Below are 57,511 nucleotides of genomic sequence, written 5' to 3' on the forward strand. Positions count from 1 at the left end.
CGGTCCCGCAGGGCTGACGGTGCACGGCAACCGTCCGGTCTCCGTACGGGAGGGCTGGGACGTCAACCCGTCATGCCGGATCCTGGCCGTGCGGGTCGGCGAGCGCTCGCTGGAGCTGGCGATCCCCGAGGCGGATCTCGCCGCGCTCGGCGACGTGCTGCCGACGACCTGACCCTCGTGCTCAGTCCTGTTCGACGACGGCGCTGGTGCCGGAGCCGGGCCGCGACTCCCACTCCCACGTCTCGGCCAGCCGGAGCCTGCCGTCGGCGAGCTGCGTCAGCACGGACACACAATGCCCGGTCGAGGTCTGCCCGTCCGTGTTGAGCTGCGTGTACCGGAAGTCCAGCCGGTCGCCGTCGCGGGTGCCGACGAGGAAGCCGCGCCGGATCGCACCGCCGGAGTACTCGGCCCAGACCATGCCGTCCTGCTCGTGGTAGCCGAACACCGTCTCGGTGCCGACCTCGCCACCCGCGACATCGGTCTCGGCGACGAAGCGCCGCCCGTCCAGTGATGTGATCATGAGTTCCCATGGTGGCACCCCCTACCGACACCGCAACCGCCGCCCCTGCCCTCGCTGCGAACGAGCGCCACGAGTGGACTTGGATGATTTGTTGTCGTTCCAGCGACAACAAATCATCTCGATCCGGAGCGCGGCGCGGTGAGAGCCAACGCGTCGATCCCATCCGGACCGAACGCCGCGCCGACGTCGACGGCTTCACCGGGCGCGCCGACCATCATGCGGTGACCGCGGCGCGCGTGCCCGACCACGCCATGGGGCCACCGATGCTGAGCCGCGGCCGTGCTCAGGGCGGGTAGGGCGACACGGCGTGAAATGATCCACCCATGCTGACCCGCCGCGACCTGAACCGTGCCCTGCTCGCGCGGCAGCTGCTGCTGGAGCGCTCGCCGCTCACCGCGCTGGAGGCGGTCGAGCACCTCGTCGGCCTGCCCGCTCAGTCACCGAACCCGCCCTACCTCGGGCTCTGGACGCGGCTGCGGGATTTCCGCGTCGACGACCTGTCCGACCTGCTGACCTCCCGGGCAGCCGTGCGGCTGGGCCTGATGCAGGCCACGCCGCACCTGGTCAGCGCCCGTGACGCCCGTGCGTTTCGGCCGCTGCTGCAGGGCGTGCAGGAACGGCATCTGAGCGCAGCGACCCGGGAGCGCCTACGCGGTGCCGACCTCGCCGAGATCGCCGCCGAAGCGCGAGAGCTGGTCGAGCAGCGACCGTACACCGTCAAGGAGCTGGGCGCGGCGCTCGCCGCGCGCCGGCCCGACGCCGATCCGGCCGCGCTCGGGGCGGCGGCGCGAGCCGTGCTGCCCCTGGTGCCGGTGCCGCCGCACGGGCTGTGGGGCGCGGTCGGGCAGCCCGCGTACACGACCGCCGAGCACTGGCTCGGCGCGGGTGACGGGTCACCGGCCACCGTGGACGACCTCGTGCTGCGTTATCTGGCCGCGTTCGGCCCGGCGACCGTGCGCGACATCCAGGCCTGGTCGGGGCTCGGCGGGCTCGGTGAGGTCGTCGACCGCCTCGGTGACCGGCTGGTGGCGTACCGGGACGAGGAGGGCGCCGAGCTGCTCGACCTGCCCGACGCCCCGCTGCCGCACCCGGACACCCCCGCGCCCGCCCGTTACCTCGCGGACTTCGACGCGATGCTGCACGCCTTCGACGACACCTTCCGGATCATGGACGACCGGGACCGGCGGGACGTGTTCGCGGTGCCCGGGGTCGTGCCCGGCACGGTGCTGGTCGACGGGTTCGTCCAGGCGATCTGGGCGATCACCAGGAAGAAGGGCGCTGCCACGCTCGTCGTGCGGCCGCTGTTCCAGATCCCGACGAAGGACGTGCAGGAGCTGACCGAGGAGGGCGAACGCCTGCTCGCCTTCGCCGCGGCCGACGCCACCCGCCACGAGGTGCGGTTCAACTCGCGGTGGTGAGCGGCCGCCGCGCGGCGACCCGGACCGGTCATCCGACCGCGTTCGCCGGTGCCGCGCTGTCCGGTTTCCGGCAGCGTTCCGCCGTCCGCATGCCGGAGCTGGGATTCGTTGCGGGCCAGGCAGGACGGCATACCGGCGGGTTCGCCGGTGTGGTAGGAACGTGCTCATGGATCTCAATGCACTGCTCTCCGAAGAGGGACGTGTGGATCCGCCGGCCCTCTACGCGCGCCTGCACCGCGAAGGCGTCGCCGTGCCCGTGGACGGCGGCGCGCAGGGCTTCGCCGTGGCGGTGCACGGCTTCGACGCGGTCGCCCAGGTGCTCAAGGACCCGCGGTTCCGGCAACTCGACGCGGCCTACCTGGACCTGCACACCCCGCAGTGGCGGCGGCATCCGGCGCTGCGGGTGCTGCGCGACTCGATGTTCTTCACCGACGGCCCCGCCCACGACGGCGTACGGCAGATCATCGGCCGGGCGTTCACGGCGCGCCGGGTCGGCGCGCTGGAGCACGCGGTCACGGACCTGACCGAGCGCCTGCTCGACCGGCTGGCGCAGCTGGCCGCGGACGGCCCGGTCGAGTTCATGGGCGAGTTCGCCTACCTGCTGCCGAGCAGCGTGATGGCCGAGCTGCTGGGCGTGCCGCAGGAGGACCTGGCCTGGTTCCGGCCGCGGGTGCTGGCGATCGGGGCGATCCTCGAACTCGACGGCGCGAACTGGCGCAACATGGTCCGCGCCGACACGGCGGCCAGGGAGCTGTCGGCGTACTTCACGGACCTGGTCGGCAAGCGCCGCAGCGAGCCCCGCGACGACCTGGTCAGCCTGCTGGCCGCCACGGACCTCGGCGACGACGCGCTCGTCGCGAACCTGATCACGACGTTCAACGCCGGGTTCGTGACGACGACCCACCTGCTCGGCAACGGCCTGACCATGCTGCTGGAGCGCCCGCACCTGCGCGCGGAGCTGAACCCGCACAACGTCGGCTCGTACGTCGACGAGATGCTGCGTTTCGAGCCGCCGGTGCAGATCCTGGTGCGGTACGCGCCGGAGGACGCCGAGATCGAGGGCGTGCCCTGCCCGGCCGGTCAGGCGGTGCTCGTCATGATCGGGGCGGCGAACCGGGACCCGGCGCGGTTCACCGACCCGGACGCGTTCGACCCGGCCCGGCCCGATCCCGGGTCGCTGAGCTTCGGCTTCGGCCCGCACTACTGCCTCGGCGCGGCGCTGAGCCGCCTGGAGGGCCAGGTCGCGTTCCCGGCGCTGTTCGACCGGTTCCCGAAGCTGGCCCTGGCGCAGCAGCCGGGCACCGTGGCCAAGCCGCTGATCCTGCGCGGGCACGACACGCTCACCGTCGCGTGCCATGGCGGCTGAGGACAACTACGTCCGCCGCGGGCTGGAGCTGTTCGCCGGGCACGGCGACGCCGAGGCGATCGTGCACGGCGACCGGCGCATCACGTACGCGCAGCTGCGCGCCGCCGTGCTCGGCATGGCGGCGGCGTTGCGCGGGCACGGCGTGCGGCCCGGTTCGGCGATCGCGGTGCTCGCGGGCAACCAGCCCGAGGCCGTGTACGCGCAGCTCGCGCTGCACCTGCTCGGTTGCCGTTCGGTGTGGGTCGCGCCGAACGCCCCGCCCTCGCAGAGCGCGCGATATCTCGCGCTGGCCGACGTGGACGGTTTCGTCTACGACGCCCGCACCCACGCCGAGCCCGGCGCGGGCCTGGCCGCCCAGGCCCCGCACCTGCCGGCGCTGTGTATCGGCGCGGGCGGGGCCGGCCCTGACGTCGCCGGGACGCTGTCGGACGCGCTGACGCCGGCCGGTGACGCCGAGCCGCAGTCGCTGTTCCAGACCGGCGGCACGACCGGCCTGCCGAAGCTGGTGCACCACCGGCACGACTTCTTCGCCCATGTGCTCGCCGCGGCGCAGCGGCAGCTCGACGCGGGCGGGCCGCGGCTGCGGCAGCTCGCGGTGGCCGGGTTCTGGCACTCCAGCCAGCAGGCCGCGGGGCTGATCACGCTGTTCAGCGGTGGGCTGCTGGTGCAGCACGACGGCTTCGACGCCGGGCGCTTCCTCGCCACCGTGCAGCGGGAGCGGATCACCGTGGCGACGCTGCCGCCGCCGATGCTGTACCAGGTGCTCGACCACCCGGACCTGGCCGCGACCGACACCGGCAGCCTGACCATGCTGTCGTGCGCGGGCAGCGCGATCGCCCCGTCCCGGCTGGCCCAGGCGATGGACCGGTTCGGCCCGGTCGTGCTGGTCGCGTACGGGATGAGCGAGGCGACGCTGCTGGCCGCGTACCCGGCGGCGCAGCACGATCCGGCGTTCCCCGAGCGGCTGGCCTCGTGCGGCAGGCCACTGCCGCCGTCCCGGGTGGAGATCCGCGACGACGTGGGCCGGCCGGTCGCCGCGGGCGAGGTGGGGCAGGTGTGGGCGTCGGCGCGGCTGATGACGTCCGGCTACTGGGGGCAGCCCGAGCTGACCGCCCAGACGCTGGTCGACGGCTGGCTGTGCACCGGCGACGTCGGCTACCTGGACGCGCACGGGTACCTGTACCTCGTCGACCGGGCCAAGGACATGATCGTCACCGGGCTGACGTCGTCCAACGTGTACTCCCGCACGGTCGAGGACGTGCTCGACGCCCATCCGGCGGTCGGCGCGGCCGCGGTGATCGGGGTCCCGGACGAGCGGCTGGGCGAGGCGGTGCACGCCGTGGTCCAGCTCCATCCGGACGTCTCGGCCGACATCGACGAATTGCGGCAATGGTGTGTGGAGCGCCTCAATTCACTGTGGGCGCCGCAGACGGTGGACTTCGTGGATCGCCTTCCACTGACCGCGCTCGGCAAGATCGACAAGCGGTTGTTGCGCGAGAAATACCTGGAAAAGGCGGGTGCGGCGGTGCGATAGAGCGGGCTGTGGCATATCTGTGACAGCAACTATCTGTTCGAGTATTTCCATGTGAGAATGGCTTCCGCGAAGGCCCCGCCCTCGCCGTCGAACACCCACTCGGACATGTCCTGTCATCGGAGGCTGCGCGGAATATGTACCGCACCATGCTCAAGTCCAAAGTCCACCGGGCCACGGTCACCCAGGCGGAGCTGCACTACGTCGGCTCGCTCACCCTCGACCCCGACCTGATGGACGCCGCCGACCTGCTGCCCGGTGAACTGATCCACGTCCTCGACGTCACCAACGGGGCCAGGCTCGAGACCTACGTCATCGAGGGCGAGCGGGGCAGCGGCGTGGTCTGCGTCAACGGCGCGGCCGCGCACCTGATCCACCCCGGTGACCTGGTCATCATCGCGGCGTACGCGATGATGAGCGACGACGAGGCGCGCGACAGCAAGCCGAAGGTCGTCTTCGTCGACGAGGCCAACCGCATCGCCGCCGTGCACAGCGATCCCGCCGTCTGAGCCATGACGAACCGGCACCACATCGCCATCGTCGGCAGCGGCTCGCTGGCGACCTCGATCTGCGAGTCGCTGGCCGTGCTCGCGCCGCCGCACGGCGCGCTGAACGCGGCCCCGATCGAGGTTACGGTGCTCGCCCGCAACCCCGACGCGGTGTCGGCCATCGCCCGCCACTGCCGGGCCCGCGCCGCCGTGGCGGGCACCGCGATCAGCTTCACCGGGGAGCGGCTCGGCGACGAGGCCGCCACCCTGGCCCGGCTCCAGCCGACGTACCTGGTGTGCTGCGCGTCCGCGCAGTCGCCGTACGAGAAGGTGGAGCGGCCCTCGCCGTGGACGCGGCTGGTCGGGCGGGCTGGGTTCGGGGTGACACTGCCATTGCAGGCCACCGTCGTGGTGCGGCTGGCCCGCGCGATCACCACGGCGAGCCCGCACACCGCGCTGATCAACGCCTGCTTCCCCGACGCGGTCAATCCGCTGCTGGCCGCCATGGGCCTGCCGGTGCTCTGCGGCGTCGGCAACGTCGCCACCCTGGCTGCCTGCCTGCAGGCCGCGCTGGGCCTGCCCGACCAGCGGCGGCTGGCCGTGCTCGGCCACCACGCGCACCTCGACGCCCCCGACGACCCGGGCGACGACGTGCTTGCCTGGCGCGACGGCCGGCCGGTGCCCGGGGTGACGGCCCTGCTCGCGCCCGACCGGGCGTTGCCGCGGCCGCAGCTCAACGCGATCGCCGGGCACGCGGGCGCGCGCCTGCTCGTCGACCTGCTGTCCGGCGCGGAGGTGCACACCAGCCTGCCGGGGCCGCTCGGCCTGCCCGGCGGTTACCCGGTGCGGCTGACCGGCGGCGGGCTCGCGCTCAACCTGCCGGGCCTGAGCCCGGCGGAGGCGATCGAGTGGAACGTGCGCGCCGGTCGCCGCGACGGCATCGAACTCGGCGGCGGCCGGGTCCGGCACCTGCCCGCCGCGGTGGTCGCGCTGGAGCCCCACCTGCCCGAGCTGGCGCACGGCTGGGACGCCACCGACTACGACGCGGTGCAGGACCTGTTCCGCGTGCTGCGCCGCCGGCTGCGGGCCACGAGCCCCAGCCCGGCCCTCATCTGAACCGAACCCCACGCCGACCCAAAAGGAGCAAGGGTGCTCACGACAGCGACCGCCCCGGTGACCCGCAACCTCATCGTCGACTACTACCAGGTCATCGCCGCCGCCGTAGCCCGGCTGGGCGCGGGCCCCGGTGGCCCGGCCGGCACGGCGGGCTTCGCGCCCGGGTTCGACCTGCCGGACCTGTCCGACGACGTGCGGCAGTTCTTCGCCGCCGCCAACGCCACCTGGCGCGAGCTGGGCGCGCACGGCGGCCACGGCGTGCAGTTCATGGACCTGACCGGCAACCCCGGCACGCACACCACCAAGACGTTCCCGTCCATGCTCATCGTCGCCCGCGCTGTGGAGCACATACGGCGCACCGGCGAGTCGATCTGCGTCTTCACCCCGACGTCGGCCAACAAGGGCATCGCGCTGCGCGACGCGGTCAGCCGCGCCATCGCCGCGAAGCTGGTCACCCCCGAGCAGCTGCGCGTCGTCGTGCTGGCCCCGGCCTCGACCCGGCACAAGTTCCGCCGCGACGCGCTGTCGGCAGACCCCGCGCTGCGGGCCGCCAACCCGCTGCTGCGTTTCGGCGGCGCGGAGCCCGAGGGGGTCAAGGCGCTCGGCCGGGCCTTCGTCGACGCGTACGCGCAGGAGGCGTACGACAAGCACGGCACCACGCTGTGGTTCTCCCTGGCCCTGCCGAACTACCTCGTCGCCGACGCCGCCCGCGCCGCGTTCGAACTGGACGCCGCCCCGGCGATCGCCGCCGCGCCGCGCTGGCACGCCCATGCCGTGTCCAGCGCGTTCGGCCTGCTCGGCTACAACCTCGGCCGGGACGTGCTGGAGGACTCCGGCCGCGCCGACGGCTCGCCCCGGCCCGGCTTCCTGCTGGTGCAGCACCTGGGCACCCCGGACATGGTGCTCAACCTGCGCACCGGCTCGTTCTCCCGGGACGGGCTGCCCGCCTACCGGATGGACGCCGCGACCGGCCTCTGGTCGCAGGACGCGGACCCGCACTTCCCGGCCGTGGCCGACAACCTCGCCGAGGTGCTCGACCCGACCTTCTACACGCACCAGCCGGTCACCTCGCCCGCCATGAACGACCTCATCAAGCGGTACGGCGGCGACGGCATCACGGTGTCGCGGCACGAGTGCGTCGCCCGCTACCCGCAGCTGCGCGACTGGCTGCGCAACACCCCCTGCGAGCTGCCCGCCGACCCGGCCGACCTGCGCGAATGGTCGATCGTCATGGCGCTGACCGGCGTGCTCAACGCGATCGACCGGGGACTCGTGCCCGCCGGCCGGGAGATCGTGGTGCACGGCTCGGGCAGCTACCGCGACGACGACTACGCGGTGTCCGAGCCGGACGCCGAGGTGTCCACGGTGGAGGAGATCGCGGCGGCGGTCCTGGGCGGCCGCTGATGGCGATCGTCCTGCCCCCGGCGGCGGTGGACGAGCTGGCCAGAGCCTGCGGTGTCACCGCCGACCGGGCCGCCCACGCTGCCGTCGCGCTGCTGGCCCGCCGCTACACCGGCCGCGCGGCGCAGTCGGTGCGCTGCCCCGACGGCGTCGCCCACTTCGACCTGACCGCCGACGGCTCGGTCCACGACCTGGTCACCCGGTGGGCGGCCCCGGACCGCGGCTTGCCGGACCAGGCGTCGTCGGCCGATACCGGCGGGCAGCTCACCGACCTGGCGGTGCTGCCCGGCGCGGACGGCGCGCTGGTCGTGCGCGGCTGCCCGGACGAGCTGGCCGCGGCGTTCGCCGCAGACTTGGCGACGCTGCTGTCGGTCATGGCTGCCGAACCCGGCCGGTCCACTGCGGACCTGCTGCCGGACTCGGCATACGAGCGCGGCCGTCCCGGTGACCTGGCCGTGCTGCACGGTGGGCCGCGCCGGGAGCCGACCGGGTGGGAGCCCGGCGCGGACACGATCAGCACCGCGTTCGCCGCGCAGGTGGCCAGGCATCCCGACCGGTTCGCGGTGCTCGCCGACGACGGGGAGCTGACCTACCGGCAACTCGGGTCGGCGGTGGCGGCCACCGCGGCGGCGGTGCGGGCCGCGATCGGTGACACCCCCGGCGGACGGGCGGCGCTGCTGTGCCGGCACGGCGCGACCACGGTGGTGGGGCTGCTCGCCGCGCTGGCGGGCGGCCGAGCGTACGTGCCGCTGGAGCCGAGCTTCCCCACCGGGCGGCTGGCGCACATCCTCGCCGACAGCGACGCCGACGTGCTGCTGGTCGACGCCACGCACGCCGACCTGGCCCGGCGTATCGCCGCCGAGGCGGGCCGACCGGATCTCACGATGGTCCACATCGGCGCGCACACACCGTCCGGGAACCTCGACGAGCTGGTGGCGGCCCTCGCCGGGCCGGCCATGCCGGACGATCCGGCCTACCTGCTCTACACCTCCGGCTCGACCGGCGCGCCCAAGGCCGTGGTGCAGAGCCATCGCAACGTGCTGTTCGGGGTGGCCAACCACATCCGCAACTTCGCGATCACCCCGGCGGACCGGACCAGTGTGCTGACCTCGTTCGGGTACGACATGGCGGTCACCGACCTGTTCGGCGCGATCCTGTCCGGAGCCGCCGCGGTGCCGTCCGACATCCGCGCGCACGGCCTCGGCCACCTCGCGCGGACCATCGACCGGCACGGCGTGACCGTCTACCACTCCACCCCGACCGTGTACCGCTACCTGCTGGCCGGGCTCGGCGAGGGCGGGCGGCTGCCGAGCGTGCGCGCGGTGCTGCTCGGCGGCGAGGAGGTCACCCGGCACGACGTGGAGCTGTGCCGCCGCCACTTCGCCCCCGGTGCGGTGTTCGTCAACGGGTACGGCACCACGGAGATCAGCTTCGCGGCGCAGCACCACCTCGGCCCGGACACCCAGCTCGATCACGCGGTGGTGCCGATCGGGCACCCGCTCGACGGCATCGACGTGGTGCTCGTGGACGCCGCCGGGCGGCCGGCCTGCCTGACCGGCGAGGTCGTGGTCCGCTGCCCGCACGTGGCGCTCGGCTACCACGGGCGGCCGGAGCTGACCGCGAGCCGGTTCCGGGAGTATCGCGGCACCCGCGCGTACTGGACCGGCGACGTCGCGCGGCGGCTGCCGGACGGGCGGCTGATCTTCCTCGGCCGCGCCGACCGGCTCGTCAAGATCCGCGGTTACCGGGTCGAGCTGGGCGAGGTCGAGTCGCGGCTCGCGGCCCTGCCCGGCGTCGGACAGGCCGCCGTCGTCGCCCGCGACGGCAGGCACGGCAAGGAGATCATCGCGTACGCCGTTCCCGCCGCCGCCGCGTCCGTGGATCCGAACGCGTTGCGGGCGGCGCTGGCCGACCTGCTGCCCGACTACATGGTGCCGCGTGCCGTCGTCATCCTGGACGCGCTGCCGATGGGCGACACCGGCAAGCTCGACGTCCGCGCACTGCCGGAGCCTGGTCCGGCCCTGCCCACACAACGGACCGGCGGCACCGCCGTCGCGCCCGACGAGCTGGAAAAGGTGATCGCGGCGGCCTGGTGCGACGCCCTCGGCGTGGCCGAGGTGGACCGGCACACCGCGTTCTTCGACCTGGGCGGGCACTCGCTGCTGCTGGCGCTGGTCCAGGAGCGGCTGCGGGAAGTGCTCGGCGAGCGGATCTCGATGCTCCGGCTCCTGGAGTTCCCGACCGTCGCCGGCCTCGCCGCCCACCTGCGCGCCGCACGCCCCGAGGCCGGGCCGGCGGCCGCCCGACCTGGGGGCCACCCGGCAGCGGCGGGCCAGGCTGCCGACGCTGTGGGTGCTCAGGCCAGGCCGGCCGCCGTGGACGCCTGGTCCGATCTCGACGCACAGCCGGTGGCCGACCCCGGGCACATCGCCGAGCGCATGCGCCGCCGCCGCGCCGCCCGGCAGGGTTCGGTTGAACGGGTGGACACGCCGTCATGAGCGACGACGACCTGATCGCCGTCGTGGGCATGGCCTGCCGGGTGCCAGGTGCGCCGGATGTGCCGACCTTGTGGCGCAACCTGCTGGACGGGGTGGACGCGGTTCGCCGGTCCACCCCGGCCGAATTCGACGCCGCGGGCCTGCCCACCGACGGCACGTACGTGCCCGCGTTCGGGCGGCTGGACGCGCTGGAGGACTTCGACGCGGGGCTGTTCGGCTACTCCGACACCGAGGCCGCGCTGCTGGACCCGCAGCATCGGATCTTCCTGGAGACGGCCTGGCACGCGCTGGAGGACGCCGGGCTCGACCCCGCACGTCGGCAGGCGCAGATCGGCGTGTTCGCGGGCTGCGGCGTGAACCGCTACCTGCGCCACCACCTGCTCGGCAACCCGGCCGTGAAACCGGCCGGGCCGCTGCCCGACGACTGGGACGACGCGCTCGCCGGCGGCACGAGCGACTATCTGCCGACCCGGGTCGCGTACGCGCTGGGCCTGACCGGGCCGGCCGTGGCCGTGCAGACGGCCTGCTCGTCGTCGCTGGTCGCGGTGTGCCAGGCGGCGCAGAGCCTGCTCGACTTCCGGTGCGACGTCGCGATCGCGGGCGGGTCGGCGGTCGTGTCGACCGGGCAGCTCGGCTACCGCCACCGGCCCGGCGGCACGTGGGCCGCCGACGGGGTGTGCCGGCCGTACGACGCGGACGCCACCGGCCAGGTCTTCGGCAACGGCGGCGGCGCGGTGGTGCTCAAACGCCTCGCCGACGCGCTCGCCGACGGCGACCACGTGCACGGCGTGCTGGCCGGCTGGGCGGTCAACAACGACGGCGCGGCCCGCGCCGGCTTCAGCGTGCCGGGCGTGGCCGGTCAGGCCGCTGTGGTCGCCGAGGCGCTGGCCGCCGCCGACTGGGACGCGGGCGGCGTCGGCTTCGTGGAGGGCCACGGCAGCGGCACCCCGGTCGGCGACGCGATCGAGATCGAGGCGCTGACCCGCGCGTTCCGGGCGTCCGGCGCGCGGCCGGGGCAGTGCGTGCTCGGCTCGATGAAGCCCAACACCGGCAACCTCGACGCCGCCGCCGGAGTGCTCGGCCTGATCAAGACGGTGCTCGCCGTACGCGACGGGAAGATCCCGCCGACCCTGCACTTCCGGCGCCCGCATCCCGATGTGGACCTGGCGGCCACGCCGTTCACCGTCAGTGCCGAAGTGCGCGACTGGCCGGGCCCGCGGCGTGCCGGGGTCAGCTCGTTCGGGCTGGGCGGCACCAACGCCCACGTGCTTGTCGGCCAGGCCCCGGACAGCTCCGGCCCGCCGCGGCCCTGGCAGCCGGGCCGAGCGTTCCAGCGGCGGCGGCACTGGATCGAACCCGTGGCGGCCGGGCATGCGTGAGACCGACAAGCTCGGATGGCGGAACACCGGCACCACCGAGCCGGACGGGCTCGTGCCGCTCGGTGACACCGGATGGCACGCGTGGCGCTCGGCCGTGCTGCGCGCGCCCGGGTTCCCCGCGACCGGCCTCGACCTGCTCGCCGCGCCCGAGTGCGCCAAGGAGGCCGACGCGTATCTCGCCACCGGAGCCGACCGCGTCCCGTTCGACGAGGCGTTCACGGCCGCGACCCGGCGGATGACCGCCCGCCTGCACGGCATCGCCGCCGATCCGCTGTTCCGCGAGGCGGTGACCTGGCAGAGCCTGAACGCCGTCGAGGCCCTCGACGGGCTGCTGCGCGCGGGCCCGGAGGCGAACCGCAACGCGCGCCACCGCCCGCGCGAGATCCTGGTGACCCGCTACTGGCAGCGCTACTGCGCCAAGAACGACACCATCGGCTTCTTCGGGCCCGTCTGCTGGGCGTCGCTGACCGCCGACGACTACACCGCCCGTGTCGAAGCCGGTCCCGATCTCGTCCGGGCCCGCGTCGTCGACCTGGAACGCCGGGTCCTGTCCGCGTACGCCGACCGGCTCGCCGCCGACCCGAGGTTCCGGCCCTGGCTGCCCGTGACCCGGCAGCCCCAGCTCGCGCTGCGCGGCGACGACCTGCTGCAGGCGGGCCTGCCCGCGCGGCGGCTGTCCCCGGCGCACGCGGTCCTGCTGGACGCGTGCGACGGCGTGCGCAGCGCCCACGAAGTGGCCGCGCTGGCGCTGGCCGAGCCGCGTACTGGCCTGCGCACCACCTCGGACGCGCTCCTCGCGCTGACCCAGCTCGCCGAACAGGACCTGCTGCGCTGGGGTGTCGAACTGCCGCTGACCGTGCTCGCCGAGTCCGAACTGGAGCGCCGCCTGTCCGCCGTCGCCGAACCGGCGCTGCGGGAGGAGGCGCTCGCCGGGCTGGCCCGACTGCTCGCCGCCCGCGACGTGCTCGCTGCCGCGGCCGGCGACGCCGACGCGGTCCGGGCCGCCCTGCTGCGGTTGCAGGACGAGTTCACCGCGGTGACCGGGGGAGACGTGCTGCACCGCCCCGGCGCCACCTACGCCGGGCGTGGCCTGGCCTACGAGGAGACCCTGCGCGACCTGGACGTCGCCTTCGGCGAGCCGCTGCTGACCGTCCTCGCCGACACCCTCGTGCCGCTGCTGGAGGCCGCCCGCTGGCTGACGGCCGCGATGGCCGGAGCGTTCACCGAAGCGCTGCGCGAGCTGTACGACGACGCCGCCGCCGACGGACCCGTGGTGCTGGGCGACCTGTTCGACGCCGCCCTCGGGGTCCTGTTCGGGCAGGGGCCGGTCGCCGACGTGCTCGCCGACTTCACCACCCGCTGGTCGCGGCTGCTCGGCCTGACCGGCCCGGCCGACGGCCCGATCACCCTCGACCCTGCCGAGGTCCGCGCCGGGGTCGCCCGGCTGTTCGGCGCGACCGAGCCCGGCTGGACCGCGGCCCGCCTGCACAGCCCCGACCTGCACCTGTGCGCGCCGAGCGCGCAGGCCCTGGCCGACGGCGAGTTCACGGCGGTGCTCGGCGAGCTGCACGTCTCCTGGCTCACCTGCGACAGCGGCACCCTCACCCGCTTCCACCCCGACCCGGGCGCGCTGCGCGCCGCGCTGCACCGCGACCTGGGCGACCGGACCCTGCTGCTCTACCCGGTGGACTTCCCCGAGTTCACCGCCCGGATCGCGTTCACCCTCGACGGGCCGGGCGACGTGCGGCTGGCGTACACCCCCGCGCCAGTGCCGGATCCGGCGCAGGTGCTGCCGCTGGCCGCGGTGACGGTGTCGCTCGTGGACGGTGAGCTGACCGGGCACGCCCCGGACGGCCGGTCCTGGCCGCTGCTGGAACTGTTCGGCCCGTTCCTGTCGTCGCGGGCGGTCAACGCGTTCAAGGTGGTCGCCGACGGGGCGCACACCCCGCGGGTGAGCATCGGCCGGCTGGTCGTGCACCGGCAGACCTGGCGCACCACCGTCGCCGACTGCGCCCGCGCCGCCGACCTGCCCGACGAGGCCGCCCGCTACCTAGCCGTACGCCGCTGGCGCGACGAGCTCGGGCTGCCCGAGCAGGTGTTCGTCCGGGTCGGCACCGAGGTCAAACCGGTCTACGTCGACTTCACCAGCCCGGCGTACGTCGCCGCGTTCGTGGCGATGGTCCGGGCCTCGGCGCGCACCGGCGGCCCCGGGGTGCCGCTGACGGTGTCCGAGATGCTGCCGGGCCCCGAGCAGGCGTGGGTGCCGGACGGGGCCGGTCGGCGCTACTTCAGCGAGCTGCGGATGGCGATCCGCGACCCCGCGACCGCACCGACGAGGAGCTGACCATGTCGATGACATCGGGTGAGACCCTGCCGTTCCCCGACCGCGCCTATGCCGACCTCGTCGCCGACCAGGCCGCGGCGGCTCCCGACGCGATCGCGGTCCGGCAGTGGGACACCGTGCTCACCTACCGGCAGCTGTGCACGGCCGCCGACGAGCTGGCCGCCGCGCTGCGCGCGAACGGCCCGCAGCCGCTGGTCGGCGTCTGCGCCGACCGGCAGCCGATGCTGGTCGCCGGGCTGCTCGGGGTGCTGGCCTCGGGCGCGGCCTACGTGCCGCTGGACCCCGCCCTGCCACCCGCACGGCTGCGCGACATCGCCCGCGAGGCAGGCCTGCGAACCGTCGTCTGCGATACGGTCGGCGCACGGGCGCTCGACGGCACCGACCTCCACCTGCTACCGCTCCCGCAGACGCCTGGTCCGGATGCGCCGACGGGAGCCTCGGTCCAGGCGGCTCCGGCAGGTGGCGACGACCTCGCCTACGTGATGTTCACGTCGGGGTCGACGGGTCGGCCGAAGGGCGTGATGATCCCGCACCGGGCGCTGACCGAGTTCGTGACCAGCCTCGCCGTGATCGCCGGGCTCACCCGCGACAGCGTCTCGCTGGGTTTCGCGTCGATCGGATTCGACGCTTCCGTCATCGACATCCTGGCCCCGCTCGCGGCTGGTGGCACGGTCGCGCTCGTCGGGACCGCCGACCGGGCCGACCCGACCCGCTTGCAGGGGTTCTGTGCCGGGCACCGGGTCACGGTCGCCTTCGTGCCCCCGGCGCTGCTGCCCGTGCTGGACCCGTCCGGCCTGCCCGAGCTGCGGGTGGTGCTGACCGGCAGCGAGGCGCCGGGGCCGGAGCAGGTGGCACGTTGGACGTCCGGGGGTCGCCGGTTCCTCAACCTGTTCGGTCCCACCGAGACGACGGTGCTGGTCACCTGGTTCGAGGCGAGCGGTGACCGGGACCGGCCGCTGCCGATCGGCCGCCCGGCCGCCAACCACCGGGTGCACGTCGTCGACGAGCACCTGCGCCCGGTCGCCGACGGCGTACCCGGCGAGCTGCTGGCCGGGGGAGCCGGGCTGGCCCTGGGTTACCTGGGCGCGCCGGAGCTGACAGAGGAGCGGTTCGTGCCCGACCCGTTCTCCGAGGTGCCGGGCGAGCGGCTGTACCGCACCGGTGACCTGGTGGTCCGCCAACCCGACGGGCTGCTGCACTTCCTCGGGCGCGTCGACCGGCAGGTGAAGATCCGGGGTCAGCGCGTCGAGATCGGCGAGGTCGAGGCGGTGCTGCGCAGCCACCCCGAGGTCGGGCACGCCGCGGTCGCGGCGGTCGACAGCCCGGGTGGCAAGCAGCTGGTCGCGTTCACGACCGGTGCCGCGACCGCACAGGCGCTGCACGAGCACGTCGCGGCCCGGCTCGGGCCCGCGATGGTCCCCACCAGGATCAGCGTGGTGCCGCACCTGCCGTTGCTGTCCAGCGGCAAGGTCGACCTGGACCGGCTCGTCGCGGAGACCGGCTCCGTGGGCGGGACGCCGTTCGCCGCGCCGGCCACACCGGCGGAGGCCGAGGTCGCCGCCGTCTGGGCCCAGCTGCTGGGGCTGGCCCGGGTCGGCCGCGACGACGACTTCTTCGACACCGGCGGGCATTCCATCACCGCGATGCGCCTGGTCGCCGCCCTGCGCCCGCGCCTGCGCCGCGACGTGGCGATCGAGGACGTGCTGCAGGGCCGCACCCTGCGGGCGATCGCGGCCCGCGCGTCGGCCGCGGCCGTGCTCGGCGACGAGCCGCCGGTACGCGGCCGCCCGCCCGCGCTGTCGCCCGCCCAGCAGCGACTGTGGTTCCTGGAGCGCTACTCGCCCGAAGCCGCCGCCGCCTACAACATCGTGCTCGCCGAACGGCTGCGCGGACCCCTCGACGAGCAGGCGCTGCGCGCCGCGCTGACCGCCGTCGCCGAGCGCCACGAGGTGCTGCGCTGGCGCATCCCGGACGCGGACGGGGTGCCGTACGCGGTGCTCGATCCGGTGGGACCGGTGCCGCTGCCGGTCACGGACCTGAGCGCGCTGTCCCCGGCCGAACGGGAAGGCGAGCTCGCCGCGCAGCTGGCCGCGGAGGCGGGTGGGCGGTTCCGGCTGGCCACCGACGCGCTGTGGCGGCACCGGCTGTTCCGGCTCGGCGAGGACGAGCACGTGTGGGCGGTCACCGCCCACCACGCCGTGTTCGACGGCTGGTCACAGGCCATGCTCTACGACGACCTCGCCGCCGCGTACGCCGGCGCGGCCCTGCCGCCGCTGCCCGCCACCTACGGTGACTACGTGGCCTGGCGGGCCGAGCGGCGCGAGCAGCGCGCCGACACCGACCTCGGCTGGTGGACGTCCCACCTGGACGGTGCGCCGACCGTGCTCGAGGTGCCCGGCGACCGGCCCCGGCCCGCCGAGCAGACCTACCCCGCCGGCTACTGCGGCGCCTGGCTCGACATTGACACCACCGCCGACCTGCACCGTTTCGCCCGCGAGCACGGCGCGACCCCGTCGGCGGTGCTGCTGGCCGCGTTCGGGCTGGTCCTGGCGAGCTGGGCCGGGCAGGACGAACTCGTGATCGGCACCCCGGCGGTGGACCGCCGCCACCCCGACTTCGAACCGATGGTCGGCTTCTTCGTCGACATCACCCCGCTGCGGCTGCGCGCCGACGCCGCGGTCGGTTTCGCCGAGCACGTGCGCGCGGCCCGCGACGAGCTGATCGCCGCGCTGGCGCACCCCGAAGCGCCCCTGGAACGCCTGGTGCAGGCGTTCGGGCTGGGCGGTCAGACGGTCCGCAGCCCGCTGGTCCAGGTGCTGTTCAACGTGTTCAACTTCGCCGCCCCACGGCTGGACCTGAAGGGCCTGGTCAGCGAGCCGGTGCCGGTGCCCGCGCCGGGCTCGGCGTTCGACCTGACGCTGTACGGCGTGGAACGCGACGGCCGGATGCGGCTGGAGATCGTCCACAACAGCGACCTCTACGACGTGTCCCGGATGGACCTGCTGCTGGACTCGCTCCGGCAGGTGATCACCCGTGGTGTCGCGGCGGGCGACCTCACCGGCGGCGAGCTGGCCCCGTCGCGCGGTGTCACCGCCGTCGCCTCCCCTCGGGCCACGGCACGACCGCAGCGACCGGAGAACACCGCAGGCGCACCGCCCATCACGCCGACCGAGCACGCCGTCGCCGCCGTGTGGTGCGAGGTCCTGGGCCGCGAAGCCGTCGGGGTGACCGACAACTTCTTCGACTCCGGCGGCGGCTCGCTGGCCGCGGTCACCGTGCAGCAGCGGCTCAACCGGATGCTCGGCCGGGACCTGCGCGTCGTCGACCTGTTCCGCCACCCGACCGTACGGGCGCTGGCGTCCTTCCTCGACGGTGTCGCGACCGCGGGCGACCCCGACGACGCGGTGGAACTGGCGTTGCGCCGGGGCGCGGCCCGGCGTGCGCGGACCCGGCACCGCGCCGCGACCGAAGGAGATCACCGGTGACCGACGACCTGACCGACGACCAGACCGATGGAGCTGAGCCCATCGCGGTGATCGGCATGGCCTGCCGGGTGCCGGGCGCGCCCGACCTGGCCCGCTTCTGGGACAACCTGGTCGCCGGGAGGTCCGCGCGTACCGAGCTGAGCCGCGAGCGCCTGCTGCGCGCCGGGGTCCCGGCCGAACAGCTCGACGACCCCGACTTCGTGCCGGTCGGCTACCTGCTCGACGACGTCGAGGACTTCGACGCGGGCCTGTTCGGCCTGACCCCGCGCGAGGCGGCGCTCGCCGACCCGCAGCACCGGCTGTTCCTGGAGCTGTGCCACAGCGCCCTGGAACACGCGGGCTGGGACCCGGCCCGCTTCCCCGGCGACATCGGCGTCTACGGCGGACGGGGCATGGAGACCTACCGCTGGCAGCACATCCACGCCAACCGGGCGATCATGGCGGTTACCGACCACACCACGATCGGCAACGGCAACCACGCCGACACGTTCACCACCCTCGCCTCGTACCACCTGAACCTGCGCGGGCCCAGCGTCGGCGTCTACACGGCCTGCTCCACCTCGCTGGTCGCCGTGCACATGGCCGCCGAGGCACTGCGCGCGGGCGAGTGCGACATGGCGCTGGCGGGCGGCGTCAGCATCGAGCTGCCCGGCGACCGGGGCTACCTGCACCGCGAGGGCGCGGCCGACTCCGCCGACGGGCACTGCCGCCCGTTCGACGCGGCCGGCTCCGGGGTCGTGGCCGGCAGCGGCGGGGGAGTCGTGCTGCTCAAACGGCTCGCCGACGCGGTCGACGACGGCGACCAGGTGTACGCCGTGGTGCTCGGCAACGCGGTCAACAACGACGGCGCGGCCAAGGTCGGCTTCACCGCGTCCGGGGTCGCCGGGCAGGCCGCCGCCGTCGCCAACGCCCTGGCCACCGCGGGCGTCGACCCGCGCACCGTCACCTACGTCGAGGCGTCGGCGACCGGCAGCGCCCTCGGCGACGCCATCGAGGTCGAAGCCCTGACCTCCGTGTACGGCCGCGGCCGCGCCGACCGGCAGTGGTGCGCCCTGGGCTCGGTCAAGTCGAACATCGGCCACCTCAGCCAGGGCGCGGGCGTCGTCGGTCTCATCAAGACCGCGCTCGCCCTGCACCACGGCCGGATCCCGGCCAGCCTCGGCTACACCGCGGCCAACCCGGCCCTGCACCTGCACGAGAGCCCGTTCTACGTCAACGCGGCCCTGGCCACCTGGGAGACGGGCCCGACACCGCGCCGAGCCGCGGTCAGTTCCTTCGGCATCGGCGGCACCAACGCCCACGTCGTGCTCCAGCAGGGCCCTGTCCGCGCACCGCGGCCCGCCGCAACCGGGCAGGCCGCGTCCGCGCCGTCCGGAGCGCCACCGGCCCCGGAGCGGTCGTCACCGCACGCGGCGGCCGGCAGCAGCGCCGCCCCTGCCACTCCGGCCGTCCTTGAACCGGGCAGGCCGCAGGCGCTCATCGTCTCGGCGCGGTCGGCGGCGGCCCGTGACGCCGCCGTGGCGCGGCTTGCCGACCACCTGGCCGCAGCCGGTGACCCGGACCTGGCCGACGTCGCGTTCACCCTCCGGGCGGGCCGGGCCGAGCATCCCTACCGCGCCGCCGTCGTCGCCACCGACGGGCCCGACGCGGTAGTCGCGCTCCGCGACCCGCAGCGCCGCCTGTCCGGCATCGCCGTGGCCAACCCGCGTGTGGTCCTGCTGTTCGGTGACCAGGCACCCGGACCGGTCGGCCTCGGCCTGTACGACGCCGAACCGAAGTTCGCCGCCGCCGTCGACGGGTGCGCCACGGCGGCCGGGCGCGACGCCCGGGAGCTGCTGGCAGACCCACTGCTCGCCGCGTTCACCGCCGGCTACGCCACCGCGCGGCTGTGGCAGTCGTGGGGCCTGCGACCGGCCACGATGCTCGGCCACGGCGTCGGCGAGTACGTCGCCGCGACACTGGCCGGGGTCTTCGACCTGGCCGACGCGCTGCGCCTGGTCGCCCTGCACGGGCGGCTCGCACGCGAAGCCGCCGGGACCGCGTTCACCGTTTCGGCCGCCCCGGACAGGCTCGCCGCGCTGCTGCCGCCGCAGGCGTCGATCGTCGCCGTCGACGGCCCCGCTACCTGCGTCGTCACCGGCCCGGCCGAACTGCTGGAGCGGCTCACCGAACCCTCCGGCCGCAAGATCGCGACCCGGCGGCTGCGCACCGTGCACGCGTTCCCGCCGGCCGTCACCGAAGCGATGCTCGCCGAGCTGACCGCCGCGGTGGCGGCCGCCCGCCCGGCCGCCCCGAGCAGCCCCTACCTGTCCTGCCGCACCGGGCTACCGATCACCGCCGACCAGACCCGCGACCCGGCGTACTGGGCCGGCCTGCTGCACGAACCCGTCCGGTTCGGACCCGGTGTCGCGACGGCGCTGGCCGGTGGCGCGACCGTGTTCCTGGAGTGCGGGCCGGGTCGCCGGCTTGCCGGTCTCGCCCAGATGCAGGCGCCCAAGGACGGCCCCGCCCCGCTGCACAGCCTGCCCGCCGACCCCGCCGACGACCTGCTCACCTGCTACGCCGCGGCGGCCGCCCTGTGGGTGCACGGGGTGCCGCTGACGTTCGACGGCGCCGGCCGGCGGGTGCCGCTGCCCGGCTACCCCTACGAGCGGACCCGCCACTGGATCGACCCCGATCCGCCGGTGACCGTCCAGGTCCTCCCTGCGGCGGCGCCGTCCACGGCCGGGAACGGCGCGACCACGGGCGGCACGGCCCATACCGGAACACCGCCGACCGGCAGCGCCACGGGTGCAGGAAGCGCGGCGGAGCCGGAGGTGGCGGCCGCTCTCGCGCCGATCTGGACCTCGCTGCTGGGCATCGAGCGGATCAAGCCCGACGACGACTTCTTCGCCATCGGCGGCACGTCGCTGACCGCGGTGCAGCTCGTCGCCCAGGTGCGGGCGTCGTTCGGGGTGCGGCTGTCGATGCGGCTGATCTTCGACGCGCCGACGCTGGACGCCATGGCCCGGACCATCGAGCAGCGCCGGGCCGCCGCCAAAGCCAAGGCGTGACCGTCAGGCCCGCTTGACCAGCTCCGACAGGCGGATGTCGGGCTCGTCGACCACGGTGCGCAGCACGCGCTCGTACCCGTCGGCGAGCCCGGCCACCACCGGTTCGGTCAGCAGCCCCGTGTCGTAGACGAACGTCGTCGACAGGCCCTGCGGGCCGGGCCGGGCGTACACCATCAGGTCGTGCAGCACCTTCGGGATGCCCAGGCCGAAGTCCTCCACGGCCAGTCCCGGCAGGGCGAGCCGGCTCGCGACCTCGACCTCCTCGTGCAGGAACATCGCCTGGAATCCCTGCGCCCGGCCGGGATGAGACGGCTCGTCGAGCGCCGCGACCACCTGCCCCCACGGCAGGTCCTGGTGGTCCAGCGCGTCGATCACCGTCTCCCGGGTGCGCGCCAGCAGCTCCCGGAATGTCGGGTCGCCGGACAGATCGCCGCGCAGCGCCAGCGCGTTGTTGAACAGCCCCACCAGCCGGGCCAGCTCCGGCCGGGTGCGTCCCACCCCGGCCACCGGGATGCCGATCGCGAAGTCGTCCCGGCCGCTCGCCCGGTACAGCAGCACGTGCAGCGCCGCGAGCAGCACCATGAACCGCGTGCACCGCGCTGCCCGGCCCAGCTCCTCGACCCGCCGGCCCAGCTCCGGGTCCACGGTCCGGGCGAGCTGCGCCGCGGGCGCGCCCTTGACCGCGGGCCGCGGCAGCGCGTCGATCAGCTCCAGCGGCGCCAGCCCCGCCAGCTGCTCGCGCCAGTACTCCCGGTCCTCGTCCTCCTTCTCCGTGTCCGCGACGGACTGCGACCAGGCGAAGTCACCGTACTGGACGGGCAGCTCGGGCAGGTCCGGCTCGGTTCCCGCGACCAGCGCCGGGTAGAGCAGGCCGAGTTCGCGGTCGATGACGCCGAGCGAGGCCCCGTCGGCGAGGATGTGGTGGATCGTCATCCGCCACACGTGGTCGTCGTCGGCCAGCCGCAGCAGCGACGTGTGCACCAGCGGGCCGGTCCGCAGGTCCAGGGCCAGGGTGCGGCGCTCGTTCAGCAGCTCGCGGGCCCGCTGCTCGCGCTGGTCGCCCGGGAGGTCGCGCAGGTCGAGCACCTCCATCGTGATGCCGTTCGCGGGGCCGACGACCTGTACCGGTCCGTCCGGCCGGTCGGCGAACAGGGTGCGCAGGATCTCGTGCCGGTTCACGACCGTGTCGACGGCACGCGCCCAGGCGTCGGCGTCCAGCGGGCCGCGGAACCGGTGCACCAGGTCCACCAGCGGCGACATGCCGCTGGGGTGGGTCGTGCACAGCAGCCACCAGCGGGCCTGCAACGGGGTCAGCGGCAGCTCCACCAGATGTGACGGCCGGACGTTGACGGGCGATTCCGCTGTCACATCAAGCATGGTGAACATCCTGGAGTCGGGTGCGGACGGTGTCCAGCCGTTCGTCGTGTTCCTAACCGCTTTCCAGGGCCCGGTTCAGTTCGGACAGGTGCCGGTCCAGGAGTGCGGCCTGGGCGCGTACCGCTCGGGTCCGGTTCTCGGTGAGGGCACGATCGTGGTCGATCGCGGCCCGCACCGCAGACAGCACCGGCTCGGCCTCCAGCCGCGCGAGCGCGGCTGCCGCGGTCTTGGGTGGCAGGGGCCGCTCGGACACCAGCCTGCGCAGCCCGTGCCGGGCCCGCACCGTCCACCGGCCGTCGGCGTAGCGGAGGCTGACCCGGGGCCCGGTGGCAGCGCCGGCCAGCCCGTACAGCGCGGGCAGCGGCTTGCCGTCGCCGGGCTTGGGCGGGGGAGGTGCGGTGTCGTCGAGTTCGCGCCACAGCCGGTGCCCGATCACCGGGGTCAGCGTCACCGCGAAGTACAGGCCGGTCGCGACGAGGATCGCGTTGCTCAGCCCCAGAAACTGCACCAGGTATCCGGCGAGCAGGCCGCCCAGCGGCGCGCCGCCGAACGCCACCGCCGTGATGATGCCGCCCATCCGCGACAGCATCTCCTTCGGCGTGCGCTGGTAGATCATCGCGCTGACCGTCGGGTTGAGCGACGACATGAAGATCCCGCCGACCAGCGTCACCACGACGATCACGAGCAGGTCGTCGGTCAGCGCCAGCACGATGAAGCGCGGCACCCCGCCGATCAGATACCCGGCCACCAGCATCGGGTAGCGCGGCATGATCGGCGCGACCCAGGCGACGAGCACGTTCCCGGCGATGAGCCCCAGCGCGTACGCGGTGGCGACCGCGCCCAGCGCCGCCGGGTCGTCCATCGTCTGGTACACCCACAGCGGCACGAACACCACGGCGCTGGCCTGGTTGAACAGGTTGGTGAAGAACAGCATCCCGGTCACGGCGCGCATCAGCCGGTTGCGCCGGAACCAGGTGAACCCCTCCCGCAGCGCGGTGAAGTAGGGCACGGCCGTCTTCGCGTCGGCGGCCGCCGTCACCGCGGCCCGCACCGGCACCATCAGCACCACCGCGACCGCGTACGTCGCCGCGTCGATCCAGATCCCGCCGATCGGCCCGAACACCACCACGGCGATCCCCGCCAGCGACGACCCGGCCAGCGTGGACGTGCGCAGCACGCCCTCGCGCACCGCCGCGACCCGGGCGTAGTCGCTGCCCGCCGCGCCCATCAGCGGCACCACCATGGTCGCCTTGGCCCGGTCGCCCTGCGCGCGCAGCACCCCGAGCACCGCGACCAGCGCCAGCAGCAGCCCGAACCCGTGCGCGCCGACCACGGCGACCGCCGCCATCACCGCGACACTGCCCACGTCCGACCACAGCGACGTACGCCGGGCCCCGACCCGGTCCTGCAACGGCGCGGCGAGCACCCCGCTGACCACGTACGTCAGCGTCTCGGCACCGGCGACCAGGCCGACCTTCACCGGGTCGCCGGTGGTGACCAGCACCAGCCACGGCACCGCGAAGAAGGTCATCCGGGTGCCGATGTTGGAGATGGCCTCCGCGGCGATGAGCCTGACCAGGTCGGCGCGGTGGCTTCGGGGCAGCGTGTCCAATCCGGATCAGGCCGCCCGCACCGGCTCGGTCACAGTCCCCTCCACGGCTGCTCCGCCACCGGTCGTCGTCCGGCGGGAAGCACAGCATAGAGCCACGTCGTTGGGGCCCACCGATGCGTCACACTGTCCTGTTTCCGCACCGCGCGGGCGGTTTCCACACGCGCGAACCCCGGTGAGCGGACGACTGTACGCCCGATAATGGGGGTGTTCAGCTGCGGTTACATCCCGAAAGACACCCGGTCGGCAGGCCGGGCGTCGATGATCGGAGGGGAGCGGCGGGCGGATGAGCACGATGTTGGCGGTGCGGGCGCACGCCCGAGGCGGCCCGGAACAGCTCGTCTACGAGCGGGCGCCACGGCCCGAGCCGGGGCCGGGCGAGGTGCTGGTGGCAGTGAAGGCCGCCTCCATGACCCCGCAGGAGCTCACCTGGCCGGAGACCTGGACATACACCTCGGACGGCTCAGGCCCCGAGCGCACCCCGGTCACCCCGTCGCACGAGTTCTCCGGCGTTGTCGCGGCGACCGGCGCGGGCGTCGACAGTCCGGCCGTGGGCGAGGCCGTCTACGGCCTGATCCCGTTCACCCTGAACGGCGCGGCCGCCGAGTACGTCGTCCTGCCCGCCGACGTCGTGGCCGCCAAACCCGCCACCGTCGACCACGACCACGCGGCGGCGCTGCCGCTGGCGGCCCTGAGCGCCTGGGAGGCGCTACGCGAACACGCCGACGTGCAGCCGGGGCAGCACGTGCTGGTGCTGGGCGGCGGGGGTGGCGTCGGCATGTACGTGGTGCAGCTCGCGGCCGCGCTCGGGGCCCGGGTGAGCGCCACCGCGTCGGCCGGTGATCTCGAATTCGTCGAAGGCCTGGGAGCGGAGCAGGCCATCGACTACAAGCAGCCGAACCTCGCCGACCATGTCCGGGATGTGGACGTCGTCGTCGACGTCGCCGGAGCGACCGCACAGGCCCAGGCGTGGCCTGTCCTGAAATCCGGCGGCATCCTGGTCGCCATCGCCGCCCCACCCGACCAGCAGGAGGCCCAACGCCACGGCGTACGCGCGACGTACTTCATCGTCAAGCCCGACCGGGAGGCCCTGCGGGCGATCGCGGAACTCGTCGACGCCGGCAAGGTGCGTGCGGTGCTCGACCGCGTGCTGCCCCTGGCCGAGACCCGCTCAGGCTACGAGGCCCTCGAACACGGCCGCCGCCGCGGAAAGATCGTCATCCACGTCGCCGATTAGTCGCGTTTGTCCGCGGCCAGCTCGGACAGCTGGTCGAAAGTCCGCTCCAGGACGGCCCGCCGCTGCTCCTTGAAGCCTGGCGCGGGCTCCAGCCCGCCGATGGCCCCGTCCCAGGCGGCCAGGAACCGGGTCTTCCAGCCGTCGATGACCTCGGGCTCGGGCAGCCCGGCGCCGACCCAGCCCTGCTGGGCGATGAGGTGCAGCAGCTCGAGGTTGCACGGCACCGCGACGCCCCAGTACTCGTCGGGCTCGATCTCCACCGGATCACCGGACATCGCCTCGGTGACCTCGCTGATGAGCCGGTCGGTCAGCATCGACAGGTGGTCGGCGGCGGTGTCGTCGTCGAAGTTCCCACTTCCCCAGGTCCCCATGCCTACCTCCTGCGCCGGTTGCCGCAGGCAGCCTACCGACGAGGAGGGACAGTTTCGAACCCTCCTGACCGATCCCGCGATCCCTGACCCCTACCCGCCGGTGCGAGGTCGCACCTCAGTCGTGGACCTAGATGATTTGTTGTCGCCCTGACGACCACAAATCATCTAGGTCCAGGTCAGGCTGCCTGCATGGAGGAGTGGGAGTGGGTGTTGTTCGCGCAGAGCAATGTGGTGACCTGGGCGCAGGCCAGTGGGATGTTGACGCCGGGGAAGGTGCGCCATCGGGTGCGCACCGGGCGGTGGCGGCAGGTGTGCCGGGGTGTGCTGGTGGTGGGCGAGGGACCGTTGAGCGTCGACCAGCAGCGCTGGATCGCTGTGCTCGCCGCGGGACCGGGTGCGCGGCTGGCCGGGCTGGCCGCGGCGCGAGCCGGGGGTCTGCGGGGCGGCTTTCGGGAGGAGCGGGTCGATGTGCTGGTGCCCGCCGGCGGGCACCACGCCGACCTTTTTCGCCGGCTGCCGCTGGACATGCCTGCGGTGAAGGTGCGCCGCACCGGGCACCTGCCCGAGCAGGACTGCCAGCTCGCCCGTCCGGTGCGCACCAGCATGGCCCGGTCGGTGGTGGACGCGGCGTCGTGGGCGCGGTTGCCCGATCAGGCCCAGCAGGTGATCGCGGCTGCCTGCCAGCAGCGTCTGGTGACGCCCGACGAACTGTCGGAGGTGTTGGGCAGGTTGCGACGGGCTCCGCGTCGCGAGTTGATCCTCGCGACCGTACGTGATGCCGCTGGCGGTGCGGGCAGCCTCGCTGAGATCGACTTCGTGCGGTTGTGTCGGAAGTACCGGCTGCCCGCCCCTGACCTGCAGGATCGGCGGGTCGACGCGAGCGGGCGGGTGCGCTACCGGGACGCGTACTGGCGGGCGTACCGGCTGCATGTCGAGGTCGACGGCGGGCACCACATGGACGCCGGGCAGTGGGAGGCGGACATGCGGCGGCAGAACGACATCTGGACCGGCGGCGATCGCATCCTGCGCTTCACCTCGCACCAGGTCCGCAATAGACCTGACGAGGTCGCCGCCGCGCTCCGCGCCGCGCTGACCGCGGCCGGCTGGCCCGGACCTCGGCGAGATTCCGGATCGAGATGATTTGTTGTCGCTGGAACGACAACAAATCATCTCGATCCAGCGCCGTCAGTCGAGGACGCGGTGGTCGGCGTGCAGGGAGCGGTCGAGGCGGACGGTGATGAACTCGTTGTCGTCGGGGCGGCCCGGGGTGCGGCCGGACGAGAACGGGAAGTTGTTGTCGTTCAGCACCGCCAGGGTGCGGTTGTCGAGGATCAGCACGTCCTCGATCGTCTGGAACGGGAAGCGGAACGTGTCGGCGGTGCCGCCCAGGTGCTTCGGGTCGGCGATGTTCAGCAGGTCGGCGACCAGCGTCTTGTCGACCAGGCCGTCCCGGTCGCGGTCGGCCAGATCGATCAGGTAGATCTTCTTGAACGCGGCCGCGTCGCCCTGGTTGTTGTCGCGCTCGATGACCAGGAAACGCTGCTTGTCGACCGCGATGAAGTCGCCGATCGCGTTCGACGGCGACTCCAGCCGGTATGTCCAGCGCCTGGCCGTGTACACCCCGGCGGCCCGGTCGAACTGGTTGATCCGCAGCGTGCCCGCGGTGTCACCGCTGACCGTGCCCTCCAGCAGCGGGTACAGGTACCGGCCGTCGACGGAGGCGGCCATGCCCTCGAAGCCCTTGCTGCTGCCCAGATTCGCGGTCACACCCTGCCGCGCCGCGCTCTCCGGCGCGTTGATACCCGGCAGCGGCACCGGAGCGGCCAGCATGCGCCCGGCCCGGTCGAAGTGCAGCAGGTACGGGCCGAACTCGTCGCCGATCCAGTAGCTGCCGTCGGCGGCCTTCACGATCGACTCGACGTCGAAGTCGGCCCCGGTCAGCACCCGGTCGGCCCGGGTCAGCGACCACGACACGAACCCGGCCGGGTCGGTGAGGTTGATCCCGCCGACGACGTCGACCTGCTTGGTGCCGAAGTCGGGAATGACGCGCTGGATGCGCAGCACGAAGTCGCCACTGTTGTTGATGTTGCCGTAGCCGTTGTCCGACAGCACGTCGTAGCTGCCGTCGCCGTTGCGGGCGATACCGCTGAAGCCCTGCACGGGCTGGTCGGCGAACGGCGGCGTGACCCCGTTGACCGGCGCGGTGCCAAGCTGCGAGCCGGACGGGTCGCTGGCGGGCACGAACGTCAGCGCGGGCAGCTTCGCGAAGCCGGTCAGCACGGCCGGGCCGAAGTCACCGGTCCGCTCCGCCTCGGCCGGGGCCGCGGAACCACCGGTGGGCAGGGCGATCGCCAGGGTCAGCACGGACAAGCCGGTCAGGGCCAGCCGGGGCAGACGAGTCATGAGTCCTCCTCGAACGCAGAAATCGCCCCGGACGTTAGGCATCCCGGTTGAACCCGCCGAGAACGCCCGCTCAACGGCGCATGGAGATCGCCGTGCGGACCAGGCGTCGAAGCGCCCGCGGGTTGTTCAGCGCCGCTTCCACCAGGACCGCCGGGGCGGGTCGGCCGCCGGCGCCGACCCGCACAGGGACTGCGCCGTCTCCTTGCTGATCAGCTGCGAGATCTCCCTGGTGGCGCAGTTGACCAGGATGCCGTGGCAGTCCGGGCCGTCGGCCGCCATCCGCAGCACGACCTCGCCGGAGATCCCGGCGTCGAAGCGCGGTCCGAAGACGCGCAGGAAGACCTCCGGGTCCGCGAAGGTCATGATCCGGCTGAGTCCGTCGCCGTGGGACGTGCTCGCGACCGTGAGCCCTGCCGTCGGAGACGATGTCAGCGCGACCTTCTCGCCGCATCATCATGTTGGTCATCACCCCGACCGTCGAAGTCCGGAACAGCGTGATGAACCGCTCGAAAGTGGCCGCGTCGGGAGAAATAGCGTGTGCGACCAGGGCGTCGGACAGCGGGGTCTCGGTCACGCGGCGAAACGATAATGGAGATCGGTCCCGGCCGTGGGCCGTGCATACTCTGCCGGGTGAGCACGCTTTATCTGGCCCGGGTTCGCGATCAGCAGCCGGTGGCGGATGCCGCCGGGCAGCGGGTCGTCGTCGAGTGCGTGACCGTGCACCCGGACGCCGGACTGCCGCCGCACGCCACCGAGGGCAGCGAGGCCGAGCGACGGTTCGTGCTTCGGCTGATCATCGATGGTGACGCGGCGGGCGACGACGAGGATCCGGAGCCGTCCCCGACCCGCCAGGACGCCGTCGACGAGCACGGTTTCGCCAGGTCGGCGGTGCCGGTCGTGGGCAGGTCGGCGGTGCTCGACCTCGGGTTCGACGACGGCTTCTGGCAGGAGCACCGCACGCGGTGGTGGGCCATCGCCGAGGTGGTGCCGGGCGTGCCGGTGCGGGAATGGCCGGCCGAGCCGAGTGACTCCTGCCCGTACCAGGTGGCGACGTTCGAGGCGGTGCTGCGCCCGGGTGTGCTGCGCCGCCCGCGCCCGGACGTGTACGGGAGCACCGCCTACTGGTGAGCGGTCAGAAGCGGTTGCGTACGCGCATCGTGCTGGGCCGCCCGTCGGGGTCGCAGATCAGCTCGTAGACGAGCCGGGCGGGCAGCCGCCGCAGGCCGCGCACCTTCGGCGGGTCGTAGCGGCGCAGCCGGGTACGCGGGCGAGGACCGACCTGCCCGGATGCGTGCCAGTCGTCCAGTTCCCGGGCCGCGGCGGCGAACAGGTCGAACGCGGCCGCAGGATCGGCCAGCCGCGGGTCCGCCTCGCCGAGGTGCTCACTCATCAGCTCCAGCCGGAGGTCGCGGGCGTACGACGGCTCAGCCGACTCGTCCACGACGGCGCAGGTCAGCTCGGAGTCGTACGTCCACGAGCGCAGGTTGAAGTTGTCCGACCCGACGGTCGCCCAGGTGTCGTCGACGATGCACGACTTCGCGTGCACGTAGATCGGCGTCCCGGCGGCGTTCTCCAGGCCGTACACGGCGACCCGGTCCCCGCCCGCCCTGCCCAGCACCTTCATGGCCTGCTTGCGCCCCCACGACTCGGCGCGCGACACCGCGGGTGAGGCCGCGTCCGGCGCGAGCGGCACCACGCAGATCAGCCGCAGCTCGGGGTTGTTCCGCAGCGCCTGCGCGAACGGCTGGATGACCCGGGCCGACCACAGGTACTGGTCCTCGACGTAGATGAGCCGCTCGGCACGGGCCAGCGCCTTGAGGTAGCCGCGGGCGATGCTGCGCTCGCCGCGCGGGGCGAACGGGTAGCGCCCGAGCCGCCTGCGCGGGTAGGTGCGCAAGGTCTGCACGCTGTGGGTGCCGCAGCGCGGCGGGTCGGGCAGCGGCTCGGGTAGCGCGGGGACCTCGGTGCGCAGCCGGGACAGCTTGTCGCGGGCCCAGTCCAGCAGGTTGAGGGACAGCGCGCTGGGGTCGTCCCAGCGTTCCCGGAAGACGTGCTCGACGTCGCCGACGGCCGGTCCGCGCAGTTCGAGCTGGATGTCGTGCCAGGGCGGGTTCGGGCCGTAGACCTCGGCCATCGGCGGGGCCAGCGGGTCGCCTTGGTGGTCGGTGTCGTCGTTGCGGCCCCGGCACAGGTCGATGCCGCCGACGAAGGCGACGTCGCGCTCGGGGCGGCCGGGGTGGCGTACGACGAAGAGTTTCTGGTGGTGCGAGCCGCCGAAGCGGACCCGCATGTCGAGCAGCACGTGCGCGCCCGCGGCCTGCAGTTCCTCGGCGAGCTGGCGGTTCTGCGGCGAGCTGAAGTGCAGCCAGTCCGGGTGCGAGCGCCACAGCAGCCCGTACACCTGCACGCCGCGCCGGGCGGCGTCGCCGAGGACCTTGGTGACCTGGGTGCGCGGCCCGTCGAGTTTCTCGTCGGGGTCGCCGCGCCAGTCGGTGAACATCACGACGTCCCCGGCCTGCGTGTCGTTCAGCACGCTGACCAGCTCGCTGAAGTAGGCCGCTCCGTGGACCAGCGGCCGGGCCAGGTTTCCCGGGCTCCAGGCCAGTCCGTCGGCGTGGCGGCGGTCGATGCCGGTGGCCGGGTTGCCGCGCTCGTCGGCGGCCAGGAACCAGGAGTCGGGGGTCACGCCAGCGACCGTAGCCCCGATCCACCCCGCCGCGGGAGTGGCGAATATCGCGAAGATCGCCGTTTCGGGGCAGGAAATGCGGTCTGGCAGCACTTTCCGACCCGAAACGGCGATCTTCGCCGTCGCGGCGGGCCGTCAGACCGCGCGGGCCACCGCGATGGTGCCGTCGAGGCGCGGGCCGGCCTCGTAGAACATGTACTGCACGCCGCCGTCGGTGCCGAAGCTCGCCGCGGCGCTGCGGCCGCGGTCGGGCCAGGCGTCCATGGCGTAGTGGAAGACGCCCAGGTGCACCTCGCGGTCGAAGCTGTTGCCGACCTCGGTGAGGTACATGTCGCCGCCGTTGCCGTGGTAGACGACGTACGTGGTGTTGTTGCGCTTGAGGATGTGCGGCGCGGCGATGTCGGTCTGCCCGTCGGGGCCGGGCGTGACCAGCGGCGTCGGGTCGAACGAGAAGGTCTTGCCGTCGGCCGACCAGCCCCAGAAGATCTTGCGGGTGCCGTTGGTGACGCCCATGAACACCATGACGTACTTGTTGCCCAGGCCCGGCACGGCGTGCTCGAACACGCGGGCGTACGACGTCTCGGTGCAGTTGGGGATGACGCCGGTGTGCAGCACCCGCCCGAAGTAGGTGAAGTTGACGCCGTCGGTGGACCAGGCCATCCGGGTGGTGTTGTTCTCGCCGTGGAAGTACAGGTAGAACTTGCTGTTCGCGGCGTTCCAGATGACGTGCGGGGACGACACGTGGCTCACCGAGTAGTGCGGCGACCAGACGTTGGACACGATCGGGTTGTTCGGGTACTCGGTGAACTGGCCGCTGAGCGAGTCGCCGTAGGCGAGGCAGATGCCGCCCGGGGCGTCGTGCGGGGCGTAGTACAGGTAGTACCTGCCCAGGGGCGAGCTGATCTTGTCGTACACCCCGCGGATGCACGGGAAGATCAGCTCGTTGGTGGGGTTGTAGCGCAGGTTGGCCTTGTTGAACGGGGTCCCGATGTACTGGTACGTCGGGAAGCCCGCGGGGGCGGCGTGGGCCGGGCTGCCCAGGGCCGAGGCGGTGAGCCCGCCGGCCGCGGCGGCCGCGCCCGCGACCAGCAGCTGCCGCCGGTTGAGGAGCGGTTTCATCGGTGGTGCCTCCCATCGATGGAGATAACCGAAAGTAACGGTGAGTCTCGGGTTCGCGGCGCGCGGCCGTCAAGGGGCTAATACGAATTAGTTCAGGAACTTCTGCCCGGACGATTTTCGTTGTGGGCCTTGACGAAGCGCCTCGAAGGCCGCAGGATCTCATCTCACCGAAACACCTAATGCGCATTAGCCCGAGGATTGGACACGCACCGTGACCGGAGCCCGCAGGCGGGTGACCCAGCAGGACATCGCCCGCATGACCGGCGTCAGCCAGGCGACCGTCTCGCTCGTCCTCAACGGACGGTCCGACGCCGACGTCAAGCTCTCGGCCGAGACCCGCGAGAAGGTGCTGCGGGCCATCGCCGAGACCGGCTACGTCGCCGACCCGATCGCCCGGCGGCTGGCCGCGCGGCACAACCGGATCATCGGCGTGTTCACCTACGAGCCGGTGTTCCCCAGCGCGAACAGCGACTTCTACCACCCGTTCCTGGTCGGCATCGAGCAGCAGGCCGAGGTCCTCGGCTGCGACCTGCTGCTGATGACCAGCGCGCCGGTGGTCGACGGGCGGCGGCGCATCTTCCACGGCGACAACCGGCTGCGCCTGGCCGACGGCAGCGTCCTGCTCGGTCGCACCATCGACCGCACCGACCTGGCCCGGCTGCTGGCCGAGGAGATCCCGTTCGTGTCGATCGGCCGACGCGACGACGCCGGCGGCCCGGTGCCCTACGTCGGTGCCGACTACGCGGCTGCGACGTCCGAGATCGTGCGCCGTGCCGTGGCGCTGGGGCACGACCGGCTGGCCTACCTGGGCCTGGGTGCGGGTCCGGAGTCGTGGGCCGACCGTGGTCGCGGATTCCGGGAGGCGGTGGCCCAGGCGGCGGCCTACGGCGCGCACTACGCGCCGCCAGGTGACCCCGTGGAACCGGCCGGCGACGCCGCGATCGTCGTGCGGGACACCGCAGCGGTCCTGGACGCGGCGCTGGCCGCGGGGGTCACCGCGGTGGTGGCGGAGGAGCACGCCGACGGGGTCGCGCTGTACGAGCTGGCCCGCGAACGCGGGGTTTCGCTGTCGGTGGCGACGCTCGGGGAACCCACCCGGGCCGCGCTGCCGACGGCGGTGGAGTTCACCAGCCTGCGCATACCGCGCCAGGCGATGGGCGCGCAGGCCGTCGAGGTCCTGACCGCCCTGATCGAGGGCGCGCCCGGCGAGCGGCAGCGCCTGCTGCCGTGCGAGGTCGTGTCCGGCGAGACGCTCAGCGAAAGAGGTAATTGACGATGCGGGCCGAGATTCTGGTGGTCGGGGGCGGCCTCGGCGGGGTGGCCGCGGCGCTGGGCGCGCTGCGGGCGGGCCGGCGGGTGGTGCTCACCGAGGAGTACGACTGGCTCGGCGGTCAGCTGACCAGCCAGGCCGTGCCTCCGGACGAGCACAGCTGGGTGGAGCAGTTCGGGGTCACCGCGAGCTACCGCGCTCTGCGCGAGGGCATCCGGGACTACTACCGGGCCAACTACCCGCTCATCCCGGCGGCGCGGGCGTGGCGGGAGCTGAACCCGGGCGGCGGCCACGTCAGCCGGCTGTGCCACGAGCCCCGGGTCGCCGTGGCGGTGATCGAGTCCATGCTGGCCCGGTACCGGTCGTCGGGCCGGTTGACGGTGCTGCAGCCGTACCGGCCGGTGGCCGCCGACACCGACGGCGATCGGGTAACCGCGGTGATGATCGAGCACGTGCGCACCGGCGACCGGCTGACGATCGAGGCGGCGTACACCCTGGACGCGACCGAGACCGGGGAGCTGCTGCCGCTGACCGGCACGGAGTACGTCACCGGGTTCGAGTCGCAGCACGAGACCGGCGAGCCGAGCGCCCCGGACACCGCGCAGCCGATGAACATGCAGGCCGTGTCGGTGTGCTTCGCGATCGACCACGTCGACGGGGACAACACCATCGACAAGCCGGCACAGTACGACTTCTGGCGCGCCTACCAGCCGGACTTCTGGGGCGACCGGCTGCTGTCGTTCCGCTCGCCGAACCCGCGCACCCTGGCGATCAGCGAGCGCAGCTTCACCCCGAACCCCGACGACGACCCGCTGTCGGTCGTCGCGGACCAGCGCGTCAACCCGGGCGACGGCAACCTGTGGACGTTCCGGCGCATCGCGGCCCGCAAGCTGTTCACCCCGGGGACCTACGAGAGCGACATCTGCCTGGTCAACTGGCCGATGATCGACTACTTCGAGAGCCCGGTCATCGACGTGCCCGACGCCGACGTCCATCTCGCCAACGCCAAGCAGCTGTCGCTGTCGGTCCTGTACTGGCTGCAGACCGAGGCGGGCTTCCCCGGGCTGCGGCTGCGCGGTGACGTCACCGGCGGCGCGGACGGCCTGGCCATGGCCCCCTACATCCGGGAGTCGCGGCGCATCCGGGCCGAGTACACGGTCGTCGAGCAGGACCTGTCGCTGGCCGTACGCGGCGACAAGGGCGCGGTCGAGTACCCCGACGCGGTCGGGGTCGGCATGTACCGCATCGACCTGCACCCCTCCACCGGCGGCGACAACTACATCGACGTCGGCTCGTGTCCCTTCGAGATCCCGCTCGGCGCGCTCATCCCGCGCCGGATGGAGAACCTGCTGCCCGCGGGCAAGAACATCGGCACCACGCACATCACCAACGGCTCGTACCGGCTGCACCCGGTCGAGTGGAACGTGGGCGAGGTGGCGGGGGCGCTCGCGGCGTACTGCCTGAACAACGGCCAGTCGCCGCGCGGCGTGCGCAACACCCCGGAGCACCTGTCCGGGTTCCAGGCACAGCTCATCCGGGACGGCGTGCAACTGCGCTGGCCCGACGTCTCCGGCTACTGACCGGCCACTTTGAGTTGGAGTTATCGATGAAGATACGCGCACTTCTGTCCGCCGCGACCGCCGGCGCGCTCGCCCTCGGTCTGGCCGCGTGCGGCGGCGCCGAGGAGCCGAGCACCGGCCCCGTGTCGCTGCGCATGACGGTGTGGTCCTCGAACGAGGCGCACCTGAAGCTGTTCAACGAGATCGCCGACGCCTACCGGGCGAAGAACCCGCGGGTCACCGAGGTCAAGTTCGACCCGATCCCGTTCGAGAGCTACACCACCACCCTGACCACGCAGATCGCCGGCGGCAACGGCCCGGACCTGGCCTGGCTGCTGGAGAACTCCGCGCCGGACTTCGTCGGCTCGGGCGCGCTGCTGCCGCTGGACGACACCCTGGCCAAGGCCGACGGCTACAACGCCGCCGACCTCAGCCCGTCGGCGACCAAGCTGTGGCAGGCCGGCGGCAAGCTGTTCGCGTACCCCTTCTCGACCTCGCCCTTCGGCGTGTTCGTCAACACCGACCAGCTCAAGGCCGCCGGGCAGCAGACTCCGGCCGAGCTGATCGCGGCGAACCAGTGGACCTGGGAGAAGGCGGTCGCGGTCGCGGCGGCGTCGGCGGCCAAGAGCGGCAAGGCCGGCCTGGTCGTGCGCGACTTCGACTACAAGGGCTGGGACAACCTGTCCACGGTCTGGACCGGCTGGGGCGCGCAGGCGTGGAGCGCCGACGGCAAGACCTGCGGGTTCGATCAGCAGCCGATGGTCGACGCGATGACGTTCCTGCACAAGGCGATCTTCACGGACAAGGCGCTGCCCGGCCCCGGCACCACGGCCGACTTCTTCGCCGGTGAGGCCGCCATGACGGTCACCCAGATCTCCCGGGCGTCGCTGCTCAAGGAGGCCAAGTTCGGCTGGGACCTGGTCCCGCTGCCGACCGGCCCGAACGGCGCGTACGCCGTCATCGGCCAGGCCGGGCTCGGCGCGCTCAAGAAGGGCAAGAACGCCGACGTCGCCGCCGACTTCCTCGCCTTCTTCACCAACCCGGAGAACTCCGCCAAGCTCGCCGCGTACTTCCCGCCGCCGCGCACGTCGCTGCTCACCGCTGACACCCTCGCCAAGACCAACCCGCTGCTCAAGCCCGAGCAGCTGCAGAAGGTCGTCATCGACGGCATCTCCACGGGCGTCGTCAAGCCCAGCCACACCGGCCAGGCCGAGATCGCCCAGGCGGTCCGGGCCGCGCTCGACCCGCTGTGGAAGCCCGACGCCGACGTCAAGGCGGTCCTCGGCGGCGTCTGCTCGGCCATCAACCCCCTGCTGGCCAAGTGAGCACTCGCTTCTGGACGGGTAGCCGGCGCGACACCCTCGCCGGCTACCTGTTCATCGCCCCCCAGCTCATCGGCTCGGTGCTGTTCGTGTTCGTGCCGCTGGGCCTGGTGTTCTGGTACAGCCTGCACGAGTGGAACGTCCTGGCAGACACCTTCACCTTCGTCGGCGGCGAGAACTACCAGGCTCTCGCGGACGACCCGAAGCTCGCCGACGCGCTGGTGGCCACCGGGTTCTTCTCCGCCGGGCTGGTCGTGCTCAACCTGAGCCTGGCCCTGCTGCTCGCGGTGCTACTCAACCAGCGGCTGCGCGGCACGGTGTTCTTCCGCACCGTGTTCTTCTCACCGGTCGTGGTGAGCCTGGTCGCCTGGACCATCGTGTGGAGCTTCCTGCTGCAGGACAACGGCGGCATCAACGGCCTGCTGGAGACCGTCGGCGTCGACGGGCCCAACTGGCTGCGCGGCGAGGGCACCGCCATGCTCGCGGTGATCGTGGTGCAGGTGGTCAAGAACGTCGGCCTGAACATGGTGCTGTTCCTGGCCGCGCTGCAGGGCGTGCCCGCGAACCTGTACGAGGCCGCGACCGTCGACGGCGCGACCCGCCGCCGGCAGTTCCTCAGCATCACGGTGCCGATGATCAGCCCGACCATCCTGCTCACGTCGATCATCACGGTGGTCGGCTCGCTGCAGGTGTTCGCGCAGATCGCCGTGCTCACCCAGGGCGGCCCGGGGACCTCCACCACGGTGCTCGTCTACTACCTCTACCAGCAGGCGTTCCAGTTCCACCACTTCGGATACGGGGCCACCCTGTCCGTGCTGCTGTTCGTGATCGTGCTGCTGCTGACCCTGGTCCAGTGGCGTATGCGCCGGAAGTGGGTGTTCCATGAGTCGTAGGGCCAAGACCGCCGTGTACGGCGTGCTCTGCCTGCTGGCGCTGCCGTTCCTGTTCCCGACCTGGTGGATGGTGACGTCGTCGCTCAAACCGGTCAACGAGATCTTCGCGTTCCCGCCGACCCTGTTCCCGACCGACGTCAGCTTCGACGCGTACGCCAAGGCGTTCGAGCTGCAGCCGTTCGCGCGGCAGTACTTCAACAGCATGTACATCGCGGCTCTGGTCACGATCGGCACGCTCGCGGTGTCGTCGCTGGCCGGGTACGCGTTCGCGCGGATCAGATTCAAGGGCGCGAACTTCTGGTTCGTGGTGATCCTGGTCGGCCTGCTCATCCCGAGCGAGGTCACCATCGTGCCGCTGTTCAAGATGTTCGACGCGTGGGGCATGGTCGACACGCACTGGCCGCTGATCCTGGTGCCGATCCTCGGCGCGCCCAGCGTGCTGGCGACCTTCATCATGCGGCAGTTCTTCCTGGCCCTGCCCGGCGAGCTGGAGGAGGCCGCGAAGGTCGACGGCCTCGGCCGCTTCGCGATCTTCCGGCTGATCGCGCTGCCGCTGGCCCGCCCGGCCCTGGGCGCGGTCGCCATCTTCACCTTCCTGCACAGCTGGAACCTGTACCTCGAACCGATCGTGTTCCTGTCCAGCTCCGAGATGTTCACGCTGCCGCAGGCGCTGACCCAGTTCGTCGACGCGTACGGCGGCCCGATGTGGGACATCCAGCTGTCCGCGGCGTCGCTGACCGCGCTGCCGGTGCTGGTGGTGTTCGTCATCGCGCAACGCCAGTTCATCGAGGGCCTGGCCCACACGGGCCTCAAGGGATAGCCGATGCCGATCACCGAGCCGAACCCGGGGGAGTACCGCAGCACGCTGCGGGCGCCGGACGACTTCGACGCGTTCTGGGCCCGCACGCTGGCCGAGGCGGACGCGCACCCGCTGGACGCGCGCTTCACGCCCGCGTGGCGGCGCACGATCGAGGTCCACGACGTCACCTTCGCCGGGTTCGGCGGGCACCCGGTCAAGGCCTGGCTCGCCCTGCCCGCCGGGACCACCGAACCGCTGCCCTGCGTGGTCGAGTATCCCGGCTACGGCGGCGGCCGCGGGCTGGCCCACGAGTGCCTGCTCTACGCCGCCGCCGGCTACGCCCACCTGCGCATGGACGTCCGCGGCCAGGGCAGCGGCTGGAGCCACGGCGACACTGCCGACCCGGTGGGGACCGGGCCGCAGCATCCCGGGTTCATGACCCGCGGCGTGCTCGACCCCGACACCCACTACTACCGCCGGGTCATCACCGACGCGGTCCGCGCGGTCGCGGCCGCCCGCGCGTTCCCGCTGGTGGACGCGGCACGGGTCGCGGTAACGGGGGAGAGCCAGGGCGGGGGCCTGGCCCTGGCCGCCGGGGCGCTGGTGCCGGACGTGGCGGCCGTCGCGCCGGACGTGCCGTTCCTGTGCGACCACCGGCGCGGCGCGGAACTGGCCACCGCCGGGCCGTACCGGGAGGTCACCGCGTATCTCGCCGTGCACCGCGACCACGAGGCGCAGGTGTTCCGCACCCTGTCCTACAGCGACGGCGTGCTGTTCGCCGAACGCTCAACCGCCCCGGCGCTGTTCTCCGTCGCCCACATGGACGCCAGCTGCCCGCCCTCCACCGTCTACGCCGCCTACCACCGCTACGCGGGGCCCAAGCAGATCGAGGTCTACCCCTTCAACGGCCACGAGGGCGGCGAGGCCGTCCAGGACGCCGCCCGCCTCGCGTTTCTCGACGGGGTGTTCGGCAACCGGCAGGGCTGAGCGGCGCGCGGGTCAGCCGGTCTTCGGATCGACCCAGGTGTTGTAGCAGACGTGCCAGCCGCCGCTCTCGTCGGCCATGTTGTAGTGCCACAGCGCCGTCTTGCCGTCGGCGTAACGCAGCTCGGCCCGCACGTGGTACAGCGTCGGACCCTCCGACGGGTCCACGATCGCGACCTCGGTGATGCGGTAGCTCTCGATGTCCGGCTCGTCGTGGTAGCTCGTCCACTCCGCCAGCGGGTACTTCTCGCGCTCGCTGTCGCAGGTCAGGGCGTAGGCGGCCGGGTAGTCGCCGTCGCGCAGCGCGTCCAGGTAGGCGGTGGCGGCCTGCTCCATGCCCGCCTTCGTCTTCGGGTCGGCCCACATCCGGTAGCCGACGTAGGCGGGAGTGCCGCAGCACAGCAGCAGCGCGACACCGATCAGCGCGGGGATGAAGAACCGGTTCTGGTCCTCGTTCTTCGCCATGCCGTCCTTCCCATAGCCGGTGCTCTATCGGAGGGTACGGCCGCCGCGCCAGCGGTCACCAATTGCGCGGGCGGTCCCAGCCGGGCGGCGGCTCGTCGGCGACGTCGGGGCCCCAGCCCGGTTCGGGGCGGAAGTCGCACCACGTCCCGTCGAACGGGAACACCCCGGCCTCGACCAGGCCGACGACCTCCTGCCCGGCCCGGCGCACCCGGGCCTCGTCCTCGACCCAGTAGTGCTCGGGCTGGGTCAGGCGCTCGGCGAACAGGTCCTCGTCCTTCCAGCGCCAGCTGCGGTCGGCTTCGATCCACAGGTCGAGGTCCCAGTCGGCGGTGTCCAGGCCCGCGAGCCGGTCGTCGCGCCAGGCGACGCCTGGGCGTTCCAGGTTCGCGTACCAGTTGCGGAAGCGGCCGTCGTCGGCGAAGAACCAGCGGATCGAGTAGTCCGCGCCCGCCGGGTGCCACGACAGCACACCGTGCCGGGCGACGAACGCCATCGGCCGTTTCGGCCCGGTGACCCACTCGGCGAGCGGCACCTGCGACATGGTCAGGTCGTCGAGGCGGTTGAGGTGCCAGCCGTACGTGCCGCGGGCGCACCACAGCAGCAGGCCGCGCTCGTCGTGGCGCACCGCCCGCATCGGGTACAGCCCGCCGATCTGCCGGTTCTGGAAGTGGCGGACGCAGACCGGCTCACCCGGCTCGAAGGTCACCATCCCGGCAACCTATCCGACCCGAGTGGCCGCGCGTCGGAACCGCCGCGGGTCGGCTTGATAGGCAAGCAAACACTTGCCTATAGTGGCTGACGTGGGTGATGTCTTCAAGGCGCTGGCCGACCCGACCCGTCGGCACATCCTCGACGAGCTGGCCGAGCGCGACGACCAGACGCTGTTCGAGATCTGCGTCCGGCTGACCACCAAGTATCAGGTCACCTCCTCGCGCCAGGCCGTCTCCCAGCACCTGGAGCTGCTGGAGGCCGCCGGCCTGGTGCGCACGCGCCGCGAGGGGCGCTACAAGTTCCACACCATCGACACCCGCCCGCTCGCGCAGATCGCCGAGCGGTGGATCAGGACGAAACCACAGGAGAACCCATGAGGATCAACGTCATGAGCATCATGGTCGACGACCAGGACAAAGCGCTCGCCTTCTACACCGACGTGCTCGGTTTCGTGAAGAAGACCGAGTTCCCGGCCGGGGAGTACCGCTGGCTCACCGTCGTCTCGCCCGAGGACCCCGACGGCGTCGAGCTGTCCCTGGAGCCCGACCAGCACCCGGCCGCCAAGCCGTTCAAGGAGGCCTTGGTCGACGACGGCATCCCGTACACCTCGTTCGCCGTGCCCGACGTGAACGCCGAGTACGAGCGGCTGACCAAGCTCGGCGTCGTGTTCACCCAGCCGCCGCTGGAGATGGGCGTGGTCACCACGGCCGTCTTCGACGACACCTGCGGCAACCTGATCCAGATCGCGCACATGCACTGACCGGTGTCGGATAGGCGGCGATCCGGGGACGGAGACGGTTAGCCGACTGAGGGTACGGCGCAGGGGTTCTACGCTCCCGGCATGCGCCGTACCCCTCGCCTTCTGCTGGCCGTCCTCTGTGTGCTGGCCGCCGGCACCGCCTGCGGCTCCGACAAGGGCGACCCGGCCGCCGCGCCGACCTTCGACACCGTCGTCAGCCCGAGCGTCGTTGCCGAGTCGCCGTCGGCCGCCCCGTCGCCGGCGCGCACCTCGGCCCGCCCGTCGCCCGCCGCGCCGAGCTGGCCGTCGCCGGCCGACTGCGTGTCCTACAACCCGAACAACCTGACCGTGCAGTACGCCGCCGGCATCCACCAGGTCATGGACGGCTCGAAGATCGTCGCGCGGGTGCACGGCGGACCCGGTGAGGTCATGGGTGAGCAGGCCCTCGCCCTGGCGCAGCGCTTCAAGCGGCACTGCTTCATCGGGCGCGGCAACGGCCGCGAGGACGCCAACGCGTACGTGTTCGACTACTGGCGCGACTCGTCCGGCAAGCGCACCACGATCCCCGGCGAGGACGAGGCGTGCTCGTCATACGACCGGGGCAACCTGCAGGTCAACGACATGGGCGGCGGGCAGGGCTGGCGGGTCAAGGACGACGACAACGTGCTGCACCTGTTCGACGACGAGTCCGACGCCCGCGACGGCCGCCTCGTGCTCGCCAAGTACGGCAGGATCTGCCGTATCGGCAGCCCGCCCGACGACGACCAGGACTACGTCACGTACGGGAAGTGAGGAACCGCCGCACGGCGGCGGTGAACTCGGCCGGCCGATCCTGGTGCACCATGTGCCCGGCGTCGATGACGGTCAGCTCGCCGTGCGGCAGCGCCTGCGCCAGCTCCGTGATCGTCTCCTGGCGCACGTAGCTGGCCGGGCCGCCGGAGACCAGCAGCGTCGGCACGGTGATGGCCCGCGCCTCGTCGCGCCAGCGCGGATCGGGCTCGTCGATCTGCGAACGCAGTGCCAGCACCGCGTCCCAGTCGAAGGGCAGCTCGCCCTCGGGCCGCTGTGGCGGTACCGGGGTGCGCGGGTACATCAGCCCCGCGTCCTCCACCACCAGCGCCTCGACCCGCTCCGGGAACCGGGCCGCGAACAGGTACGCCACCACGCCGCCGAGGGAGTGCCCGACCACGGCGACCCGCTTGAGCCCGAGCACGTCCAGCAATCCCGCGACGTCCGCCACGAGCAGGTCGATCGCATACGCGGACGTGCGTTCGCCGCGCCCGTGGCCGCGCTGGTCCACGGCGTACACCCGCCACCGGTCGGCCAGCTGCTCCGCGACGGTGTCCCAGTCGCCCGGCCCGCCGCCGCCGATCCCGTGCAGCAGCACCACCGCAGGCGCTTCCGGTTCTCCCCACGCCCGGTACGCCAGCCGCACCCCACCGACGTCCACCTGCTCGTAGTCGTTCATCACCCGAACCTATCCCGCCCGTCGCGGTCCCTGGCCGGGCCGGTCCCGCAAAGTCGGTTGCGGACGGGCGGACAGGCCGTAGCCTCACGCTCGTGATCACAGAGGGTGTGGCCGGAGCGAACATGCTGACAGCCCGATGGGCGGCCGCGGTCGGCGACGAGGAGCCGACGGGCTGCTGGACGGCATGTCCACGCAGCCGGACCCGGACACGTTGCTGGTCCTGGCGACGGTGCTGACGGTGCGGACCCGGTGGCAGGAGCCGTTCCTGGACGGCACGCTCGGGGTCGAGTTCGACCGGCCGTTCGGGTTCGTGGTCCGGCACCGGCCGTCCGGGTTGGTGCTGCTCGCGGGCTGGGTGACCGAGCCGGATCCGCCGCTGCCGGTGCGCGAGTTCTCCCGCGGCGAGGACGACGACTTCTAGATCAACGGGCGGGGCGCAGCCCTTCCCGGACGACCTCCAGCACGCGCTCCGGTGCGGCGTCGCCGCCGTAGCGCTGCATGGCCTGGCAGCCGACCATCAGGGTCTTGACGTCGGCGACCGTGACGTCGGCGCGGACCGCGCCCGCGGCCTGTGCGCGTACCAGCAGGTCGCGCATCGCGTCCTTGAACGCCTGCTCATGCTCGGGCATGACGGCCTCGATGTCGAAGCCCTCGCCGGCCAGCGCGTCCACCAGGCCTTTGTCGGTCGCGCCGGCGGAGGTCATCAGGTCGAAGAAGCCGAAGAACGCCTCACCCGGGTCCGCCGTCGCGGCCAGTTCGCGGGCCTGGCCGACCAGGTGTTCCACCCGATCGACCACGATCGCCTGGTACAGCGCCTCCTTGGTGGGGAAGTGCCGGTAGACGGTGCCCGCGCCGACCCCGGCCCGGCGGGCGATCTCGTCGATGGGCACGGCGAGGCCCTCGGCCGCGAACACCTCGTAGGCGGTCTGCAGCACCTTGGCGCGGTTGCGCCGGGCGTCGGCACGCAGCGGCCGCGTGTTGCCGGTCATCGTGCTTCCCGGCGGGGGAGACGTGGGTCACTGGCAAAACGGGGCGCACGTTCCGTATAGTAAGTGGGGCGCACGTTCCGATTATATGCACTCCGAGGAGACGCCATGAACGCCACAGCCACGGCGGGCCGCTGGACCGCCACGGACGTGCCCGACCAGGCAGGCCGCGTCGCCGTGATCACCGGCGCGAACACCGGCATCGGGTACGAGGCCGCCCAGGTGCTCGCCGCCCGCGGCGCGACCGTGGTGCTCGCCTGCCGCAACCCCGAACGAGCCGACGACGCGCTCGCCAGGCTCGCCGCGGCGGTCCCCGGCGCCCGCGCCGAGTTCCTGCGGCTGGACCTGACCTCGCTCGCCTCGATCCGCGAGGCCGCCGCCGAGCTGCGCGCCCGCCACCCCGAGATCGACCTGCTGGTCAACAACGCGGGTGTGATGTGGACGCCGCCCAGCACCACCGCCGACGGGTTCGAGCTGCAGTTCGGCACCAACCACCTGGGCCACTTCGCGTTCACCGGGCTGGTGCTCGACCGGCTGCTGCCCGTCGTCGGCTCCCGCGTGGTCACGATCAGCAGCATGGGCCACCGCACCGGCCGGATCGACTTCGACGACCTGCAGTCCGAGCACTCCTACGGCCGCCACCGCGCCTACGGAGCGTCGAAGCTGGCCAACCTGATGTTCACCTACGAGCTGCAGCGCAGGCTGGAGGTCGCCGGCGCGAACACCGCCGCCGTCGCCGCGCACCCGGGCGGCGCGGGCACCGAACTCGTCCGCAACTCGCCCCCGCTGATCCGCTTCCTGTACCCGCTGTTCGAACCACTGGTCACCCAGAGCGCCGAGCGCGGCGCGCTGCCGACCCTGCGCGCGGCGACCGACCCGTTCGCGCGCGGCGGGGAATACTACGGACCGGACGGTATCGGCGAGGTCAAAGGCTTCCCGAAGCGCGTCGGCTCCAGTCCCCGCTCGCACGACAAGCTCGCCCAGCGCCGCCTGTGGCAGGAGTCGCTCCAGCTCACCGGCGTCACCTTCCCCGTCTGACCGACCACCGACCACTAAGGACACCGACATGCCCGCCATCCTCGCCGCACTGGGCGCGACCCCCAGCGGAGCCCGCGCCGAGCGGGTGCGCCGGTCGCCGCACTTCCGCGACGGCTCCTTCCGCAACAGCACGCCCACCCGCACCATGGTCGGCGGCGAGAGCCGCCCCAGCGTGCGCGAGTTCCTCACCGGCGGCGAGCGCCGACGGCCCAGCGCCCCGGTGCCCCTGGTCACCGGCGAGGCCGCGACGTTCGCCGAAGGGCTGCACCTGACCTGGTACGGCCACGCCACCGTGCTCGTCGAGATCGAGGGCGCGCGGGTGCTGCTCGACCCGGTGTGGAGCGACCGTTGCTCGCCGACCCCCGGGATCGGCCCCAAACGGCTGCACCCGATGCCCGTGGCGCTGGCCGACCTGCCGCGCATCGACGCGATCGTCATCTCGCACGACCACTACGACCACCTCGACATGCCCACCGTGCAGGCGCTGACCCGCAGCCAGCAGGCCCCGTTCCTGGTGCCGCTCGGGGTCGGCGCGCACCTGGAGCGCTGGGGCGTGCCGGACCACCGGATCATCGAGCTGGACTGGGAGGAGAGCGCCGACGTCGCGGGGCTGACCCTGACCGCCACCGAGGCCCGCCACTTCTCCGGCCGCACCCTGCGCCGCAACGGCACCCTGTGGAGCTCCTGGGTGATCGCGGGCGAGCAGCGCCGCGTCTTCTACACCGGCGACTCCGGCTACTTCGACGGCTACGCCGCGATCGGCGAGCGCCACGGCCCGTTCGACGCCACGCTGATGCAGATCGGCGCGTACGACAAGGGCTGGCCCGAGATCCACATGTTCCCCGAGGAGGCCGTCGCGGCCCACCTGGACCTGCGCGGCGACCTGCTGATCCCGGTCCACTGGGCCACCTTCAACCTGGCCCTGCACCCGTGGGCCGAGCCCGTCGACCGGCTCTGGGCCGAAGCCAAGGCCTGCGACGTCAACCTCGCTGTGCCCCGCCCCGGCGAGCGGGTCGACGTCACCGCCCCGCCCGCTCTCGACCCCTGGTGGCAGGCGCTGTCCTCCTGAAACCGAGGCGGCCCGGCCGCGTCCTGTCGGACGTTCGGCCGGGCCGCCTCGTGCGCTCCGGTCAGCGAGTCCGGCGCGTCTTGACGCCCGACGGCTCGAAGTCGTACAGGGTCTCGTTGATCCGCAGACCGTCGACGGCGCCGATCCACATGAAGTCGCGGCCCTTGCCCACCGCGGCGGTGTAGATGGTCGCCGGGTCGCCGCCGTCGGCGTCGAGCCTGGTCTTGACGTCGGCGAAGGAGCACGGGGTGGTCAGGTTGCAGCCGGTCACCGTGCCCGCGGCGCCGGTGAGGAACCAGGTGCCGTTCTGGGTCGCGTCGATGAACGGGCTCCACTGGTTCGTCGGCGTCGTCAGCGCGGCCGGCACCCATACCAGCGTGGAGTAGGTCGTCGCGTTCGAGGCCAGGTTCGGGTCGATCTCGAACCTGATGTTGGGCAGGTTCGCCGCGCCGCCGTACGAGACGTTCTCGCCGGTCTGGAACACGTGGAAACCGACCCGGGTCAGCCCGGACACCGGCTTGCCGAAGAAGTCGACCTCGTTGCCGAAGTCGACCTTCTCGACGAAAGGAGTCGTGCCGGGGACGACAGCCACCTCGATGCCGAGGCTGCCCTGGCCGTACGGCGGCCGCGCCTGGGGGCCCGTCACGCCGAACGAGCCGAATGGTCCGTTGCGCAGGTCGGCGACGGGGGAGCCGATCGTGTTGCGGGTGATCACACCCCAGTGGTCCCGGTTCCCTCCGTCGCCGTCGCCCTCCGCGGACGCCGATCCGGGGGTGACCGCGGCGATGACGGCGACCAGCGGCACCGCCAGCAGCGCCGTCAGCCAGCGGCGCTTACCGATGCGAGTCTTCACGCGCACTCCTCGTGGATGTCGGTTGTCAGAGCCTGGTCACCGTAACGTGACTGTGCGTAATGGGGTGATTGCGACATGCGACGTATCTGCCACATTTGTGCTCCTACGCCGAAGCGGGTTCATCGAGTGGTCCGGGCGGTGCCGTGGGCGTGCCTAAGGCGGCGCCCGGACCCGGTGCCTCGGGTACGTTGACGGCGACGGACCGGCGGAGGAGGGCGCGCTGACCGGGACAGAGGCGAGCACTCCGCCCGCGCCCCGGCGCGGGCTGTGGCCGCTGCTGGTGGCGCAGACGCTGTCCGCGCTCGGCGACTCGTTCTCGTACGTCGCGATCCCGCTGCTCGTCCTGCACGCCACCGGCTCGGTCGCGCAGATGGGCGTGGTCACCGCGCTCGGCGGAGCGGCGACGCTGGTCACCGGCGTGTTCGCCGGCGCCGTCGTCGACCGGTTCGACCGCAGACGCCTGCTCGTCGGGTGCGACCTGGCCAGGCTGCTGCTGTACGGCAGCATCCCGCTGGTCTGGCTCGCCGGGCCGCGGCCCTGGCTGCTCTACCTGGTGCTGCCCCTGGCCAGTGCCTTCGGCATGGTGTTCCGGGTGGCGCACGTGACCGTCGTGCCGAGCCTCGTGCCCGCCGACGAGATCACCCGCGCCAACAGCCGGCTGTTCGCGGCGTCCTCCACGGCATACCTGGTCGGCCCTGGCCGGGCTGCTGTCCGGCCGGTTCGGCCCGACCACGGCGATCGCGGTCGACGCGGCCACCTTCGCGGTGTCCGCGGCGGTGCTGGTCCTGCTCCGCCTGCGACCCGTCGGCCCGTCCACGGCCGAGGGCGAGCGGCCGCTGGACGTGCTGCTGGCCGGGGTTCGGTTCATCGCGCGGCATCCGATCCTGCGCCCGATGACGGTGCTGCTGACCGTCCTGAGCAGCCTCACGTTCGGCCTCACCGACGTGGTGATCTACCGGCTGAAGCACGACCTCGGCCAGAGCGACGGCACCGTCGGCTACGTGCTCGCGGTCGGCATCGTGGGCACGCTGCTGGGGTCGGTCGCGGTGACCCGGCTGCGGCGGCGGTACGGCTTCGCGCCGACGTGGACCGGGGCGTGGGCGCTGTGCGGCGTCGCCATGGCCGGGATCGGGCTGGCGGGGCGGGTGCCGGTGGTGGCCGCTGCCGCGACCGCGGTGCTCGGTTGCAGCGCCGTGGCGGGTATCGCGTCGATGTCACTGCGGCAGGAGGTGACGCCTGCTCCGCTGCTCGGCCGGGTCACCTCGGCGTTCTGGACCCTGCACTCGGCGCTGACCCCGCTGGGCGCGGCGGCGTTGACTGCGGCGGCTGCGGGATACGGCTCGTCGGCGACCCTGATCGCGGCGGGCGCGCTGTGCACGGCCACCGCGGCGACCGGCGCTGTGCACTCCGCTTTTCCGGGCGCAGCCGGACCGTGCGCCCGTCGCGCCGGGCACCCTGGTCGAGCAGGGCGACGTTCGCCGGCTGCCGGATGGTGTGTGAAAGGTGCGCGAACAATTCGCGGACTGCGCTGACCTGCGTTGTTAAGCTCCCACTTAACGTTCTTGTGCCGACTGTCGTATGTAAATACGTTGAAATGGACATCGGTACGCAACAGTTACTGGAACGGGGCAGCAAATGATGCGATCTCGATTCGCGAGAAGTATGCGCAACGCTATAGTGGCGGCGCTGACCGCCCTCGCCGCGGTCCTCGCCGTCGGGGCCACGCCGGCCCACGCGTCGATCAACGTGGTATGCGATGGATACTGCACGATCGTCTCCACGACTTACGTCAACGGCGGGGTCGCGCGCTCGAAGGCCGAAGGCTACTTCTACGCCGTGGACGGCGACATCAAGGGCGAGGTGAGCATCTGGGACACGAGTGCCGACGGATACCGCGCCCGCGTCTGGGTGAACATCTTCCTGGAGTGCTGGTGCGTTCACGAGGAATACATGGTTAGCAATCGGGCCTTCGACAACACGAGTGGCGCAGGGACCAAAATAGACCGCAGCTGGACGTTCAGCGCAGGTCTGCCAGATGGATACCTGTACACCGTCGAGGTCAAGGTCGGACGCTACGACGCGAACACCGGTGCCTACGGAGTGAACGAGAGCCAGACCCAGCGCTTCTACATCGATATGTGATCGATCCGGTTGACGTGTGGATGCGTGGAGGCCGCGCTGCCGCGCGGACTCCGCGCTCTTCGCAGTATGCGATCACGGGGTGGAGGTCGACATGCCACGGCGGGCCGAGCCGAGGTCATCCCATCTCGACACAGGCGCTGAGCCCTCACCACCGAGGGAGGTGAAGGACTGCGTCAGCGTGATCATCGCCAAACGGACAGCGGCCGAGACCTGAGCCGGGCGGTCTCCACACCAAGGTCATTCGACTTGCCAGGCAACTGGGTGAAAGCGCGCCCAAGATACGCACGGGTGCCCGGCAAGTCGGATGACCTTGATGGCCGCGCCGGCCGAGGGCTCGCCGGATCGGTCGCGCGCACCGTGACGTCACGGCGGCGCAGGCCAACAGGCCTGTGGCGTTAAGAAGGGCACCTTCCTCTACGCATGGCGATGGGAAGGTGCCCTTCCTTTGCTAGCGGAGGTAGATGTTGGGGGTGGGTGGGGTGGGCATGGCGTCGCCGATGAAGAAGCTGGGGTGGGGTGGCTGGTTGTAGGCCGTGTTCTGCCAGGCGATGGCTACGCGGTACATGGGGTCGTGCATCAGGGTGTGGATGCGGCGGTCGGTGGTGTTGGTGGTGGCGTAGATGCGCAGGGCGGTGTTGTCGCTGGTGCGCCAGATGACCTCCTCGCGCCAGTCGCCGAACAGGTCGCCGGACAGGGCCGGGGTCGCCTTGGTGCCGTTGTTGGAGGCGACGCCGCTGGCGGTGAGCAGGCGGGTGTCGCCGCCGGTGCCGTACTTGTCGATGCGGGTCTGGTCGAGCAGTTCCCGGACCGGGTCGCCGTCCCACCAGACCAGGAAGTTGATCGAGCTGGGCTCGCGGCCGAGGGACGCGCCGTTGGCGGTGTTGCGCAGCGTGGTGTCGGACGCCGACCAGGCCTCCGCACCGGGGCTGCCGGCCCAGATGTCACCGGCGACGCCGCGGCCGTTGTCCGCGCCGGAGGCCGTGGACCACAGGACCTGGCCGGTACGCGCGTCGGCGAGCCAGGAGCCGGGCTGGCTGGTGGACTCGCTGACCTTGAAGACCTCCAGCCCGGCGCGGCCGGGCACGAGGTCGCCGACGTGCAGGGCGTCGCCGTGGCCGCGGCCGGTGTTCCACAGCGGGGTGCCGTTGTCGTTGATGGTCATCGCGCCGAAGATGATCTCGTCGCGGCCGTCGGCGTCGACGTCGCCGATGGACAGCTGGTGGTTGCCCTGCCCGGCGTACGCGCTGCCGGCGCTGTTGGAGTCGAACGTCCAGCGCCGGGTCAGCGAGCCGTTGCGGAAGTCCCAGGCCACGATGACGGTACGGGTGTAGTAGCCCCGCGACATGATCAGCGATGGCCGAGCGCCGTCGAGGTAGGCCGTGCCGGCGAGGAAACGGTCGACCCGGTTGCCGTAGCTGTCGCCCCAGGACGAGACGGTGCCGCGAGCTGGCTCGTAGTTCACCGTGGACAGCGCCGCGCCGTTCAGGCCGTTGAACATGGTGAGGTATTCCGGACCGGACAGGATGTAGCCGCTGGAGTTGCGGTAGTCGGCGCTCGCGTTGCCGATCACGGTGCCGACGCCGTCGCGGGTCGCGTCGGCGGTCTTCATGGCGACCTCGGCGCGGCCGTCGCCGTCGTAGTCGTACACCTGGAACTGGGTGTAGTGCGCCCCGGCCCGGATGTTGCGGCCCAGGTCGATGCGCCACATACGGCTGCCGTTGAGCCGGTACGCGTCGACGTAGACGTTGCCGGTGACGCCGGACTGGGAGTTGTCCTTGGCGTTGTCGGGGTCCCACTTGAGCACGATCTCGTACTGGCCGTCGCCGTCGAGGTCGCCGACGGACGCGTCGTTGGCGGAGTAGCCGCTCGCGGGCGCGGAGATCGGCACGTCGAGGTAGTTGCCGCCGGTGAAGCGCAGCGACGACTCCGAGGCGGCCTGCTCGGCGCCGTTCACGACGGCGCGCACCGTGTACGAGGCGTCGGCGGCCGCCCCGCTGTCCAGGTAGTTGGTCGAGTTCGTGATCGGCGAGGAGTTCACCTTCGTGCCGCCGCGGTACACGTTGAAGCCCGTGCTGTAGGACTCGGTGCCCAGCAGCCGCCAGGAGACCAGGTTGGCGCTGCCCGAGCGGACGCTGACCAGGCCCCGGTTCAGATCCTCCATCTGCTTGGCCCCCGACGGCGGCGGGCCGGACGGCGACGGGCTCGGCGAGGCGGGCGCGGACGGTGACGCCGAGGGCGACGCGGGCGGTGACGCCGATGGCGCGGCCGAGGTCGGCGCGGGTGCGCCGGTGCAGGTGGTGCCGTTGAGCGCGAAGCTCACCGGGGCCGGATTGGACGTGTTGTTCCAGGAGGCGTTGAAGCCGAACGCGGTGCTCGCGTTGGTGGCGATGGGGCCGTTGTAGCCGGCGTCGGTGACCGACACGTTCGCCCCGGACTGGGTGAAGCTGCCGTTCCAGAGCTGCGTGACGGCCTGCCCGGCGGTGAAGGACCAGGTCAGGGTCCAGTTGGTGACCGGGTCGCCAAGGTTGGTGATGGTGACGTTGGCGCCGAAGCCGCCGCCCCACTGGTTGGTGACGGCGTAGTCGACGCGGCAGCCCGCGGCCGCCTGCGCGCTGACCGCGGTCACGACGCCCGCGGTCAGGACGGTGACGGTGGCCGCGGTGAGCACCGCGAGCCGCCGTCGGGTACGAGTGGGCATGATGCCTCTCCCGAGGATGGGTGGACCGGGGCGACGCCCGGCACGGAGATCGGGGATGGTCCAGGCGGGTTCCGTCGCGGGCGCGGTGTGTCGCGGTCCCGGTGCGGTACGGGATCGGCCTGGCGCGGACGCATGCCCGGTGCATCCGTTTCGCCCATAACGCGGTAGCGTGCCCTGCTCCCGGCAAGGATGTTAGACCTGTCGATGCCTCCTCACAAGCCACCCACCACGGTTAAGAAGGGCACCTTCACAACGCGGAGCGTTGTGAAGGTGCCCTTCCTTGCTCTCAAGGCAACAGCAGGCGGGACAGGCGGCGGGTGGCGAGCCAGGAGCCGAGGGCGGCCATGGTGAGCAGGTAGCCCACGGCGACGAGCATGCCGGGGTGCAGGTCGCCGGTGGTGAGGCCGCGCAGCAGTTCGATGCTCTGGTAGAGGGGCAGGGCGGCGACCACGGGCTGCAGCGGCGCAGGGTAGACCGACAGCGGGTAGAACGTGGTCGCGAACAGGAACATCGGGAGCATGACCAGCTGCAGGTACTGCTGGTGGTGGAACTCGCGGATGACGGTGATCGCGGCCATGCCCGCGGCCGAGAAGGCGTACGCGACCAGCACGCACGCGGGCAGGGCCAGCAGCGCCCACCACGAGTGGACCATGCCGAACCCGGTGATCACGAGCAGGAAGCAGGCCGCGGACAGGGTGCTGCGCAGCACCGACGCGGCGATCTCGCCGTGCGCGATGTCGCGGACGGTCAGCGGCGTGGTGACGATGGCGTCGTAGAACTTCTCGAACCGCAGCCGCCACCACACCGAGCCGGTGGTCTCGCTGACGGCGCTGTTCATGGCCGAGGTGGCCAGCAGCGCCGGGGCGACGTACGCGGCGTAGGCGGCCGCGCCGCCGTCGATGAGCTGTCCGATGCCGACGCCGATCGACATCAGGTAGAGGAACGGTTCGAAGACGCCGTTGACGGCGAGGTTCCACGGCCGCCCTTTGCGCAGCACCCACAGGTGCCGCAGGACGATCAGGTGCGCTGCGGGCATCAGGGGTCCCTTCACGGGTGCAGGTTGCGGTGGTAGGTGCGCCGGGCCACCAGGTAGCCGGCGAGCGCCAGGGCGGTCAGGTACGCGATGTGGGTGAGGCTCCCGGCCCAGGTCGCGGTGCCGAGGGTGAGCGTGCGGCACAGCTCGACACCGTGCCACAGCGGGGTGAGCGCGACCAGGTGCTGCACGGCCTCGGGCAGCTGGGTGGTGGCGAAGAACGTGCCCGAGAACAGGTACAGCGGCATGACCACCCACTTGAACAGCGTCTGCACCGGCCGCACGTCCGGCAGGGTGACCGCCCAGGCGGCGACCGGCATCGCGAAGGCGAACCCGGTGAGCACCGCGGCGGGCAGCGCCAGCACGGCCAGCGGCGACGCGGCGACCCCGAACGCGAACATCACCGCGCAGAACGCGGCCGCGCCGATGGCGATCTTCACAGCCATGAACAGCGCGTGGCCGTGCAGCACGTCGACGGGTTCCAGCGGTGTGGACACGGCTACGGGATACGCCCGGCCGGGCATGCGCTGGTAGCTGACGGGGAACGCGGACTCGATCATGCCGTTCTGCATGGACGCGGCGGCGAGCATGCCGGGGGCGAAGAACGCCAGGTAGCTGACGCCGCCCAGGGCGTCGACGTGCGAGCCGACCACGGCGCCCAGGCCGGCGCCGATGGCGACCAGGAACAGCAGCGGGTTGGCCACGCTGATGACGATGGTGCCCTTCCAGTTGCGCCGGTAGTGCAGCCAGCAGTAGCGGTAGAAGCGCAGGGCCATGCCCGGCGACGCGGTGACGGTCGTCATCAGTCGACCAGCGTCCGGCCGGTGAGGGCGAGGAACACGTCCTCCAGGCTCGCCCGGCGCACCAGCGCGGTCACCGGCGTCAGGCCGAGGGCGTGCGTGGCGGCCAGCGCGGCGTCACCTTCGGCGGTGTACCACAGCAGCCGGTCGGGCAGCTCCTCGATCCGGTCGCCGGTCACCGACCGGCGCAGCTTGTCGAGGGCCGCGGCCTGTTCGCCGATGCCGAAGCGCAGTTCGAGGACCTCGCGGGTGGCGTGTTTCGCGATCAGCTCGGCGGGGGAGCCCTGGGCGACGATCTTCCCGCCGTCCATCACCACGAGCCGGTCGCACAGCTGCTCGGCCTCGTCCATGTAGTGGGTGGTCAGCACCAGGGTCACGCCCTGCTGCTTGAGCCGGAACAGCCGGTCCCACAGCACGTGCCGGGCCTGCGGGTCGAGCCCGGTGGTGGGCTCGTCGAGCAGCAGCAGCTCAGGCTCGTTGATCAGCGAGCGGGCGATGGTGAGGCGGCGGCGCATGCCGCCTGACAGCGCTTCGACGCGCTCGCCGGCCTTGTCGGACAGTTGTGCGAAGTCCAGCAGCTGGGTGGCCCGCTCGTCGATGAGGCGGGTGGGCAGTCCGAAGTAGCGGCCGTAGATGAGCAGGTTCTCGCGCACGCTGAGTTCGCTGTCGAGCGCGTCGTCCTGCGGCACGACGCCGAGCCGGGCGCGGATGCGGCGGCCGTCGGTGGCCGGGTCGAGGCCGAGCACGCGCAGCGTGCCCGCGGTGGGCGGGGAGACGCAGGCGATCATTCGCATGGTGGAGGACTTGCCGGCGCCGTTGGGGCCGAGGAAGCCGAAGGCCTCACCCCGTTTAAGCGCGAAGTCGATGCCGTCGACGGCGGTGAAGGGGGCGGAACGTTTGTCCCGCGGCGGGTAGGTCTTGACTAGCCCCGTGGCTTCTGCGATCACGTCTGACACAGGCAGCAGCGTAGAAAATGTGATCTGAAATGTGCAAGAAATTTACATGCTCAAGCAAAATTCATACTTCACGGTATGAGCACCGCCGCGCCCTCGACCCGGTCGCCCGCCAGGTCCGCGAGGGCGTCGTCGGCCCGGTCCAGCGGGTACGGCGTCACCGACACCGCCAGCGGGTGTGCCGCCGCCAGGGCCAGGAACTCGTGCCCGTCGTCGCGGGTGTTCGCGGCGACGCTGCGCAGCTGCCGCTCCTCGAACAGGTGCCGCTCGTAGTTCAGCACCGGGATGTCGGTGAGGTGGATGCCCGCGATCGCCAGGGTGCCGCCCCGGTCCAGGGCGGACAGCGCCGGTGGCACCAGGTCGCCGACCGGCGCGAACAGGATCGCCGCGTCCAGCGGCACCGGCGGCGGTTCGTCAGCGCCGCCCGCCCATACCGCGCCCAGGCTCAGACCCAGCTCGCGGGCGGCGGGCGAGCGGGTCATCACGTACACCGTCGCGCCCTGCGCGATCGCGACCTGCGCGGTCAGGTGCGCCGACGAACCGAAGCCGTAGATGCCCAGCGTGCCGCCGGGCGGCAGCTCGGCGCGGCGCAGCGCCCGGTAGCCGATGATGCCCGCGCACAGCAGCGGTGCGAGATGCGCGTCGTCGTAACCCTCCGGCAGCCGGTAGGCGTAGTCGGCGGGCACGGTGGCGTACTCGGCGTAGCCGCCGTCGGCGTCCCAGCCGGTGTAGCGGGAGGCCGGGCACAGGTTCTCCTGGCCGCGGCGGCAGTAAACGCAGGTCTGATCGGTGTGGCGCAGCCAGGCGATGCCCGCGCGCTCGCCGGCCGCCCAGCCGGTGACGGCGTCGCCGAGCGCGACGACTTCGCCGACGATCTGGTGGCCGGGGACCACCGGGCTGCGGTGCGGCGGCAGGTCGCCCTCCGCGACGTGCAGGTCGGTGCGGCACACCGCGCAGGCGCGTACGCGTACCAGCAGCTCGCCGGGCTCGGGCTCGGGCACCGGGCGGCGCACCGCCCGCAGCGGCCGCGTCGCGATCGGCCCCGGCGCGGCGACCTCCCACGCGGCCATGGTCTCCACGCCCTCCATCATCGCCGGACCAGGCCATGTCGGGGCCCTGATCTACGATCGGCGCCATGAGCACAGCGTCGGGCGACGAGATCCCGAAGATCAGCGCACCGGCGAACCGGGCCCTCGACCTGGCGGGTCACACCACGCTGTCCGCGGTCTCCCAGCTGACCAAGAAAGACCTGCTCGACCTGCACGGGGTCGGCCCGAAGGCGATCCGCATCCTGCGCGAGGCGCTCGCCGAGCGCGGCCTCACCTTCGCCGACGAGCGCGAATGATCATCTGCCGGTAGTCTCCCGTCACGACGACGGGGGAGGACCACCATGCGAGACGACGGCCTGGCGTACGGCGCGCGGCTGGCCCGCCACTACGCCGCTTCGGCCGCGCTCGCGCTGCGCTGGAACTCGCCGACATGATCGTCCGGCACGCGCCGGTGGTCGCGGTCATGAACGACTTCTACTGGCAGCTGTTCGACGGCGTGCACGACGCGCCGCACCCGGCGGCCGAGGTGGCGCTCGCACTGACCCGATGACTCCGGCCGTGCAAGCACTTGCACGAAACGGTGCTACAAACGGTGATGTTGCGAGTCGGTTTTGGAATTGTTTCCGTCGACATCTTGCCGTGCCCCGGACACGGGCATAGGGTTTTGCCAATCCCCGCCCGGGGATGCGGTCCCGCTCACCGCCGTTCGCTGCCGGACATCCGATGTCCGGTGACGGAGGGTGCCACGCTTCCGCGCCTCGCCACCCTCCGGCTGTGCAGGAAGGGAGTGCGTCATGGCAGTATCCCGGCGGAGGTTCGTCACCTCCGTGGCGTCCGGATCGGCGCTGGCCGCGACAGGCGGCGCCATCGCCGGAGGGCTCTCGGCGGCGGCCCCGGCCGCGGCGGCCAGCCCGCCCGGCGACGTCGTCGGCAAGATCTCGGTCGGCTACCAGGGGTGGTTCGCCTGCACCGGCGACGGAGCCCCGATCAACGGCTGGTGGCACTGGAGCAACAACTGGGGCCAGCCGCCGTCGCCGAGCAACAACGCGATCGTGTCCTGGCCGGACATGCGCGACTACCCCGCCCAGTACCAGACCGCGTACGCGAACCTCGGCAGCGGCCAGCCCGCGAAGCTGTTCTCGTCCTACGACCAGTCCACGGTGAACCTGCACTTCCAGTGGATGCAGCAGCACGGCTGCGACACCGCGGCGCTGCAGCGGTTCAACCCGTTCGGCGGCGAGGGCCCGACCCGCGACGCGATGGCGGCCAAGGTCCGCACCGCCGCCGAGGCGTACGGGCGCAAGTTCTACATCATGTACGACGTCACCAACTGGACGAACATGCAGTCGGAGCTGAAGACCGACTGGACCACCAAGATGTCGGCGTACACCTCGTCCCCGGCGTACGCCCGGCAGAACGGCAAGCCGGTCGTCTGCATCTGGGGCTTCGGCTTCAACGACCCGGGCCGCCCGTTCGCGCCCGCGGCCTGCCTGGAGGTCCTGAACTGGTTCAAGGCCCAGGGCTGCTACGTCATCGGCGGCGTGCCCACCTACTGGCGGCAGGGGATCAACGACTCCCGCGCGGGCTTCTTCGACGTGTACACGGCGTTCAACATGATCTCGCCGTGGATGGTCGGCCGCACCGGCGACGTCAACGGCCTGGACTGGTTCTACACCAACGTCAACGTGCCCGACCAGGCCGAGTGCAACAACCGGGGCATCGACTACCAGCCCTGCGTGATGCCCGGCGACCTGTCCTCGCACCACCGCTACCACGGCGACTTCTACTGGCGGCACCTCTACAACATGATCCGCGTCGGCGCGCAGGGCCTGTATGTGTCCATGTTCGACGAGTACAACGAGGGCAACCAGATCGCCAAGACCGCCGAGAACGCCTCGCAGGTGCCGACCAACTCCGGCATCGTCACCCTGGACGAGGACGGCACCGTCTGCTCGTCGGACTACTACCTGCGCATCACCGCCGACGGCGGCCGCATGCTCAAGGGCCAGCTCGCGCTCACCCCGGTCCGGCCGACGCAGCCGGTCGTCGGCGGGCAGCCGCCCGTCGAGTCCGACCTCGCGCGCGGCAAGCCCACCTCGGCCGGCAGCACCAACGGCAGCTTCGTGCCCGCCAACGCGGTCGACGGCAACCAGGCGACGTACTGGGAGAGCGTCAACAACGCGTTCCCGCAGTGGCTGCAGGTCGACCTCGGCGCGGCCGCCACGGTCAGCCGGATCGTGCTGAAGCTGCCCGCGGGCTGGGAGACCCGCACCCAGACCCTTTCGGTGCAGGGCAGCGCCAACGGCTCCACGTTCGCCACACTGGTCAACTCCGCCGGGGTGGTGTTCAACCCGGCCGTGGGCAACACCGTCACGCTGAACTTCACCGCGGCCACCGCCCGCTACGTGCGGCTCACCATCAGCGGGAACACGGGCTGGCCCGCGGCGCAGTGCGCCGGGTTCGAGGTGTACGGCACCGCGCAGCCGCCGCAGAACGACACCCAGGCCCCCAGCGCGCCGGGCAACCTGACCGTCACCGGGCAGGCCAGCAGCAGCGTGTCGCTGTCCTGGCAGGCGTCCACCGACAACGTCGGCGTCACCGGATACCAGGTGCGCCAGGCGGGCAACGTCGTCGCGGGCGCGACCGGGACGTCGTACACGGTGACCGGGCTCAGCCCGTCGACGACGTACAGCTTCACGGTCACCGCCCAGGACGCGGCCGGCAACACGTCGTCACCGTCGAACACGGCCACCGCCACCACCAGCGCCGCCCCGGCATCCAACCTGGCCCGCAACAAGCCCACCCAGGCCAGCAGCTACACCCAGAACTACGGGCCGGGCAACACCGTCGACGGCAACGCCGACTCGTACTGGGAGAGCGCCAACAACGCCTTCCCGCAGTGGCTGCAGGTCGACCTCGGCGCGGCGACCACGGTCAGCCGCATCGTGCTCAAGCTGCCGCCGCCGTCGGCGTGGGCCAGCCGCACCCAGACGCTGTCCGTGCAGGGCAGCGCCAACGGCTCGACGTTCAGCACCATCGTGAACTCGGCCGGCTACACGTTCAACCCGTCCTCGGGCAACACGGTGACCATCACCTTCCCGGCGACCTCCACCCGGTACGTGCGGCTCAACTTCACCGCCAACACCGGCTGGCCCGCCGGGCAGCTCTCCGAGTTCGAGGTCTGGGCGAGCTGACCCGTCCCCGCGGGTCGAGAACCGGCCCGCGGTCCGCGACGCCGACGCGGACCGCGGGCCCGCACACCGGCCGCCGTGCCGGACC

Annotated in this window: 48 protein-coding genes and 1 pseudogene (1 of these 49 running past the window's edge); 31 read left to right on the top strand and 18 right to left on the bottom strand. The window is 72.3% G+C overall.

Going from position 1 to position 57,511, the window contains the following annotated elements:
* Window positions 1-172: the final stretch of a hypothetical protein gene (locus tag ACFQO7_RS17195; RefSeq protein WP_376807270.1), read on the top strand. The gene continues 242 nt to the left of window position 1, outside the view; only the last 172 of its 414 coding nucleotides appear in the window; its start codon lies beyond the left edge, outside the window; its stop codon occupies window positions 170-172.
* 9 nt (window positions 173-181) lie between these two features.
* Here the strand turns inward: ACFQO7_RS17195 and ACFQO7_RS17200 are convergent, their stop codons facing one another.
* Window positions 182-520 carry an avidin-fold protein gene (locus tag ACFQO7_RS17200; RefSeq protein ID WP_376807271.1) on the bottom strand — a complete coding sequence of 113 codons (339 nt, stop codon included), beginning with the start codon at window positions 518-520 and terminating at the stop codon, window positions 182-184.
* 323 nt (window positions 521-843) lie between these two features.
* On the opposite strand from ACFQO7_RS17200, the gene ACFQO7_RS17205 reads away from it, so the two are divergent.
* The 11 genes from ACFQO7_RS17205 (at window position 844) to ACFQO7_RS17255 (ending at window position 20,599) form a co-directional block, all read left to right on the top strand.
* Window positions 844-1,938: a winged helix DNA-binding domain-containing protein gene (locus tag ACFQO7_RS17205; RefSeq protein ID WP_376807272.1), complete on the top strand. Its 1,095-nt coding sequence runs from the start codon at window positions 844-846 to the stop codon at window positions 1,936-1,938.
* Between the two features lie 166 nt (window positions 1,939-2,104).
* Window positions 2,105-3,304, top strand: a complete 1,200-nt coding sequence (locus ACFQO7_RS17210; protein ID WP_376807273.1) for a cytochrome P450 — start codon at window positions 2,105-2,107, stop codon at window positions 3,302-3,304.
* Window positions 3,294-4,838, top strand: a complete 1,545-nt coding sequence (locus ACFQO7_RS17215; protein ID WP_376807274.1) for an AMP-binding protein — start codon at window positions 3,294-3,296, stop codon at window positions 4,836-4,838. Before ACFQO7_RS17210 ends, ACFQO7_RS17215 begins: the two co-directional genes overlap by 11 nt.
* A 134-nt stretch (window positions 4,839-4,972) precedes the next feature.
* Entirely contained in the window at window positions 4,973-5,344 is a 372-nt protein-coding gene (panD, locus tag ACFQO7_RS17220) for an aspartate 1-decarboxylase (protein WP_360537153.1), read from the top strand.
* A gap of 3 nt (window positions 5,345-5,347) precedes the next feature.
* A complete protein-coding gene (locus ACFQO7_RS17225) occupies window positions 5,348-6,439 on the top strand; it encodes a potassium transporter TrkA (RefSeq protein WP_376807275.1) in 1,092 nt (363 codons plus the stop codon).
* A 33-nt stretch (window positions 6,440-6,472) separates the two neighbouring features.
* Entirely contained in the window at window positions 6,473-7,843 is a 1,371-nt protein-coding gene (locus ACFQO7_RS17230; RefSeq protein WP_376807276.1) for a DUF6002 family protein, read from the top strand.
* A complete protein-coding gene (locus tag ACFQO7_RS17235) occupies window positions 7,843-10,338 on the top strand; it encodes a non-ribosomal peptide synthetase (protein WP_376807277.1) in 2,496 nt (831 codons plus the stop codon). Before ACFQO7_RS17230 ends, ACFQO7_RS17235 begins: the two co-directional genes overlap by 1 nt.
* Window positions 10,335-11,717: a beta-ketoacyl [acyl carrier protein] synthase domain-containing protein gene (locus ACFQO7_RS17240; protein ID WP_376807278.1), complete on the top strand. Its 1,383-nt coding sequence runs from the start codon at window positions 10,335-10,337 to the stop codon at window positions 11,715-11,717. Before ACFQO7_RS17235 ends, ACFQO7_RS17240 begins: the two co-directional genes overlap by 4 nt.
* A complete protein-coding gene (locus tag ACFQO7_RS17245) occupies window positions 11,710-14,061 on the top strand; it encodes a lantibiotic dehydratase (RefSeq protein ID WP_376807279.1) in 2,352 nt (783 codons plus the stop codon). Before ACFQO7_RS17240 ends, ACFQO7_RS17245 begins: the two co-directional genes overlap by 8 nt.
* Window positions 14,062-14,063: 2 nt before the next feature.
* Window positions 14,064-17,546 (top strand): amino acid adenylation domain-containing protein, encoded by a 3,483-nt coding sequence (locus tag ACFQO7_RS17250; RefSeq protein WP_376807280.1) that lies wholly within the window; start codon window positions 14,064-14,066, stop codon window positions 17,544-17,546.
* Complete coding sequence (locus ACFQO7_RS17255; protein WP_376807281.1) at window positions 17,543-20,599, top strand: type I polyketide synthase; 3,057 nt, start codon at window positions 17,543-17,545, stop codon at window positions 20,597-20,599. Before ACFQO7_RS17250 ends, ACFQO7_RS17255 begins: the two co-directional genes overlap by 4 nt.
* 3 nt (window positions 20,600-20,602) lie before the next feature.
* Here ACFQO7_RS17255 and ACFQO7_RS17260 read toward each other — a convergent pair whose 3' ends face one another.
* Together ACFQO7_RS17260 and ACFQO7_RS17265 are read right to left on the bottom strand one after the other, a co-directional pair.
* On the bottom strand, window positions 20,603-21,967 hold the full coding sequence (locus tag ACFQO7_RS17260; RefSeq protein WP_376807282.1) for a condensation domain-containing protein: 1,365 nt from the start codon (window positions 21,965-21,967) through the stop codon (window positions 20,603-20,605).
* Window positions 21,968-22,028: 61 nt separating this feature from the next.
* Complete coding sequence (locus tag ACFQO7_RS17265; RefSeq protein WP_376807283.1) at window positions 22,029-23,588, bottom strand: MFS transporter; 1,560 nt, start codon at window positions 23,586-23,588, stop codon at window positions 22,029-22,031.
* A 283-nt stretch (window positions 23,589-23,871) separates the two neighbouring features.
* Between ACFQO7_RS17265 and ACFQO7_RS17270 the strand changes: the two genes are divergently transcribed.
* Window positions 23,872-24,822 (top strand): NADP-dependent oxidoreductase, encoded by a 951-nt coding sequence (locus ACFQO7_RS17270; protein ID WP_376807284.1) that lies wholly within the window; start codon window positions 23,872-23,874, stop codon window positions 24,820-24,822.
* Here the strand turns inward: ACFQO7_RS17270 and ACFQO7_RS17275 are convergent.
* Entirely contained in the window at window positions 24,819-25,193 is a 375-nt protein-coding gene (locus tag ACFQO7_RS17275; RefSeq protein WP_376807285.1) for a DUF4259 domain-containing protein, read from the bottom strand. The two genes, ACFQO7_RS17270 and ACFQO7_RS17275, sit on opposite strands and share 4 nt — an antisense overlap.
* A gap of 189 nt (window positions 25,194-25,382) precedes the next feature.
* Between ACFQO7_RS17275 and ACFQO7_RS17280 the strand changes: the two genes are divergently transcribed.
* A complete protein-coding gene (locus tag ACFQO7_RS17280) occupies window positions 25,383-26,333 on the top strand; it encodes an endonuclease domain-containing protein (RefSeq protein WP_376807286.1) in 951 nt (316 codons plus the stop codon).
* 45 nt (window positions 26,334-26,378) lie between these two features.
* Here the strand turns inward: ACFQO7_RS17280 and ACFQO7_RS17285 are convergent, their stop codons facing one another.
* A complete protein-coding gene (locus ACFQO7_RS17285) occupies window positions 26,379-27,596 on the bottom strand; it encodes an esterase-like activity of phytase family protein (RefSeq protein WP_376807287.1) in 1,218 nt (405 codons plus the stop codon).
* A 126-nt stretch (window positions 27,597-27,722) separates the two neighbouring features.
* Window positions 27,723-27,959, bottom strand: coding sequence for a hypothetical protein (locus ACFQO7_RS17290; RefSeq protein WP_376807288.1), 237 nt, complete (start codon window positions 27,957-27,959; stop codon window positions 27,723-27,725).
* A gap of 267 nt (window positions 27,960-28,226) precedes the next feature.
* On the opposite strand from ACFQO7_RS17290, the gene ACFQO7_RS17295 reads away from it, so the two are divergent.
* Window positions 28,227-28,724, top strand: coding sequence for a hypothetical protein (locus ACFQO7_RS17295; protein WP_376807289.1), 498 nt, complete (start codon window positions 28,227-28,229; stop codon window positions 28,722-28,724).
* Between the two features lie 4 nt (window positions 28,725-28,728).
* On the opposite strand, the gene ACFQO7_RS17300 is transcribed toward ACFQO7_RS17295, so the two are convergent.
* Window positions 28,729-30,282, bottom strand: coding sequence for a phospholipase D family protein (locus ACFQO7_RS17300; protein WP_376807290.1), 1,554 nt, complete (start codon window positions 30,280-30,282; stop codon window positions 28,729-28,731).
* Between the two features lie 135 nt (window positions 30,283-30,417).
* Entirely contained in the window at window positions 30,418-31,401 is a 984-nt protein-coding gene (locus ACFQO7_RS17305; RefSeq protein WP_376807291.1) for a glycoside hydrolase family protein, read from the bottom strand.
* Window positions 31,402-31,612: 211 nt separating this feature from the next.
* Between ACFQO7_RS17305 and ACFQO7_RS17310 the strand changes: the two genes are divergently transcribed.
* The 6 genes from ACFQO7_RS17310 to ACFQO7_RS17335 are packed head-to-tail and all read left to right on the top strand — an operon-like array spanning window position 31,613 to window position 38,231.
* A complete protein-coding gene (locus ACFQO7_RS17310; RefSeq protein ID WP_376807292.1) occupies window positions 31,613-32,674 on the top strand; it encodes a LacI family DNA-binding transcriptional regulator in 1,062 nt (353 codons plus the stop codon).
* A 2-nt stretch (window positions 32,675-32,676) separates the two neighbouring features.
* Window positions 32,677-34,251, top strand: a complete 1,575-nt coding sequence (locus ACFQO7_RS17315) for an FAD-dependent oxidoreductase (protein ID WP_376807293.1) — start codon at window positions 32,677-32,679, stop codon at window positions 34,249-34,251.
* 26 nt (window positions 34,252-34,277) lie between these two features.
* Window positions 34,278-35,555, top strand: coding sequence for an ABC transporter substrate-binding protein (locus ACFQO7_RS17320; RefSeq protein ID WP_376807294.1), 1,278 nt, complete (start codon window positions 34,278-34,280; stop codon window positions 35,553-35,555).
* The gene (locus ACFQO7_RS17325) at window positions 35,552-36,445 is read left to right on the top strand and encodes a carbohydrate ABC transporter permease (protein ID WP_376807295.1); all 894 of its coding nucleotides are present in this window, start codon (window positions 35,552-35,554) and stop codon (window positions 36,443-36,445) included. The genes ACFQO7_RS17320 and ACFQO7_RS17325 overlap by 4 nt, the downstream gene beginning before the upstream one ends.
* On the top strand, window positions 36,435-37,265 hold the full coding sequence (locus tag ACFQO7_RS17330) for a carbohydrate ABC transporter permease (protein WP_376807296.1): 831 nt from the start codon (window positions 36,435-36,437) through the stop codon (window positions 37,263-37,265). The genes ACFQO7_RS17325 and ACFQO7_RS17330 overlap by 11 nt, the downstream gene beginning before the upstream one ends.
* A 3-nt stretch (window positions 37,266-37,268) precedes the next feature.
* On the top strand, window positions 37,269-38,231 hold the full coding sequence (locus ACFQO7_RS17335; protein ID WP_376807297.1) for an acetylxylan esterase: 963 nt from the start codon (window positions 37,269-37,271) through the stop codon (window positions 38,229-38,231).
* Between the two features lie 12 nt (window positions 38,232-38,243).
* On the opposite strand, the gene ACFQO7_RS17340 is transcribed toward ACFQO7_RS17335, so the two are convergent.
* A complete protein-coding gene (locus ACFQO7_RS17340; RefSeq protein WP_376807298.1) occupies window positions 38,244-38,693 on the bottom strand; it encodes an Rv0361 family membrane protein in 450 nt (149 codons plus the stop codon).
* Between the two features lie 55 nt (window positions 38,694-38,748).
* Window positions 38,749-39,402, bottom strand: coding sequence for a ribonuclease FAU-1 family protein (locus tag ACFQO7_RS17345; RefSeq protein WP_376807299.1), 654 nt, complete (start codon window positions 39,400-39,402; stop codon window positions 38,749-38,751).
* A gap of 82 nt (window positions 39,403-39,484) precedes the next feature.
* Here ACFQO7_RS17345 and ACFQO7_RS17350 point away from each other — a divergent pair, with 82 nt between their 5' ends.
* The 3 genes from ACFQO7_RS17350 to ACFQO7_RS17360 all read left to right on the top strand — a co-directional run bounded on the left by ACFQO7_RS17350 (window position 39,485) and on the right by ACFQO7_RS17360 (window position 40,935).
* Entirely contained in the window at window positions 39,485-39,781 is a 297-nt protein-coding gene (locus tag ACFQO7_RS17350; protein ID WP_360537099.1) for an ArsR/SmtB family transcription factor, read from the top strand.
* Window positions 39,778-40,164 carry a VOC family protein gene (locus ACFQO7_RS17355; protein ID WP_360537097.1) on the top strand — a complete coding sequence of 129 codons (387 nt, stop codon included), beginning with the start codon at window positions 39,778-39,780 and terminating at the stop codon, window positions 40,162-40,164. The genes ACFQO7_RS17350 and ACFQO7_RS17355 overlap by 4 nt, the downstream gene beginning before the upstream one ends.
* A gap of 81 nt (window positions 40,165-40,245) precedes the next feature.
* Window positions 40,246-40,935 carry a hypothetical protein gene (locus tag ACFQO7_RS17360; protein ID WP_376807300.1) on the top strand — a complete coding sequence of 230 codons (690 nt, stop codon included), beginning with the start codon at window positions 40,246-40,248 and terminating at the stop codon, window positions 40,933-40,935.
* On the opposite strand, the gene ACFQO7_RS17365 is transcribed toward ACFQO7_RS17360, so the two are convergent.
* Entirely contained in the window at window positions 40,919-41,611 is a 693-nt protein-coding gene (locus ACFQO7_RS17365) for an alpha/beta fold hydrolase (protein ID WP_376807301.1), read from the bottom strand. The two genes, ACFQO7_RS17360 and ACFQO7_RS17365, sit on opposite strands and share 17 nt — an antisense overlap.
* Window positions 41,612-41,747: 136 nt before the next feature.
* On the opposite strand from ACFQO7_RS17365, the gene ACFQO7_RS17370 reads away from it, so the two are divergent.
* A complete protein-coding gene (locus ACFQO7_RS17370) occupies window positions 41,748-42,032 on the top strand; it encodes a hypothetical protein (RefSeq protein ID WP_376807302.1) in 285 nt (94 codons plus the stop codon).
* Window position 42,033: 1 nt separating this feature from the next.
* Here the strand turns inward: ACFQO7_RS17370 and ACFQO7_RS17375 are convergent, their stop codons facing one another.
* Window positions 42,034-42,600, bottom strand: coding sequence for a TetR/AcrR family transcriptional regulator (locus tag ACFQO7_RS17375; protein ID WP_360537089.1), 567 nt, complete (start codon window positions 42,598-42,600; stop codon window positions 42,034-42,036).
* Window positions 42,601-42,705: 105 nt separating this feature from the next.
* Between ACFQO7_RS17375 and ACFQO7_RS17380 the strand changes: the two genes are divergently transcribed.
* The gene (locus ACFQO7_RS17380) at window positions 42,706-43,635 is read left to right on the top strand and encodes an oxidoreductase (protein ID WP_376807303.1); all 930 of its coding nucleotides are present in this window, start codon (window positions 42,706-42,708) and stop codon (window positions 43,633-43,635) included.
* 28 nt (window positions 43,636-43,663) lie between these two features.
* Complete coding sequence (locus tag ACFQO7_RS17385; RefSeq protein ID WP_376807304.1) at window positions 43,664-44,704, top strand: MBL fold metallo-hydrolase; 1,041 nt, start codon at window positions 43,664-43,666, stop codon at window positions 44,702-44,704.
* Window positions 44,705-44,765: 61 nt separating this feature from the next.
* Here the strand turns inward: ACFQO7_RS17385 and ACFQO7_RS17390 are convergent, their stop codons facing one another.
* A complete protein-coding gene (locus ACFQO7_RS17390) occupies window positions 44,766-45,557 on the bottom strand; it encodes a hypothetical protein (RefSeq protein ID WP_376807305.1) in 792 nt (263 codons plus the stop codon).
* Window positions 45,558-45,837: 280 nt separating this feature from the next.
* Between ACFQO7_RS17390 and ACFQO7_RS17395 the strand changes: the two are divergent.
* Window positions 45,838-47,089, top strand: a pseudogene (locus ACFQO7_RS17395) (MFS transporter).
* Between the two features lie 145 nt (window positions 47,090-47,234).
* Window positions 47,235-47,699, top strand: coding sequence for a hypothetical protein (locus ACFQO7_RS17400; RefSeq protein WP_376807306.1), 465 nt, complete (start codon window positions 47,235-47,237; stop codon window positions 47,697-47,699).
* A gap of 448 nt (window positions 47,700-48,147) precedes the next feature.
* On the opposite strand, the gene ACFQO7_RS17405 is transcribed toward ACFQO7_RS17400, so the two are convergent.
* The 5 genes from ACFQO7_RS17405 to ACFQO7_RS17425 form a co-directional block, all read right to left on the bottom strand.
* Complete coding sequence (locus ACFQO7_RS17405; RefSeq protein ID WP_376807307.1) at window positions 48,148-50,397, bottom strand: rhamnogalacturonan lyase family protein; 2,250 nt, start codon at window positions 50,395-50,397, stop codon at window positions 48,148-48,150.
* A gap of 286 nt (window positions 50,398-50,683) precedes the next feature.
* On the bottom strand, window positions 50,684-51,448 hold the full coding sequence (locus ACFQO7_RS17410; RefSeq protein WP_376807308.1) for an ABC transporter permease: 765 nt from the start codon (window positions 51,446-51,448) through the stop codon (window positions 50,684-50,686).
* Window positions 51,445-52,233, bottom strand: a complete 789-nt coding sequence (locus ACFQO7_RS17415; RefSeq protein WP_376807309.1) for an ABC transporter permease — start codon at window positions 52,231-52,233, stop codon at window positions 51,445-51,447. Before ACFQO7_RS17415 ends, ACFQO7_RS17410 begins: the two co-directional genes overlap by 4 nt.
* Window positions 52,233-53,192 (bottom strand): ABC transporter ATP-binding protein, encoded by a 960-nt coding sequence (locus ACFQO7_RS17420; RefSeq protein ID WP_376807315.1) that lies wholly within the window; start codon window positions 53,190-53,192, stop codon window positions 52,233-52,235. The genes ACFQO7_RS17415 and ACFQO7_RS17420 overlap by 1 nt, the downstream gene beginning before the upstream one ends.
* Window positions 53,193-53,254: 62 nt before the next feature.
* On the bottom strand, window positions 53,255-54,253 hold the full coding sequence (locus tag ACFQO7_RS17425; RefSeq protein ID WP_376807316.1) for a zinc-dependent alcohol dehydrogenase family protein: 999 nt from the start codon (window positions 54,251-54,253) through the stop codon (window positions 53,255-53,257).
* A 65-nt stretch (window positions 54,254-54,318) separates the two neighbouring features.
* On the opposite strand from ACFQO7_RS17425, the gene ACFQO7_RS17430 reads away from it, so the two are divergent.
* On the top strand, window positions 54,319-54,528 hold the full coding sequence (locus tag ACFQO7_RS17430) for a helix-hairpin-helix domain-containing protein (protein ID WP_376807310.1): 210 nt from the start codon (window positions 54,319-54,321) through the stop codon (window positions 54,526-54,528).
* 498 nt (window positions 54,529-55,026) lie between these two features.
* Window positions 55,027-57,426, top strand: a complete 2,400-nt coding sequence (locus ACFQO7_RS17435) for a discoidin domain-containing protein (protein WP_376807311.1) — start codon at window positions 55,027-55,029, stop codon at window positions 57,424-57,426.
* The last annotated feature ends 85 nt before the right edge of the window (window positions 57,427-57,511 follow it).

This window comes from Catellatospora aurea (assembly GCF_042663325.1).
Classification (GTDB): Bacteria; Actinomycetota; Actinomycetes; order Mycobacteriales; family Micromonosporaceae; genus Catellatospora; species Catellatospora aurea.

Coding starts and splice junctions, on each gene's coding strand:
- ACFQO7_RS17200 (WP_376807271.1), bottom strand. CDS start 520: ATGATCACATCACTGGACGGGCGGCGCTTCGTCGCCGAGACCGATGTC.
- ACFQO7_RS17205 (WP_376807272.1), top strand. CDS start 844: ATGCTGACCCGCCGCGACCTGAACCGTGCCCTGCTCGCGCGGCAGCTG.
- ACFQO7_RS17210 (WP_376807273.1), top strand. CDS start 2,105: ATGGATCTCAATGCACTGCTCTCCGAAGAGGGACGTGTGGATCCGCCG.
- ACFQO7_RS17215 (WP_376807274.1), top strand. CDS start 3,294: ATGGCGGCTGAGGACAACTACGTCCGCCGCGGGCTGGAGCTGTTCGCC.
- panD (WP_360537153.1), top strand. CDS start 4,973: ATGTACCGCACCATGCTCAAGTCCAAAGTCCACCGGGCCACGGTCACC.
- ACFQO7_RS17225 (WP_376807275.1), top strand. CDS start 5,348: ATGACGAACCGGCACCACATCGCCATCGTCGGCAGCGGCTCGCTGGCG.
- ACFQO7_RS17235 (WP_376807277.1), top strand. CDS start 7,843: ATGGCGATCGTCCTGCCCCCGGCGGCGGTGGACGAGCTGGCCAGAGCC.
- ACFQO7_RS17240 (WP_376807278.1), top strand. CDS start 10,335: ATGAGCGACGACGACCTGATCGCCGTCGTGGGCATGGCCTGCCGGGTG.
- ACFQO7_RS17245 (WP_376807279.1), top strand. CDS start 11,710: ATGCGTGAGACCGACAAGCTCGGATGGCGGAACACCGGCACCACCGAG.
- ACFQO7_RS17250 (WP_376807280.1), top strand. CDS start 14,064: ATGTCGATGACATCGGGTGAGACCCTGCCGTTCCCCGACCGCGCCTAT.
- ACFQO7_RS17270 (WP_376807284.1), top strand. CDS start 23,872: ATGAGCACGATGTTGGCGGTGCGGGCGCACGCCCGAGGCGGCCCGGAA.
- ACFQO7_RS17275 (WP_376807285.1), bottom strand. CDS start 25,193: ATGGGGACCTGGGGAAGTGGGAACTTCGACGACGACACCGCCGCCGAC.
- ACFQO7_RS17280 (WP_376807286.1), top strand. CDS start 25,383: ATGGAGGAGTGGGAGTGGGTGTTGTTCGCGCAGAGCAATGTGGTGACC.
- ACFQO7_RS17285 (WP_376807287.1), bottom strand. CDS start 27,596: ATGACTCGTCTGCCCCGGCTGGCCCTGACCGGCTTGTCCGTGCTGACC.
- ACFQO7_RS17290 (WP_376807288.1), bottom strand. CDS start 27,959: ATGACCTTCGCGGACCCGGAGGTCTTCCTGCGCGTCTTCGGACCGCGC.
- ACFQO7_RS17305 (WP_376807291.1), bottom strand. CDS start 31,401: ATGAAACCGCTCCTCAACCGGCGGCAGCTGCTGGTCGCGGGCGCGGCC.
- ACFQO7_RS17315 (WP_376807293.1), top strand. CDS start 32,677: ATGCGGGCCGAGATTCTGGTGGTCGGGGGCGGCCTCGGCGGGGTGGCC.
- ACFQO7_RS17320 (WP_376807294.1), top strand. CDS start 34,278: ATGAAGATACGCGCACTTCTGTCCGCCGCGACCGCCGGCGCGCTCGCC.
- ACFQO7_RS17330 (WP_376807296.1), top strand. CDS start 36,435: ATGAGTCGTAGGGCCAAGACCGCCGTGTACGGCGTGCTCTGCCTGCTG.
- ACFQO7_RS17335 (WP_376807297.1), top strand. CDS start 37,269: ATGCCGATCACCGAGCCGAACCCGGGGGAGTACCGCAGCACGCTGCGG.
- ACFQO7_RS17340 (WP_376807298.1), bottom strand. CDS start 38,693: ATGGCGAAGAACGAGGACCAGAACCGGTTCTTCATCCCCGCGCTGATC.
- ACFQO7_RS17345 (WP_376807299.1), bottom strand. CDS start 39,402: ATGGTGACCTTCGAGCCGGGTGAGCCGGTCTGCGTCCGCCACTTCCAG.
- ACFQO7_RS17355 (WP_360537097.1), top strand. CDS start 39,778: ATGAGGATCAACGTCATGAGCATCATGGTCGACGACCAGGACAAAGCG.
- ACFQO7_RS17360 (WP_376807300.1), top strand. CDS start 40,246: ATGCGCCGTACCCCTCGCCTTCTGCTGGCCGTCCTCTGTGTGCTGGCC.
- ACFQO7_RS17365 (WP_376807301.1), bottom strand. CDS start 41,611: ATGAACGACTACGAGCAGGTGGACGTCGGTGGGGTGCGGCTGGCGTAC.
- ACFQO7_RS17370 (WP_376807302.1), top strand. CDS start 41,748: ATGGGCGGCCGCGGTCGGCGACGAGGAGCCGACGGGCTGCTGGACGGC.
- ACFQO7_RS17375 (WP_360537089.1), bottom strand. CDS start 42,600: ATGACCGGCAACACGCGGCCGCTGCGTGCCGACGCCCGGCGCAACCGC.
- ACFQO7_RS17380 (WP_376807303.1), top strand. CDS start 42,706: ATGAACGCCACAGCCACGGCGGGCCGCTGGACCGCCACGGACGTGCCC.
- ACFQO7_RS17385 (WP_376807304.1), top strand. CDS start 43,664: ATGCCCGCCATCCTCGCCGCACTGGGCGCGACCCCCAGCGGAGCCCGC.
- ACFQO7_RS17405 (WP_376807307.1), bottom strand. CDS start 50,397: ATGCCCACTCGTACCCGACGGCGGCTCGCGGTGCTCACCGCGGCCACC.
- ACFQO7_RS17415 (WP_376807309.1), bottom strand. CDS start 52,233: ATGACGACCGTCACCGCGTCGCCGGGCATGGCCCTGCGCTTCTACCGC.
- ACFQO7_RS17425 (WP_376807316.1), bottom strand. CDS start 54,253: ATGGCCGCGTGGGAGGTCGCCGCGCCGGGGCCGATCGCGACGCGGCCG.
- ACFQO7_RS17430 (WP_376807310.1), top strand. CDS start 54,319: ATGAGCACAGCGTCGGGCGACGAGATCCCGAAGATCAGCGCACCGGCG.
- ACFQO7_RS17435 (WP_376807311.1), top strand. CDS start 55,027: ATGGCAGTATCCCGGCGGAGGTTCGTCACCTCCGTGGCGTCCGGATCG.